Source organism: Elusimicrobiota bacterium, from assembly GCA_016722575.1.
Taxonomy (GTDB): domain Bacteria; phylum Elusimicrobiota; class Elusimicrobia; order FEN-1173; family FEN-1173; genus JADKIY01.
Genome location: JADKIY010000002.1, coordinates 519,044 through 576,714 on the forward strand (window position 1 = coordinate 519,044; position 57,671 = coordinate 576,714).

48 protein-coding genes (2 of these 48 running past the window's edge) are annotated in these 57,671 nt (G+C 64.0%); 4 read left to right on the forward strand and 44 right to left on the reverse strand.

What is annotated here, in order from left to right:
- The 6 genes from uvrB to IPP68_05965 all read right to left on the reverse strand — a co-directional run.
- Positions 1-755, reverse strand: partial view of an excinuclease ABC subunit UvrB gene (gene uvrB / locus IPP68_05940; protein MBL0349897.1) — the beginning only. It extends 1,309 nt beyond the left edge of the window; only the first 755 of its 2,064 coding nucleotides appear in the window; it begins with the start codon at positions 753-755; its stop codon lies off the left edge, out of view.
- A 126-nt stretch (positions 756-881) separates the two neighbouring features.
- A complete protein-coding gene (locus tag IPP68_05945; GenBank protein ID MBL0349898.1) occupies positions 882-1,379 on the reverse strand; it encodes a prepilin-type N-terminal cleavage/methylation domain-containing protein in 498 nt (165 codons plus the stop codon).
- Positions 1,373-2,803: a hypothetical protein gene (locus IPP68_05950; GenBank protein MBL0349899.1), complete on the reverse strand. Its 1,431-nt coding sequence runs from the start codon at positions 2,801-2,803 to the stop codon at positions 1,373-1,375. The genes IPP68_05945 and IPP68_05950 overlap by 7 nt, the downstream gene beginning before the upstream one ends.
- A 52-nt stretch (positions 2,804-2,855) precedes the next feature.
- Complete coding sequence (locus IPP68_05955) at positions 2,856-4,802, reverse strand: hypothetical protein (GenBank protein MBL0349900.1); 1,947 nt, start codon at positions 4,800-4,802, stop codon at positions 2,856-2,858.
- Positions 4,799-5,686 carry a carboxypeptidase regulatory-like domain-containing protein gene (locus IPP68_05960; GenBank protein ID MBL0349901.1) on the reverse strand — a complete coding sequence of 296 codons (888 nt, stop codon included), beginning with the start codon at positions 5,684-5,686 and terminating at the stop codon, positions 4,799-4,801. The genes IPP68_05955 and IPP68_05960 overlap by 4 nt, the downstream gene beginning before the upstream one ends.
- A 202-nt stretch (positions 5,687-5,888) precedes the next feature.
- Positions 5,889-6,431 (reverse strand): hypothetical protein, encoded by a 543-nt coding sequence (locus IPP68_05965; protein MBL0349902.1) that lies wholly within the window; start codon positions 6,429-6,431, stop codon positions 5,889-5,891.
- Between the two features lie 237 nt (positions 6,432-6,668).
- Between IPP68_05965 and IPP68_05970 the strand changes: the two genes are divergently transcribed.
- The 3 genes from IPP68_05970 to IPP68_05980 are packed head-to-tail and all read left to right on the forward strand — an operon-like array spanning position 6,669 to position 10,486.
- Positions 6,669-8,357, forward strand: coding sequence for a carboxypeptidase regulatory-like domain-containing protein (locus IPP68_05970; protein ID MBL0349903.1), 1,689 nt, complete (start codon positions 6,669-6,671; stop codon positions 8,355-8,357).
- Complete coding sequence (locus IPP68_05975) at positions 8,345-9,193, forward strand: prepilin-type N-terminal cleavage/methylation domain-containing protein (protein ID MBL0349904.1); 849 nt, start codon at positions 8,345-8,347, stop codon at positions 9,191-9,193. The genes IPP68_05970 and IPP68_05975 overlap by 13 nt, the downstream gene beginning before the upstream one ends.
- Positions 9,194-10,486 (forward strand): hypothetical protein, encoded by a 1,293-nt coding sequence (locus IPP68_05980; GenBank protein MBL0349905.1) that lies wholly within the window; start codon positions 9,194-9,196, stop codon positions 10,484-10,486.
- Positions 10,487-10,513: 27 nt separating this feature from the next.
- Here IPP68_05980 and surE read toward each other — a convergent pair whose 3' ends face one another.
- From surE to IPP68_06120, 28 genes are all read right to left on the reverse strand, one after another.
- Positions 10,514-11,281, reverse strand: a complete 768-nt coding sequence (gene surE, locus IPP68_05985; protein ID MBL0349906.1) for a 5'/3'-nucleotidase SurE — start codon at positions 11,279-11,281, stop codon at positions 10,514-10,516.
- Complete coding sequence (locus IPP68_05990) at positions 11,278-12,378, reverse strand: UDP-N-acetylglucosamine--N-acetylmuramyl-(pentapeptide) pyrophosphoryl-undecaprenol N-acetylglucosamine transferase (GenBank protein MBL0349907.1); 1,101 nt, start codon at positions 12,376-12,378, stop codon at positions 11,278-11,280. Before IPP68_05990 ends, surE begins: the two co-directional genes overlap by 4 nt.
- Position 12,379: 1 nt before the next feature.
- Entirely contained in the window at positions 12,380-13,513 is a 1,134-nt protein-coding gene (ftsW, locus tag IPP68_05995) for a putative lipid II flippase FtsW (protein MBL0349908.1), read from the reverse strand.
- Complete coding sequence (gene murD / locus IPP68_06000; protein ID MBL0349909.1) at positions 13,510-14,856, reverse strand: UDP-N-acetylmuramoyl-L-alanine--D-glutamate ligase; 1,347 nt, start codon at positions 14,854-14,856, stop codon at positions 13,510-13,512. Before murD ends, ftsW begins: the two co-directional genes overlap by 4 nt.
- Before the next feature lie 30 nt (positions 14,857-14,886).
- The gene (locus IPP68_06005) at positions 14,887-15,975 is read right to left on the reverse strand and encodes a phospho-N-acetylmuramoyl-pentapeptide-transferase (GenBank protein ID MBL0349910.1); all 1,089 of its coding nucleotides are present in this window, start codon (positions 15,973-15,975) and stop codon (positions 14,887-14,889) included.
- Between the two features lies 1 nt (position 15,976).
- A complete protein-coding gene (locus tag IPP68_06010; GenBank protein ID MBL0349911.1) occupies positions 15,977-17,362 on the reverse strand; it encodes a UDP-N-acetylmuramoyl-tripeptide--D-alanyl-D-alanine ligase in 1,386 nt (461 codons plus the stop codon).
- A complete protein-coding gene (locus IPP68_06015; protein MBL0349912.1) occupies positions 17,363-18,850 on the reverse strand; it encodes a UDP-N-acetylmuramoyl-L-alanyl-D-glutamate--2,6-diaminopimelate ligase in 1,488 nt (495 codons plus the stop codon).
- A 14-nt stretch (positions 18,851-18,864) separates the two neighbouring features.
- Positions 18,865-20,577 (reverse strand): penicillin-binding protein 2, encoded by a 1,713-nt coding sequence (locus IPP68_06020; protein MBL0349913.1) that lies wholly within the window; start codon positions 20,575-20,577, stop codon positions 18,865-18,867.
- Positions 20,577-20,858 (reverse strand): hypothetical protein, encoded by a 282-nt coding sequence (locus IPP68_06025; GenBank protein ID MBL0349914.1) that lies wholly within the window; start codon positions 20,856-20,858, stop codon positions 20,577-20,579. The genes IPP68_06020 and IPP68_06025 overlap by 1 nt, the downstream gene beginning before the upstream one ends.
- 321 nt (positions 20,859-21,179) lie before the next feature.
- Entirely contained in the window at positions 21,180-22,055 is an 876-nt protein-coding gene (gene rsmH / locus IPP68_06030) for a 16S rRNA (cytosine(1402)-N(4))-methyltransferase RsmH (protein MBL0349915.1), read from the reverse strand.
- 30 nt (positions 22,056-22,085) lie between these two features.
- Positions 22,086-22,511, reverse strand: coding sequence for a division/cell wall cluster transcriptional repressor MraZ (mraZ, locus tag IPP68_06035; protein ID MBL0349916.1), 426 nt, complete (start codon positions 22,509-22,511; stop codon positions 22,086-22,088).
- Positions 22,512-22,680: 169 nt separating this feature from the next.
- Entirely contained in the window at positions 22,681-23,628 is a 948-nt protein-coding gene (locus IPP68_06040; protein ID MBL0349917.1) for a tyrosine-type recombinase/integrase, read from the reverse strand.
- Entirely contained in the window at positions 23,583-25,775 is a 2,193-nt protein-coding gene (topA, locus tag IPP68_06045; GenBank protein ID MBL0349918.1) for a type I DNA topoisomerase, read from the reverse strand. The genes IPP68_06040 and topA overlap by 46 nt, the downstream gene beginning before the upstream one ends.
- Positions 25,757-26,932 (reverse strand): DNA-protecting protein DprA, encoded by a 1,176-nt coding sequence (gene dprA, locus IPP68_06050; GenBank protein ID MBL0349919.1) that lies wholly within the window; start codon positions 26,930-26,932, stop codon positions 25,757-25,759. The genes topA and dprA overlap by 19 nt, the downstream gene beginning before the upstream one ends.
- Before the next feature lie 70 nt (positions 26,933-27,002).
- The gene (locus IPP68_06055) at positions 27,003-27,392 is read right to left on the reverse strand and encodes a tetratricopeptide repeat protein (GenBank protein ID MBL0349920.1); all 390 of its coding nucleotides are present in this window, start codon (positions 27,390-27,392) and stop codon (positions 27,003-27,005) included.
- 13 nt (positions 27,393-27,405) lie between these two features.
- Positions 27,406-28,392, reverse strand: a complete 987-nt coding sequence (locus tag IPP68_06060; GenBank protein MBL0349921.1) for a LysM peptidoglycan-binding domain-containing protein — start codon at positions 28,390-28,392, stop codon at positions 27,406-27,408.
- 115 nt (positions 28,393-28,507) lie between these two features.
- Positions 28,508-28,765: a hypothetical protein gene (locus IPP68_06065; GenBank protein MBL0349922.1), complete on the reverse strand. Its 258-nt coding sequence runs from the start codon at positions 28,763-28,765 to the stop codon at positions 28,508-28,510.
- The gene (locus tag IPP68_06070) at positions 28,762-30,879 is read right to left on the reverse strand and encodes a glycine--tRNA ligase subunit beta (protein MBL0349923.1); all 2,118 of its coding nucleotides are present in this window, start codon (positions 30,877-30,879) and stop codon (positions 28,762-28,764) included. Before IPP68_06070 ends, IPP68_06065 begins: the two co-directional genes overlap by 4 nt.
- The gene (locus IPP68_06075) at positions 30,876-31,739 is read right to left on the reverse strand and encodes a glycine--tRNA ligase subunit alpha (GenBank protein ID MBL0349924.1); all 864 of its coding nucleotides are present in this window, start codon (positions 31,737-31,739) and stop codon (positions 30,876-30,878) included. The genes IPP68_06070 and IPP68_06075 overlap by 4 nt, the downstream gene beginning before the upstream one ends.
- Positions 31,736-32,419, reverse strand: a complete 684-nt coding sequence (gene recO, locus IPP68_06080) for a DNA repair protein RecO (GenBank protein ID MBL0349925.1) — start codon at positions 32,417-32,419, stop codon at positions 31,736-31,738. Before recO ends, IPP68_06075 begins: the two co-directional genes overlap by 4 nt.
- Before the next feature lies 1 nt (position 32,420).
- Entirely contained in the window at positions 32,421-33,806 is a 1,386-nt protein-coding gene (gene mgtE / locus IPP68_06085) for a magnesium transporter (protein ID MBL0349926.1), read from the reverse strand.
- Complete coding sequence (locus tag IPP68_06090; protein MBL0349927.1) at positions 33,803-34,819, reverse strand: DUF21 domain-containing protein; 1,017 nt, start codon at positions 34,817-34,819, stop codon at positions 33,803-33,805. The genes mgtE and IPP68_06090 overlap by 4 nt, the downstream gene beginning before the upstream one ends.
- Positions 34,816-35,847 carry a DUF21 domain-containing protein gene (locus tag IPP68_06095; GenBank protein MBL0349928.1) on the reverse strand — a complete coding sequence of 344 codons (1,032 nt, stop codon included), beginning with the start codon at positions 35,845-35,847 and terminating at the stop codon, positions 34,816-34,818. The genes IPP68_06090 and IPP68_06095 overlap by 4 nt, the downstream gene beginning before the upstream one ends.
- A gap of 7 nt (positions 35,848-35,854) precedes the next feature.
- A complete protein-coding gene (gene ybeY, locus IPP68_06100) occupies positions 35,855-36,316 on the reverse strand; it encodes an rRNA maturation RNase YbeY (GenBank protein ID MBL0349929.1) in 462 nt (153 codons plus the stop codon).
- Positions 36,313-37,845 carry an HDIG domain-containing protein gene (locus IPP68_06105; protein ID MBL0349930.1) on the reverse strand — a complete coding sequence of 511 codons (1,533 nt, stop codon included), beginning with the start codon at positions 37,843-37,845 and terminating at the stop codon, positions 36,313-36,315. Before IPP68_06105 ends, ybeY begins: the two co-directional genes overlap by 4 nt.
- Positions 37,846-37,859: 14 nt before the next feature.
- A complete protein-coding gene (locus tag IPP68_06110; protein ID MBL0349931.1) occupies positions 37,860-38,864 on the reverse strand; it encodes a PhoH family protein in 1,005 nt (334 codons plus the stop codon).
- Positions 38,865-39,032: 168 nt separating this feature from the next.
- Positions 39,033-40,832 (reverse strand): aspartate--tRNA ligase, encoded by a 1,800-nt coding sequence (gene aspS / locus IPP68_06115; protein MBL0349932.1) that lies wholly within the window; start codon positions 40,830-40,832, stop codon positions 39,033-39,035.
- Complete coding sequence (locus tag IPP68_06120) at positions 40,829-42,160, reverse strand: histidine--tRNA ligase (GenBank protein MBL0349933.1); 1,332 nt, start codon at positions 42,158-42,160, stop codon at positions 40,829-40,831. The genes aspS and IPP68_06120 overlap by 4 nt, the downstream gene beginning before the upstream one ends.
- A gap of 132 nt (positions 42,161-42,292) precedes the next feature.
- On the opposite strand from IPP68_06120, the gene IPP68_06125 reads away from it, so the two are divergent.
- Positions 42,293-44,296 carry a patatin-like phospholipase family protein gene (locus IPP68_06125; protein MBL0349934.1) on the forward strand — a complete coding sequence of 668 codons (2,004 nt, stop codon included), beginning with the start codon at positions 42,293-42,295 and terminating at the stop codon, positions 44,294-44,296.
- 60 nt (positions 44,297-44,356) lie between these two features.
- Here the strand turns inward: IPP68_06125 and IPP68_06130 are convergent, their stop codons facing one another.
- The 10 genes from IPP68_06130 to IPP68_06175 form a co-directional block, all read right to left on the reverse strand.
- The gene (locus IPP68_06130) at positions 44,357-45,187 is read right to left on the reverse strand and encodes a PD-(D/E)XK nuclease family protein (GenBank protein ID MBL0349935.1); all 831 of its coding nucleotides are present in this window, start codon (positions 45,185-45,187) and stop codon (positions 44,357-44,359) included.
- Positions 45,184-46,731 (reverse strand): GAF domain-containing protein, encoded by a 1,548-nt coding sequence (locus tag IPP68_06135; GenBank protein MBL0349936.1) that lies wholly within the window; start codon positions 46,729-46,731, stop codon positions 45,184-45,186. Before IPP68_06135 ends, IPP68_06130 begins: the two co-directional genes overlap by 4 nt.
- Positions 46,728-48,155, reverse strand: coding sequence for a TldD/PmbA family protein (locus IPP68_06140; GenBank protein ID MBL0349937.1), 1,428 nt, complete (start codon positions 48,153-48,155; stop codon positions 46,728-46,730). The genes IPP68_06135 and IPP68_06140 overlap by 4 nt, the downstream gene beginning before the upstream one ends.
- 3 nt (positions 48,156-48,158) lie before the next feature.
- Positions 48,159-49,646, reverse strand: coding sequence for a glutamate synthase subunit beta (locus IPP68_06145; GenBank protein ID MBL0349938.1), 1,488 nt, complete (start codon positions 49,644-49,646; stop codon positions 48,159-48,161).
- A 77-nt stretch (positions 49,647-49,723) separates the two neighbouring features.
- Complete coding sequence (locus IPP68_06150) at positions 49,724-50,134, reverse strand: rhodanese-like domain-containing protein (GenBank protein ID MBL0349939.1); 411 nt, start codon at positions 50,132-50,134, stop codon at positions 49,724-49,726.
- 10 nt (positions 50,135-50,144) lie between these two features.
- Positions 50,145-54,719: a glutamate synthase large subunit gene (gene gltB / locus IPP68_06155; protein ID MBL0349940.1), complete on the reverse strand. Its 4,575-nt coding sequence runs from the start codon at positions 54,717-54,719 to the stop codon at positions 50,145-50,147.
- Positions 54,716-55,651 (reverse strand): LysR family transcriptional regulator, encoded by a 936-nt coding sequence (locus IPP68_06160; protein MBL0349941.1) that lies wholly within the window; start codon positions 55,649-55,651, stop codon positions 54,716-54,718. Before IPP68_06160 ends, gltB begins: the two co-directional genes overlap by 4 nt.
- Before the next feature lie 141 nt (positions 55,652-55,792).
- On the reverse strand, positions 55,793-56,359 hold the full coding sequence (locus IPP68_06165; protein MBL0349942.1) for a LemA family protein: 567 nt from the start codon (positions 56,357-56,359) through the stop codon (positions 55,793-55,795).
- A gap of 13 nt (positions 56,360-56,372) precedes the next feature.
- Positions 56,373-57,089, reverse strand: a complete 717-nt coding sequence (locus tag IPP68_06170) for a hypothetical protein (GenBank protein ID MBL0349943.1) — start codon at positions 57,087-57,089, stop codon at positions 56,373-56,375.
- A protein-coding gene (locus tag IPP68_06175) for a TPM domain-containing protein (protein MBL0349944.1) crosses the window boundary here: on the reverse strand, positions 57,083-57,671 show its 3' portion. 224 nt of this gene lie beyond the right edge of the window; only the last 589 of its 813 coding nucleotides appear in the window; its start codon lies off the right edge, out of view; the stop codon is at positions 57,083-57,085. The genes IPP68_06170 and IPP68_06175 overlap by 7 nt, the downstream gene beginning before the upstream one ends.

The window sequence follows — 57,671 nt, forward strand, 5'->3', positions numbered from 1 at the left end:
AAGTGTTTGGCGGGGTACACGAAGGTGCGCTCCTTCTCCTGGATCGTTTCGCCGGTCAAGGGATTGATTTCCCGAAGGCGTTTGAGCACCCCCCCGTCGAATTCCAGGCGAAGGGCGGTTTCCAAATAAGCGGGAAAAATATCGACCACGTCGCCTTTGACCCGGAATTTCCCCCGGGAGAATTCGATCTCGTTTCGCTCGTATTGAATGTCCACCAATCCCCGGGTCACGTCGTCCCGCTCCCGGGGCGCGCCAACCTCAAGGCCCACGCACAGGTCCTTGTATTCCCGGGGACTGCCCAACCCGTAAATCGCCGACACCGAGGCCACCACGATCACGTCGCGGCGTTCGAGAAGCGACGAGGTCGCTTTCAGCCGCAACCGGTCGATGTGGTCGTTGATGGAAGCGTCTTTCTCGATGTAGGTATCGCTTTGGGGGACGTACGCTTCGGGCTGGTAATAGTCGTAGTAGGAAATGAAATACTCGACGGCGTTTTTGGGGAAGAACGCTTTTAACTCGGCGTAAAGCTGGGCGGCGAGGATTTTGTTCGGGGAGAGGACGAGCGCGGGGCAATTCATGGCGGCGATCACGTTGGCCATGGTGAAGGTCTTGCCGCTGCCCGTGACCCCCAGGAGGACCTGGTGCTTGTCCCCGGCCCGAAGTCCCCGCACCAATTGGTCGATGGCCGCGGGTTGGTCCCCCGCCGGCGAGAATCTTGAAACAACCTGAAAGGCGTTCATTCGGTGGGTCCCCATCGCCCGCCCGGAAGGCCGGGCTTTTCGGCCTCGGACGGGGCGGTGTTTTCAGTCATTGTACCCTTCTCCCACCGGCGTGGCCAGGCTTTCCGAATCCGGCGGGGGAAGGAAGGGCCCGGGGGAAAACTAGCTGTTCTTGAAGACGATGTTGCGGACGAGCGTGGAGGAGGTTTTCTTGTGATTCCGGTCGCTGTCTTTTCCCACCACCAGCGCGATGTGCACCGAACGGGTTTGACCCATTTCGTTGAGCAAAAAAGCGACCGACATCAAATTCCGCGTCAGCGGAATGTCCTCGCCGCCGCGATTCACGATCAACCGGCGTCCGTCCTGACGGTAGGTCGTGGTGGTGCCCGCCAACGTCTGAAAGGCGATTTTCGAAAACACCGGCTGATTGACGTCCCGGGACACTCGAACCGTGGTGGACCGCGCTTGATTCAGATCCTTTTCCATCTGAAAAACGCAGTCCCGAAGGTCCCGCTGGCATTCGATGCGCGCTTGATTGACGGTAAACAACTGATAGATTTTGCTCAAGGCTTGGGGCACCAACACCGCCACAACGCCCATCAAAGCCGAAGCCACCAACACTTCGACCAACGTAAAGGCCGCTTTCCTTTTTCTTACCACGTCGCGGAAACTTCCTTCCAGGATTTTCGAATGGGTGTATTCAATGTTTTAAGGTTGTCCATGAGGGCCGGTTCGTAATAGATCGCGTCCCGGTACGTTCGCCCCGAAACGCCAAAAATGTCGCCACTCTGCGATCCGGCCCCGTCCGACACGGCCCCCCCCACGAACACGCCGGCGTGGTCGTTGGGCAAAAGATCTTCGGTGATCACCAGCCCATGGACGTTGACGTTGTTGATGGTGTAACAGCAATGATTGGGTTGAGCGTAGGCGGTGGCCATGCTGGAAGCGCCGCCGGCGTTCCACACCGCCAGGCCCGCCGCGGAAGCGTATTCCAAATCCGCGCCGGAGGGGATCGACGACACCACCACCCCCCCGCCGGCGCCGGCGGCGTAGACAAAGGCGTAGTAGTTCATTCCGGTCACCACGAGAGCCTCCACATCCAGAAACGTGCCCGTGTCCAAAAAGACGTAGGTTTCGGCGTTGATTTCACGTCCGGCGACAAACACGACCGAGGTGGAGTTTTGGAACACGTAGCCGCCGCCCCCGTCGTTCATGAACCCCAGGATCAGCTGATCGTTGCCGATGACGCCCTTCACGAGAGCGTTGTCCGCCCCCGGAAAATAGCCGCTGCCCGGGGGATTGCTCACCGGCGAGACGCCGTTCGGCACGAAAAAGACGTTGTCCGTCCGGGTGGGAAAAATCTGAATCGTGCCCCCGGGCGTACTGGTCGGTAAACGCGTGTGCGCGGCTTTGTCTTGGTAATACGCATAATCGACGTTCGGCGCCTGATTGTTCGCCAAATTCGGATCGTAGGACGACCACCCCACCCCGCTGTTCGGCAACACGGGGCTGGTATCGACGTTGGTGATATAACCCCCGGACAAAAGCCGCGGGAAATCCGGCAACGGCAGCGCCGCCCCGGAAAAGTAACTGCCGACGATCGGAGACCAATGGATGTCGGCAAAAACCCCGTTGACGCTAACGTAGCCGACCGGGGCCGCGACCTTGAATTCGGGTTTGACGTAGGTCGCTTGCACCGCTTTGACGACATGGGTTCGGTTTTCCTTCGCCCGAATCGTCAACGTGAATCCCGTGGAATGCACCGCGGTGCTGAGAGCCACGTCGACCTTGTAGACGCCGCCTTCGATGTCGGTGTACTCCACGTCCCCCTGATAGCCGGGGGGCGCGGAGCCGGCCACGAGCGCCGCCGACAAGCCCGCGTCCCCGGACAGGCGCCATTCCACCTTCTCCAGAGCGGCTTCCGCTAAATTGGAGGATTGGAGGGCCCGCTGATAGCGGACGGCGTCCTTCGCGTCCTTGCGCAGCCATTGCGTCAACGGTGGGATGAGAAGCATCAACAAAGCCATTCCCACCACCAAGACGACCACCAGCGAACCGCGCGTGTTCTTTTTTCGCCTCAGCATCAAACGATCCTCGCTTTTAGCCGCCTTGGAAAAATCCGTTCATCGGGCCGATTCAGTAATTGATGTCGCTCGTCAGCGTCGCCCCGGAGGAAAGGATCACCGCCGTGGGCGTGCTTTGGCGCACCACCACCGACCCGTTGACCAAATCCGCGTAAAAGGCGTAAAGATTGTAATTCCCCGGGGTCGGGGCGCGGATTTGATAATACCCCTGTTCATCCGAGAGCGCGCTCACCCATCCCCCGTTGGCCGTCGCCCCCGTGGTGGAAAGGGCCGTCAAGTAGGCGGCGTTCAGCGCCGTGGGCACCGCCGACACCAACACGCCCGAGGGAATGGCCGCCCCTCCGTTCAGCACACGACCGGCCACGCCGCAGGCGTTGTTCACGACCGTGTAGGTCCCGACCGAAATCACGTTTCCTTCGTCCGCAAAGCCGACCATGGCGGTCACGCTCTCCGGACTGGTGATCTCGTTGACGGTGTAGTTCGTGGCGTTGATCGGCACGATTTCCCAGGTACCGGTGCCCACGTACGTGTCGAAATAGCCGTTGTATTGGACGCTGGTTTGGTTTCTCAGCGTCGTGCGGCCGCAGCAGTAATACACCTTCACCAGAAAACCTTCCGCCGGCGTCACTCCGTCGCTCAGAACCACGCGTCCCCGTAAAAACGCCGTGGCCTTGCGAACGAGATCCAGCGGGGTGTTTCCCCCGGGGGTGGATGCAAAATTGACGTATTGGGATTCGCTGTCGTTGTTGTTGACGTACAAACCGCCCCAACTCAAGGTCCGGTAATACCCGGCCGCGTTGGTGACTTTGACGGCGTTCATGGGATAAAAGACATTACCGTCGAGCGCAATGGTCGGCACGCCTCCCCCCGCGTTGCGGGTTTGGCCGGCGATGGCGACGTTGGCCGCCGGAGCCCCCAGACCGTTCCGATACGTCCCCTCGGTGATGCTCCCGCCGGGGAAAAAGCCGGGGTTGATGAATTGGAAGTTGTAGGCGTGAAGATCCGTTACCGCCGAGGACGCCCGGGCGATGTAGAACTGTTTGTAATAGTTATCAAAACCGTACGTGTAACCCCGCCCCAGAGCGGTCGACCAATAAACCGGAAACGTCCCCGTTCCCAGAGTCAGGCTGTAATTCACCACGGGGCGCCCCCCCACCCAAGTGACGGTCCCCCGGACCACATCGGACATTTCGTCTCCGCCGGTCAGAATTAGCGTCGGATCGACCGTCCCGGCCAAACACCGCGGGGCCGCTCCGGCCTGCTCGTATCGGCCCGAAACGTTCGGGTTGTCCTGCCATTCAAACGGCCGATACGCCATCGGATAGACGTCGCCGAAATCCAAATCGTTGTTCCCGCTGTCATAGGCCGAACCGTACGTGCGGTCGATGCCGCCGGTGCTGGAATACCGGACGAACTGCTCGCCCCGTCGCAACCCCGTCCCGCCGCCTTGAATCGGCGTCCCTTCGGAAAACCCGGGGTCCATGCCCACGCCGCGGCTCCACCCCACCCGGTCGTAGACCAGTCCCAACGCGGTGTCGTACAACTCCAACGCCCCCGCCCCTTCCGCCTCCGGCGTCGTCCCCCCGATTCCGTCCTCGACCACGGGAAAGATGTTCGGATCCCCCGCGGTGAAATGCCCCCCCGCCGCCAAATCCCAATAATCAAAATTGCTTCCCACCCCCGTGGTCGTCGTGTCCCACACCGCGTGGACCTGACGGGTGATTCCGTTGATGACCACGGGGTTGGTGTTGGCAAAAATCACGTAGGGACGTTCAAAATAGTAAAGGCCGCTGACGGGGGGTTCGTCAATCCAACGCAAATTAATCGGTTTGGCCGCGACGTCCTGCCCGGTTCGACGCTGAAACCGGAGACCCCAGCGCCGCCAGACGGCGTTGGGCAAAGACAGAGTGTAATGGGAGCCGTTCGACCACAGGTTATTCACCTGGGCTTCCGCCAGAAAAATCTCGACGTATTCCTGGTGAAAACCCGAAGTGGTCACGGTGTCCCCACCACCTGGGAGATGACGGGGCCCAGGTGGTACCATATTTTCCCGGACATTTGCCCGGTGCTCCGGGGTTGCAGGGTGAAATTCAATTGAACCGGGGAGTTGGCCGTGGTGATTCGGACGTCCGTGGCGGTTTGGGAGTCCTTGCCGGGGAGGCGCGCCTCAACGCTGTAAAGGCCCGAATACACCTGCAACTCGTAGGTGCCGTCGGATCGGGTGTATTTGCCGTCGTAGTTGCGGTAACTCCCCCCGGAGGAATTGACGTGCGATTGAAGAACATTGATTTGAACCCCCCGCAGGGGGGTCCCGCCCCCGTCCGTGACCGTTCCGCGAAGAACGGCCGGGATTTCAAAATCCAGCCCCACCTGTTTAACTTTGGCCGAAGTGTAGTAGTGCGTGCGGCCGTTTTCGGTCCACACCGTGGTCACGGTAATCCGCCGCATGTTGGTTTCCGGATCGGCGGAGGACGCCACGACCGCGAGGGCTTGACCGGCGCTGTTTTGGATCACCTTTTCGACCAGCGCGTAGGTGATGAAAACGGTGGAACCGACTTGCGTCGTTTCGGGGGGGTAATTCACCAAATCGACGTTCCGGGTCACATCGATGTTCGGGATCGCGGTGAGCGATGTCCCCACCAACAGCCGGTTGATCGGGGAAGCCAACAATTGGTTGAGCTCGCGTTCGGTCAGTTGAGCGGCCGTGGTGCCGGACCGCGACCGGGAAACCCCGACGCTGAGCTTGGAGAAAAACCGGGACCCGACCAGGAACACCGCCGAAATGAGAGCGAACCCCACCAACAATTCGACCAAAGAAAATCCGCTCCCCCGAAGCAATTCGGCGAAGGTGGAGCGTTGGAGCCGCTTTTTGAGTTCGTCCATTGGGGCCTCTTCCAGGCCCTAAAGGCTACCCCCGCGACGACCGGAATTCAAGGGCGGGCGGGGGCCGCGGGAACCGAACGGGCGGAGGTTTTCCTCGCCGGGGACCGCCCCCCGGGGACGCCGGGAACAATTAACCGAAACCCAAGGTCGGATTTAAATCGCTGGAAGGCGCCAAAAGCGCGAAGGAGCGGTGGGAAAATCGTCAGATGGACGCCGACGCCGGTGGGGGCGAGGCCAGGGAGGCCAGGCGGTTGACGAGGAGGCTGATCAAAACGATGAACGAAATGTGGGCGGCCTGTTCGCCCCAGGCGAGCGACGTCCGGTCCGGTCGGGTGGCTTGAATGCCGAGCAAAATGGCCGACACCACGGCGGCCTTGATCAGGGTGTTCCGGCGGGAACCGTAAATGGCCGAGGCGATGGGCGTGAGAGCCAAAATGAGCCAAATGGGATGGAAACTGTCACCCAAGAAATACACCAGGACGCTGTTGACGGCCAGGTTCAGGTACAAACGGATATGGACGTTCACGCCGCGAAGGTCCTGCGAAAGGTTTTTAAAGAAAAAAGGGAAGACCACGTTGTAAAAGACGGTGAAACCGAGGACCCCCGCGCAAACCAGTTGTTCCTTCTCGGGAATCGTGGCCAAAAATATCCCGAGGGTTCCGAGGATGAACGCCAAGGGGGTGGCGTAGGCGCCCACGAGGATGACGCGGCGGTCGGAATTCGAATTTTGCACGGTTGGGTTCATGGGGTGCCGTCCTTCAAAAGGGTTTGCGGTCGCGGCCCGCGGGCGCCGTGGGGGAATTGTAACCTACGCGCGGGGTCCTGGCTAGTCGGCCCCTCCCGCGGGGACGCCCGGGTAGCCCTCCGGGAGCCCATCGATCTGGTATATTATGTCCGCCCCAATACTCAGGAGACCCCTGTGCCGATTTCGCCGAGTTCCCCATTCCCCGCGCCGCGCCCCGCGGCGCTTCCGCGCGCACCGTTGCCCGCTGACGCCGGGTTGTCCCTGATCGAGCTTTCCTTGTCCATGGCCGTCATGGGCTTCCTCGTCATGGGAACCGTATTGGCGTTCCAGTGGGGCCTTCGGGCTTCCTTGAGCGCCCGCCGCCAAATGGCCGGAAACAACCTCCTTCAATCCATTCACACCCGCCTTCTCAACATGGACTTCTACAACGTTTTCGCGGTCAACACCAACAATCCAAATTTCGGCCTTTGGGCCGCGTATCCCGAAAGGACGGCTCTGACCACGCTCCTTCAATCGGCCCAAAACGTTGGTTTCACGGGGTTCACGATCGACGTGACGTTTATGCGGCGGGATTTGTCCGACGCCAACGGCAATGGATTGACAACGGACCTCGTCCCCTTCGCGGACGCCAACGGGGACGGCGTGGACGATTTCGACCCCAACATTCGTTTTTATGACCAAAACGGCGATGGGGATTTCTACGATCGCTACGGCCCCGCCAATATACCGGAGCAACCCGACACCCACATCAAGAAGCTGGACATCGTCCTCTTCAAAGGCAACGCGGCCGTGGCCTCGCGAAAAGACGATCTCCTGTCCCTCGAACAATTCAGCGGGACCGAAAGCGCCTCCTCGGAAGCGGCTTTTTCCCTGCGCGTGGACAACCCCGACAACACCGCGATCCTTTACCGCGCCCTCACCCCCGCCCAAACCAACGCGTTGAATCTTCCCATCGCCAAGTCCTTTCCCGTCGCGCCGACCGCCCTGCGGGCCGACGCGGGCGCGGCGTTGGTCTTCACCGGGCACACCGAGCCGTCGGCCACGGTCCAACTGCACCTCACCAACGCCAGCACCGGGACGGCGCTGGATTCCACCGTCACGGACACGAACGGGGATTTCAATTTTTCCGCGCCGAACCTCACCGGGCAATTGGTGGAAGGACGCAACCGAATCTACGCGCTGACCGTCAAGGGGTCCGGTTTTTCGCCCTACGTCATCAAAGAGTTGGTCTTGGACGGCACCCCCCCCGCCTTCACGGGCGCCGCGCCCACGGGAACCGTCAAAACCCGGTCGCCCCACGTGGGAATTCTTTTTAGGGACGCGACGACGGCCACGACCACCGTGAGCGGCATCGCCGCCGATGCGCTGACCTTCGTGGCCGCGGGAACGACCGTGGCCCACCGGTTCGAGGCGGCCACCGGCAAGTTGGCCTGTCAGGACGCCACCACGTATCTCCCCCCCACCTTTGCGGACGGGGAGAACGTGACGGTGCGCGTGGAAGGGGGCGACAACGCCCATTATAAATCGAGCCACACCTGGACCTTTCACGTCGACATCGACGACAACGACGACACGCCGCCGGTCGTGTTGGCCCGTCAACCCCTGGGCGCCGGCGCTTCCACGATTCCGACCATCGCCTGCCGTCTGGCCGACCCGGACAGCGGGATCGTGCCCCGAAGCCTCGTCTTGACCGTGGACGGAACGGTGGTGTTGAGTTCTTCCACCGCCTTGCCGCTCGGGTTGGGCTACGACGCCGAATCGGGTACTCTTTCCTACACCCCAACGGTTCCCTACGCCGCCGGTTCGTTCCACACCGTTCGGGTTCACGCGGACCATTGGGCCGAAACCCCCGCCGCCGCCGCCAATCGAACCCTCGACCCGGCCACCGACCCGGCCGCTGAATGGTCATTCACATGCGCGCCCTAAGCCGACCGGGCGGATTGACGCTGGTGGAAGTCGTGATCACCGTTGTCGTTTTGGGCATTCTGGCCGTGCCCACCGCTCATTTCATCGCTTCCCTCACCCAGGGGGTGACGAAGGCCTCGGTTCAATCGGCGGGCGGGGATCGGTTGAGAAACGCCGCCACGGCGCTCGAGCACGACGTCGTGGAAATGAATCAAATCAACGTGTCCAGCCCCACGGTCCTTGAGTTTCGGTTGGACAGCAACCGCTTGCCGACGTACAGCCCCGAAGGCGACCCGGACGGCGACGGCGTGCCGAACCTCAAGGACCCGGACGACGACAACGATTTGGGGACTTTGAGCCCGCCGGCCCAGGCTTGGCGTTACGGCGACGATTTGCGGGACGATGACGACGACAACGATGGGAAAATCGACCTTCAAGTCCGTTACACCTTGGCCAACGGGACGTTGACGCGGGACCAAAACGTCAACGAGGCGGGGTGGGGCCAGCGCCTCGAAGTCGTGGCCGACGATTTGCTCGCCTCCCCATCCGCCTTCACCTACTACGGCTCCAAAAACCAATCCTTGGGAAAGAAAATCGATCTCGGCAACGACGGCCTCCCGGCCACCGGCGACGCGGGGGAAAGCGACAACGTCATCGTGTCCACCGAGATCGATCGCGTCCCTCCCCCCACGGGCGGCGGGAACGCCAACGGGGCCATCGATACGGACGTGGAACGCCAATATATCGTTTCGCTCCACGTCGTTTTAAACCTGGATGCCAACCACGACGGGAAGGAAGACGGACGCCTGGAAACGGACTACGAACCCCCTCTTCTTCCCCTCAAGAGGTCCTTCTAAATGAGACCGTCCGCGTCCCGGGGATCCGCCTTCGTCAACGTGCTTATCCTCATGGCCTTCGTGGTTCCCCTGGTCCTTCTGTTCCTCAAGAGCGCCGCCCGGCAAAACAAGTCCGCCCTCCAGGAAAGGCAAATCAAGGAATCCCGGGCGCTGACGACCAACGTGATGGTCGACTTCATGCGCCAGTTTTCTCAAAACCAAACGGCGTCCTACCTGGACGCCTCCGCCCTCGCCCGACCGGAAACGTATTCCGGCGCGGGATTTTCGAACGTGACCACCGAAGTCAACGCCCTGGGCCATTTCATCTATTTCCGTTCGACGGGACGTTACGGCCGATCGGGAGCGACCTCCAAACATTTGGACGCCGTCATTCGATTCGCGGCGGACCTAACGCGGTTCGGCAATCTCTTCAACAACACGATCACCATCTCGGCCAGCGGCCCCACCTACAACGGCGGCTTCTACGTGAACGGGAACCTGACGGTCACGGGCGCCAACGCCACCTTCAACAGCGGGCCGGTGGTGGTGAAAGGCAACCTCACCGTGCCGGGGAGCGCCGTGTTTAACACCGACGTATACGTGGACGGAGCGACCGCCTTCAATGGCGCGACCGTCAACGGCGTCGTCTACCGTTACGTGCCAGACGTCGATTGGCCCTCCATCGACACGACCTACTACAGCCTCCACAACCACTACACCATCGACGGGACGTCGCAGACTTGGGTGTTCAGCGTTCAAACGAGCACCCAAGGGATTTTTACGGTTCAAGGAACGACGGTCGTGGTTAAAATTCCCTCCACGGGGGGGGTGTTTTTCGCCAACAACACGAACGTCACGATTCGGGGCACCGTGCGGGGGCGGGTGACCGTGGTGGTGGCGGGTCCGGCGTTGTCCGCCACGGCTGGGAATTTGCGGGTCAATGGATCGTTGGTTTACGCCAACGGAACGAACACCGCCAGCGCCCAGGATTCCTTCGCCGCCCTGGCCTCCAACAATATCCAAATCGATTGCACCATCGACCCGCCGCCCCAGGCGCCCAACAACACCCACTTCACGGTTTTAAACGGGGTCTTTTCCTCGGTCAACAGCGGGCAGGTGAACATGGTCAACGCCACGGGGGGCGGTTTTGCCGGCCTTAAATTTTACGGAACTCGAACCAATTTATTCACGTTGACCGCCGGCGGGGGAACCTGGACGCCCTCCGAATTCTATTACGACGCCAACCTCGTCAAATACGCGCCCCCCGGCCTCCCCGAAAAACCGAAACTGGTCACCTGGCGAACGTCGAATTAAGCGGGCCTTGCCCCCGCGGCCAATCGATTACGATCTCGCCGAAAACAAAAAGGGCCAGGGACGGTTCGTCGCCGGTCCGTCCTCCACGGTCGCCAGCAGCCGGAGAAGGCTCACGGAGATGGCCCGATGCGCCACCGCCCCGACGTCCGAATCTTTTTCGTCGACGCCCCGGGGAATCGCCCCGGCCATCCAATAATAATGTTGGCCCCGGGGGTCCCGCCGCCGGGTCAGCCGCCGACCGTAAATCCGCCGGCCCAGCCGGGTAACGAAGGCCCCGCGCAAATCCTTCCAGGCCACGTCCGGGACGTTCACGTTAAAGAAACAATGGGCCGGAAGCCCGTGCCGAAGCATCCAACGAACCAACGAACGGGCGAAGCGGGCGGCGGTGTCAAAGCGCGTACCGTCTTTGGACGTCAAGGACAGGGCAACGGACGGAAAACCCAGCAGGCAGCCTTCCTTGGCGGCCCCGACGGTTCCAGAATAAAGCGTGTCCGACCCCAAGTTGGCCCCCTGGTTGACGCCGGAAACCACCGCGTCCACCCGTTCCCGCAGGACCCCCGTGACCCCCAGGCGAACGCAATCGGCGGGCGTTCCGTTGGTGATGTACCAATCTTTTCGAATTTCCCGAAGCCGTATCGGTTTGTGCAGAGTGATGGCGTGGCTCGCCGCCGATCGTTCCTGCTGGGGCACCACCACCACGACGCGCCCCAACGGACGCAGGGCGCTCATTAAGGGCGCCAGCCCCGGCCCGTGAATGCCGTCGTCGTTCACCACCAAAATGGTCTTTTGCTTCACGAAAGGCCCTCTTTCCCGGCGGATTCCACCGCGTCCGCCAATCGGTCCGCGGCCCGCAGAAAATCCGCGGGCACCGACGCCAAACGGCGTTCGTTCTCCCGCCGCAGATCGGTCACGGACGGCCAACCGACCACCACCTCCGCAATCCGATCCACCGTCAATTCCTTTTCCGGGACGACCGTCGCCGCCCCGTCCCGGGCCAGGGCCTGGGCGTTGGCCGCTTGGTGATCGTTGGTCGCGTGGGGGAAGGGGACCAGGAGCGCTGTTTTTCCCATCCGGTAAATTTCCATCACGGTGTTCGCCCCCGCGCGTCCCACCGCCGCGTCGGCCGCCGAATACACCGCCGCCATATCGGAATAATAAGCCCGGACAAAAGCCCTCCGGCCGTCCCGTTCGTAGGCCGCGCGCACCGCGGCCTCGTCCGCCGCGCCGGTCAAATGGATAAATTGCCAGGTTTCGCCCGGACGCCGAAGGCGGGGCAACGCTTCGATCCATCGGGCGTTGAGGGCCCGGGCCCCCTGGCTCCCCCCGAACACCAAAATCGTTCCATCGTTTTCGTTCAACCCCAGGGCGCGGCGGGCGGCGCCGGGATCGCCCGGCGCCAGGTCCGGCCGAAGCGGAAGGCCCGTTTTCACGCAACGCTCGACCGGCAGTCCCATCGTTCCATCGAACGTGACGCCGATGGCCGCCGCCCAGCGCGACAGGAAGCGATTCGCCAAGCCGGCCCGGACGTTTTGCTCGTGCAAGACCAGCGGGATCCGATGGAGGCCCGCCCAGAGGCCCAGAGGCACCGACACGTAGCCCCCCATGCCGACGACCACCCCGGGCGATTCCCGGCGCCCGATGCGCGCGGCGCTTCGGTAGGCGGCCCAAGCCACCCACGGATAGGCGAGGGCCCCGAACGATAAGGCCCGGGGGAACCCTTCAAAAAACAACGCGCTGGAGGGAAAACCCTCGGCGGCCAAACGCGCCTGGGAGGCCTCGTCTTTCTTGACGACAAAATGGACGAGGTGGCCCCGCTGGCGCAGGGCTTTCCCCAAGGCCAACCCCGGCAGCAGATGGCCGCCGGTGCCGCCCGCCGCGAGACACACCCGCACGTCAGGCCCTTCCCCGGAATCCGGCGGCCGATCCGCCCGCGGCGTTGCGGCGGGAAACATTCAGCACCAAGCCGATGGCGGTGAACATCACGAGCAGGGAGGAGCCGCCGAAAGACACGAAAGGCAAGGGCATTCCCTTGGTGGGAAGCAAGCCGGTCACGACGCCCAAATTAATCAGCGCCTGTCCGCCGAGAAGCAAACCCACCCCCGCCGCCGTCAGCGCGTGAAAGGAGTGGGTGGCCTCCTTGGCGATTTGGAAACACCGGGTCGTCAAAACGAAGAAAATCGTCACCAGCAAGGCGGCCCCCCAAAAACCGAATTCCTCCCCGAAAATGGGAAAAATGAAATCCGTTTGGGATTCGGGCATGTAATACATCTTAATGGTGGACTCCCCCGACCCTTTCCCCCAAAACCCCCCGGAGCCCAGGGCCAGCAGCGATTGAACCAGCTGATAACCGGTTCCCTGGGCGTCCTGCCAGGGATCGAGGAAAGCCAACAGGCGTTGCCGACGGTAGGGGACCGCCAACACCGCCGTTCCGACGACCGGAAGAAGGGCCAACCCCAAGGTCGCCAAATGGGCGAGCCGGGCGCCGGCCAAATAAATCATCCCGACCGCCACCGATCCGATCAGGAGCGGCGTCCCCAGATCCCGCTCCAGGGCGATCAACCCCAAAACCACGCCCGTGAGGATCAGCGCCGGCACGACCCCCTCGGCAAATTTGGCCAGGCGGCTTTGTTTCCGATCCAAATAGTCCGCCAGGGCCAGGACCACGGCCAATTTGGCGAACTCCGACGGTTGGAGGCCCAAACCGCCCAGGCGAAGCCACCGCTTGGCCCCGCCCACTTCGTGGCCCACCGCCAAAACCAAAACCAAAAGAATCACGACAGCGGCCAGGAGGGGCCGGCTCCATTTTTGGACGCGGGCCAGGGGCATTCGAAGGGCGACCATCAGGCCCCCCAAGCCCAAGCCGCTCCAAATCATCTGGCGCTTTAAAAAGTAGTACTGATCGCCGAAACGCCCGTCCGCCACCAGGGCGCTGGCGGAATAAAGGATCATCCAACCGACGACGGCGAGAATCGCGGTCAAACCGAACACGACGCGGTCCGGCGAGGCGGGCGCGGCCGCGCGCGTCACGGGAGGGCGTCCACGAGTTTCTTAAACCGGCGGCCCCGGTCTTCAAAATTCAAAAATTGATCAAAGGAAGCGCAGGCGGGCGAAAGCAAAACGGTGTCCCCCCGCCGGGCCGTGGCCGCCGCCCGTTGCACGGCGGCCGCCAACGTGCCGCACCGAACCACGGGGACGCTCCCCTGCAAATCCCGGGCGATGAGCGGGGCGGCTTCACCGATCAAAAGGATTTCCGCCACGCGCCGGGGCAGGAGTTCGCGCAGGGGACGGTAGGGAGATCCTTTGTGTTCCCCCCCCAGAATAAGCCGAACCGGGCCCCCGAAGGCCTGGAGCGCCACGCGGGTGGAGTCGACGTTGGTGGCTTTGGAATCGTTGACGAAATCGACCCCGCGCCATCGGCGAACGCTTTCCAACCGGTGCTCCACCCCTGGAAAATCGCGCAGGGCGCGGGCGATGGCCGGGGCCGACAACCCCAACAGGCGGGCGCAGGCGGTCGCCGCTTCCGCGTTTTCGATGTTGTGCCGGCCGGGCAGATGGGCCGGCGCGGGCCAGGCGCCCCCCGCCCCGGGCAACGACGAACGAAGACGCCGGCCGTCCCACCGCACCCCGGGCGAACGGCGGCCGAACCACGTCACGCGGCCGGGCGCCAAACCGGCCAGTCGGCGGCACCAGAGGTCCCGATCGTTCAACACGCCCGCGTCGTCCGTCCCCTGATTTTGAAACATCCGAAATTTGGTCCGGGCGTAATTCTCCAAGGTGCCGTGGCGGCCCAAATGGTCGGGCGTGACGTTCAGGACCGCTCCGACGGCGGGGCGGAAGGCCGAGGCGGTTTCCAGCTGGTAACTGGACACTTCGAGGATCAAAACCGTTTCGGTCCCGACGTCGTCGATCAAATCGCACAGGGGCGTGCCGATGTTCCCGCCCACCACCGTGGGCCGCCCGTCCGCGCGGGCCATGGCCCCCAGAAGGGCCGTCGTGGTCGTTTTGCCGTTGGTGCCCGTGATCGCGGCCGTTCGGGCGGGCCAACGACCCGCCGCGCAAAGCGCCCGATACCCCAACTCGAGCTCCCCCCACACCCAGGCCCCGCGACGAGCGGCGGGGCTCCACACCCGCGCCGAAACACCGGGGCTCGGAACAATTAAATCCCATTTCTCGTCCAGGAGCCGGTGCCGCCCCGTTTCCCTCGCGACGGAGCGGGGAAGACGACGCGTCCATTCCGCGACCGCCCCCGCCGGGCGGCTTTCGGTCACCGCGACCCGGGCGCCGCAACGCGACAACAGGGTCGCGGCGGCGGCCCCGGATTTGCCGAGGCCCACCACCAGCGTCCGACGTCCATCGAGCCAGCGTGTCAACGCGTCCAGGCCGTTCACGAAAATCCTTTTCTAACGAATTTTGAGGGAGGTCATGGCCAACAAAGCCAACACAATGGCCACGATCCAAAATCGAATCGTCACTTTGGTTTCGGCCAAACCGCCCATTTCGAAATGGTGGTGCAGAGGCGCCATGCGGAACACCCGACGGCCGTTCAACAAACGGATCGATCCGATTTGCAAAAGGACCGAGACCGCCTCCGCGACGAAAATGCCGCCGGTCACGACCAAAAGTAATTCCTGCTGCAGGCAAAGCGCCACCACGCCCAACGCCCCGCCCAGGGGGAGGGACCCCGTGTCCCCCATGAAAATTTCCGCCGGGTGAGCGTTGAACCACAGAAAGCCCAGGCAGGCGCCGCCCATGGCGGCCAGGAGAACGGTCAATTCCCCGGCGCCGGGCACCGGGACGATGCGAAGATAATGGGACAACCGCGCGTGGCCGGCCAGGTAGGCGAAAATCGCGAAGGACAGGGCGCTGACCAGGAGCGTGCCGGCGGCGAGACCGTCGAGGCCGTCGGTTAGGTTCACCGCGTTGGAGGAGCCGACGATGACCAGGACCGCCAGGAGCAGGGCGGCGGCGCCCAGGGGGATGGGGAGGTTTTTCACGAAGGGGACCATCAATTGATGGGCGAACAATTCGTTCGGCGGGCACCGATACAAATACGCCCCGACGGCCGCGGCCAAGAGCAATTGGGCCCCCAACTTAAAGAGGCGGGACAATCCGCCCGCCGGATGCTTCAACAGCCATTTTCGGTAATCGTCAAAAAAACCGAGCGTCGCCATATACACCATCGCCGCGCTCACCAGAAGCACGAAGCGGTTGTCCGGCCGCGCCCACAGAAACGTCGTCAAAAGAATGGCGCCCACGATCAACACCCCGCCCATGGTCGGCGTTCCCGCTTTTTTGAGATGGGTCTGGGGCCCGTATTCCCGGATGGACTGACCCATTTTCAGTTTTTTTAAAAATTCGATGAAGTGGGGCCCCACCCACAGCCAGATCCCCAGGGCGGTCAGAAAGGCGCCTCCCGCCCGAAAGGTGATGTATTGAAAAAGGTTAAACGCCGAAAAAACCTCCCGGTACTGCGCCAAATAGTAAAGCATGTCAGTCCTTCCCCTCCTTGTCGAACAGCGGAGTCGAAAATTCCTCGAGCCGCGCCCCGCGTGACCCTTTAAAATAAATCGCCGCGCCGGATTCCACCCCGTCGGCCAGGGCGCGCGCCAGGGCAGGCCGGTCCGTGGTCGCGAAAAACCGCGCCCGGCCGCCGGACGACCGGTAGGCCTCCTCAATCCAACGGGCCTCCGGTCCCACGAAAAAAACGGCCGTGAGCGACAAGGCCGCCAGCGTCGACCCCAGGGCCCGGTGTTCGGCCTCCGCGTGGGGGCCCAATTCCAACATGCTACCTAAAACGGCGTACCGGGGTCGTTCGGGGTAGGCGTCCACAAAGCTGCGCAACCCCGCCGCCATGGAATCGGGATTGGCGTTGTAGGCGTCCAAAACGAACAGCGTGCCGTCTTTCCGTCGACGAACCTCCATGCGTCCCGGCGGCGGTGAAAACGATTCCAGGGCCGCGGTGAGGGACGGCAGAGGCACCCGCTCCCAGAGCGCCACCGCGGCGGCGGCCAGGGCGTTGGTCACGTTGAAGACGCCCGGCACGGGCAATTGCACGGCGCGGCGGGATCCCGCCACGACCAAATCGAAAGCCACCCGGGGTTCCTGCCGGATGTTTTCGGCCCGCACGTCCGCCCCCGGCGAGCGGCCGAAGGTCACCACGGAGCACCGGGCCGACGCTTTGCGGTCCATCAAAAGGGGATCGTCCGCGTTCAAAAAAGCCACCCCGTCGCTGGGCAAAGATTCCACGAGTTCCCACTTGGCGTCGGCCACTCCCGCCAAACTGCCGAAAAATTCCAAATGGGCCCGGCCGACGCCCGTCAACACGCCGACCGTGGGTCGCGCCAATTCGCACAACCCCGCAATGTCGCCCCGGGCCGAGGCCCCCATTTCCAGAACCGCGTGGGTGTGCGCTTTGCTCATCTCCAACATCATGAGGGGAAGGCCGATTTGGCTGTTGAGATTTCCCCGGGTGGACAAGACCCGTTTTCCCCCGGAACGCAACACGTGGGAAAGCATTTCCTTGGTGGTGGTTTTCCCGTTCGACCCGGTGATTCCGATCACCCTGGCCGCCATTTTTTCCCGGTGGGTCCGGGCCAGCGCCTGAAGGGCTTTTAAAGTGTCCGAAACCCGGATGACCGAGACCCCCTCGGGCACGGACGGAGGGTCTTTTTCCACCAGACACCCGCTGGCGCCCCGGGCAAACACGTCCGCCAAAAAGGCGTGCCCATCCTGGCGCGCGCCTTTCAACGCCACGAACACGTCGCCCGGTTCCACCGCCCGGGAATCCACGACGAAACGGGCCGCGGGCGACACCCCCGTGTGGGTGAGACGTCCCCCGGCCCAGCGGGCCAATTCGGTCCAGGCGTACGGCAGCATCTAGCGGGACACTCGCTCGATCAAACGACGGCGCGCTTCCGCGCGATCGTCAAAGGGCACCGGACCGCCGGCGAAAATCTGATAGGTTTCGTGGCCCTTGCCGGCCAGCAGCACGATGTCCCCCGGACCCGCCAGGGCCACGGCCCGCGCGATGGCTTCTCCCCGATCCACGATCACGTCGTGGGCCCGCCCCGGCACCCGACGAACGCCGGCTTCCACCTCGTGCGCAATTTGGACCGGGTCCTCGGACCGGGGATTGTCCGACGTCACGACCACGTGGTCCGACAAACGGGCGGCGACCTCCCCCATGAGGGGTCGTTTTGTTTTGTCCCGATCGCCCCCGCAGCCGAACAGAACGATCAACCGGCCCGCCGTCAACGGGCGCAGGGTTTGCAAAACGTTTTTGAGCGCGTCGTCGGTGTGGGCGTAATCGACGAACACTTCAAACCCCGCGCGGCTCGGCGTCGGAATTCCGCAGTCGTGTTCCGTCACGCGCTCGAGCCGGCCGGGAACGCCCACCACGGACTCCAAACCGCGAACCACGTCGGGCAACGAAAGTCCCAGCGCCAATCCGCCGCCCGCGGCCGCGAGCGCGTTGTACACGTTGTGACGCCCGACCAAATGCAAGGCCACCCGCGCGGCGCCCGCGGGCGTCCGCAATTCAAATTGAGAGCCGGCCGCGTTCAACTTCAAATCCGCCGCCCCGATGTCCGCCGGGCGCTCCAGGGCGTAGGTCCAACGGGGCACGGCGGCTCGTTCCAGGAAACGCGGCGCCCAGGGATCGTCCCCGTTGATCAACGCGCGCCGGTCGCCCGGCCCCTCCCGCCGAACCAACAGGTCGAACAGGCGCGCCTTGGCGTTGAAGTAGCCCTCCATGTCCTTGTGGAAATCCAAGTGATCCCGGGTGAGGTTGGTAAAAACGCCGACGGCGAAAGCCACGTCCTCCACCCGCCCCAAGGCGAGGGAATGGCTCGAGACCTCCATGGCGACGTCCGTCACTCCGGCGGCTTTCATTCCCGCGAGCAACCGTTGGACCTCGGCCGCCATGGGGGTGGTGTTGACCGCGTTTTCCACGTGTCCCGGCCAGCGGTATTCGATGGTGCCCAACACCCCGGCCCGCCGGCCGGCCCCCCGCAACAGAGTTTCCATCATGTAGGTGATGGTCGTTTTTCCGTTGGTCCCGGTCACGCCCAACACCCGCATCGAACGGGACGGGTGGCCGTGGAATCGTGCCGCCACGGTCGAAAGAATTTTTTCGGTGGAAGGCACGATCGCGGTGGGGACCTTTTCCCCCACCGGCGTTTCCACCAGGAGCGCCACCGCGCCCGCGCGCACGGCCTCCGCGGCGTGGCGGTGGCCGTCCACGTGGTGGCCCCGCAAGGCGACGAACAGGTCCCCCGGCCGCACGCGACGGGAATCGCAGGCCACCCCGTGGAGGTCCGCGTCGAAGGACGGTCCCTCCCAACGGGCTTCCAGCCCTTCCAGCAACGACCGAAGCGACGTCACGTCCGCCCCGCGCCCCGGGGCCGTTCCGCGAACCGGTCGGTTTGATCCGAGGGGACGCCCAACTTGATCAAGGTTTGCCAGGCCACGTTTCGAAACACGGGCCCCGCGTTGTAACCGCCCCAGGCAATTCCCTTGGGTTCGTCAAAAACCACGACGATCGTCAGGCGGGGACGGGAGGCCGGCGCGAACCCGCAAAACGACGCCACGAAACGATCGGGGTAATACGCGCGGGTGGCGGGATTGGTTTTTTGCGCCGTTCCGGTTTTCCCCGCCACGGTCCAGCCGCCGAGGGCGGCGTCGCGGCCCGTGCCGCGATCCACGACGCCCCGCAATAAATTCGTCAACGTGGCCGACGTTTCGGTGGAAATTACCCGCCGCACCGCGGCCCCCAGGGGCCACTCGCGGACCGTCCCGTCCGGCCGCTCAAGACCCAAACACAACCGCGGCTCCACCAGGGTTCCTCCGTTGGCGACGGCGCTGTAGGCGCCCGCCAATTGGACGGCCGTCACCCCCACTTCCTGCCCGAAAGAAACCACCGGGAGGGAGGCCCCGCTCCATTGGCGGAGCGGCCGCAGCAATCCCGGGCTTTCCCCGGCGAGGTCGGCCCCGGCTCGAACCCCGAAACCGAAGGCGCGGATGTAATCGAAAAGTTTTTCGGACCCCAGCCGAAGGCCCACCTTGGCCAAACCAATGTTGGACGACACTTCCATGGCCCGGGCGAAAGAAATGATCTTTTCCGGTTGGTGGTCGTTGATGGCGATGGAGGAGTATTTCCAATGCCCCCGCTCGCAGTCAAAAGCGTCGCGCGGGGCCACCAGCCCTTCTTCCAACGCGGCGGCGGCCGTCACGAGCTTGAAGGTGGATCCCGGCTCAAACACCCATTGAATCCCGGGCACCCCGAGTTCTTCGGCCGACGGCGCCGCGTCCTCGCCCCGCGGAAGGGCCGGGCGGTTGGCCATGGCCAACACTTCCCCCGTCCGCGGATCCTGAACCAGGATCAATCCGGCGCGGGAGCGGGAACGGGCCATGCCGGCGTCCAGTTCCCGTTCGGCGATGTATTGGATGGATCGATCGATGGACAAGCGCAATTCCCCGGTGTCGGAGGGGCCCGCTTCCTCCTCCGCCAGGGCCACCCGCTCCCCCCGACCGTCGCGAAAAGCCCGGCGGGGAGCCCGGCGGTCCACCAAGTCCGCGTCGAAGGCGTATTCGAGGCCCGAGAGACCCTGCCCTTCCTCGCCCACGTAGCCCAGGAGCGAAGACGCCAGAGAACCGTTGGGATACGCTCGGTGGTATTCCCAGCGAAGGCCCACCCCGTCCCATTTTTCTTTTTCGAGGGCCTGGGTTTCCTCCACGGACAAAAAGCGCTTGACCCAGACAAAGGCGTTTCGCGATTCGCGGATTTTGGACAAGAGCGGCCCGGGCGGCAGGTGGAGCAGCGCCGCCAACCGCTGAACGGTGGCCTCCGGACGCCGCAAAAGTCGGGGATCGGCGTAACAGGAGGCGACCCGCACCGATTCGGCCAACACCGCGCCGTTGCGATCCACGATGGGCAGTCGCCGGGGCGCCTCGTTCAGCCACCGGCTGGATTGCTGGAGAACGCGCCGGGAAAAGTCCGCGTGGCACCACAACTGGAGGAACGCCAATCGGGCCAGCACGCCGGCAAACCCGAGGGTCAACAGCGCGAGGAGATGGGGGAAGCGACGGGGCACTAGGAATCGCGGACGAAACGAAGTTGGTCGGGCTGCGGGAGGCGGAGGGAAAAACGGGATTGGGCGGCCTGGTCCAGGCGGGCCAGGGACAAGGTGGCGTCGGACCGCCGGAGCGCCGACTGCTCGCGCCGTTCCCATTCCGCGATGGAGCGGCGAAGGGCCTGCGCCCGATAGGACAACCGCATCGCCTGGATGTGCATCCAGGCGGAAAAGGTCAACGTTGAAAAAAGCCCCAGCCCCGCGAGGGCCAAAGCCGGTCCCGCACCTTGATTGAAGCGCACCGCGCGCCTCCCGTTCCGTTGAACGGCGACTCAAAATCGTCCGGGAGAGAGGAAGAAGGGTTCGCCTTCCCCCTCTCTTCCCGGAAGTTGCAGCCCGTGGTGTCAAAGAGGCAAGGTGTCTCCGCCGAGAGAAGACACCCAGCCCAAAACGTTTCCGTCGACCGCCGATCGCGGGCGCCCACCGGACACGACGCCGCGTCGCGTTCCTCAAAAGGGCGGGTGCCTCCGCCGAGAGAAGACACCCTGGCCCCAAAACGTCGCCCGCGCCCCAACGGTGAACGCGACAGCTCGGCGCGCCCGCCGCCGGCCCTCGAGCAGGGCCTAAATTTTCTCAAACACCCGAAGCTTTGCGCTTCGACTGCGGGGGTTTCCCCGCTGTTCGTCCCGGGAAGCGACCAACACTTTCTTGTTGACCGCCCGAAGGGGACCTTCCCGCCACTGGTCCTTGCCGTAGCGCTTCACGACCCGGTCTTCCGTGGAGTGAAACGTGATCACCGCCAATCGTCCGCCCGGTTTGAGAACCCCCGGAGCGCGTCCGAGCATTTCTCGAAGCCGCGGCATTTCCCGGTTCACCGCCATGCGCAGGGCCAAAAACACCCGCGTGGCGGGGTGGCTTCGACCGCGCCGCGGAATCCAACGGCAAACAGCGTCCGCCAAATCTTTCGTGGTGCTCCAGCCGTGGGCGTGCTCCTTGAGCCGCGCGACCAGTTTGCGGGCAAACCGCTCTTCCCCCGCCTCCCGCAGGACCCCTTCCAACTCCTCGGGGTCCACCCGTTTCAGATACTCGAGCGCCGTTTCCCCGGTGGGCCCCATGCGCATATCGAGAGGGCCTTCCCGCGAGAAACCGAACCCCCGGGACGCCTCGTCGAGTTGCAGCGAGGACACCCCCAGATCCGCCAGGATCCCGTCCACCGACGCTGGTTGAAGGGCCAGTATCTCATCAAATCGCTCAAAATTCCCGGCCGCCAAACGGACCCGGTCCGCCCAGAGGCTCAGCCGCTCGGTGGCCCGCGCCAGCGCCGCCGGGTCCTGGTCCAAACCGATCACGCGCCCCGTCGGACCCACCGCCTCGGCGAGAACCGCCGCGTGGCCGCCCAAGCCCACCGTCAAATCAACGTACAGACCGCCCGGGCGTACGTTCAATCCCGCCACGACTTCCGAAACCATCACGGGGACATGGCCCCGGCCTTCGTTCAAAGAACCTTCCCCGTCCACCGGACGCGGGCCCTACAAATCGATTTCGGCGGCGATTTTGGCGGCGCTCTTCTCCGCGTTCCGCCTATATTGTTCCCAACGCTCCGAGGACCAAAGTTCGATCCGTGATTCCATACCCACCACCGTCACGTTGCGGGTGATGCCGGCGTATCGCCCCAACGATTCGGGGACCAAGAGGCGCCCCTGTCCATCCACGTCCGACAAGGTCGCCCCCGAAATCAAAAGCCGCTTGAAGGCGCGCGCGTGCGCTTTGTTGGAAACGGGCAGCGCGTCCAGTTTCGACAGGAGTTTTTTCCATTCGGCCTCCGTGTAAAGGGACAGGCAGCCTTCGAGTCCCCGCGTCAGCACAAACCGTCGAACGTTCTGGCGGAGCCGGGCCGGGAGGGCCAGGCGGCGTTTCTCGTCCAATCCGTGCCGGTATTCGCCGCCCAGAAACATTTGCCGCACTCTCCACTTTTCCACACACTAAGCCACAACTCACCACAATTCCCCACCGCTGGGACAACTATAAATACCGCGATGGAATTTGTCAAGCTTTTTTTACGGAGCGGGGATTCGGTCCGGGCGGCGGTCGGCCGCCCGACGGAACGGAAACGCGGGGAGCGGATTAGGCGGAGCGGGGGTGCGCCCGGTCGTACACTTGGCGAAGACGGGCGGTGGTGACGTGGGTGTAGATTTGCGTGGTGGATAAATTTTTGTGGCCCAACATTTCCTGCACGGAACGCAAATCGCACCCGCGGTCCAAGAGGTGGGTGGCGAAAGAGTGGCGGAGGACGTGGGGATGAACGCGCCGCTCGATGGCCGCGCACCGGGCCCAGGCGGAGACCAACGCGCCCACCGAACGGGAACTCAATCGTCCGCCCCGGGCGTTCACGAAGAGCGGCGTCCCGCGGGCCGCCGCCCGGTCGCCCCAGGCCAACCCGCGTTCTCGCGCGTATTCCCGCAAAGCGGCCAGCGCCCGTTCCCCCACGGGAACCACGCGCTCCCGGGACCCTTTGCCGAAGACCCGCACGGTGCCGGCCCAGATGTCCACGTGCGTCGTGTCCAACCCCGTCAATTCCGACACCCGCAACCCGGACGAATACAGGAGCTCCAGAATCGCCCGACCCCGGGCGGGGGACGGGCCTTCCCAACGAAGGGCCAGCAGTCGGTCCATTTCAGGGGCGCTTAAAAAAGTGGGAACGCGGCGTTCCCGCCGCGGTCGGGGGATTCCGTCCAAGGGATTCTCCCGGAGGATTCCGGCGGTCTTCAAATAACGGAAAAACGCGCCGAGGGCGTTGTATTTTCGAAGGAGGGTGGAACGGCGGTAGGGGCGCTCCCCCCAGGCGGCCAAAAAGGGGCGGAGACGGGAACGGGTCCACTGATCGACGGGAAGGCCGGCCCAATTCCGACGGGCGTGGGCCTCGAGGTCGGACAAGTCGGATCGATAGGCGCGGAGGGTGGCGGGGGAAAGGCCCTTTTCCCCCCTCAAATAGAGCCAGTAGCGACGAAGGGCTTCGTCGATTCCCATCAGGCCGGCGGCGCGGCCGGGGCGACGGGCTTGATGTTGCGGCAACGGGGGAACCCCGAACACGCGAGGAACGGCCCCCGGGCGCCCACGCGCTTCAACATGGCTTTCCCGCACTTCTGACATTTTTGATCCGTCATTTCGGGTTTGGGGCGAATGATTTTCTGCCCGTTTTTGTCGACGGAGAAAGTCGTTTTGCAGGCGGGATACCCGGTGCAGGCCAAATACCGGGAGGGCCGGCCGAAACTCCGCCCCTGACGCATCACCATGGGTTTGCCGCAGTTCGGACAGACCTCGCCGGTTTCCTCGGGAACGATTTTCTTCAGGTTCCGGTCCACCGGGATCGTGCTCTTGCACGTCGGGTACTCGGAACACGCCAGGTAGCGGCCGAATCGGTTTTCCCGCAACCCCATGGGGGATCCGCATTTCGGGCATTTTTCGTTCGTCGGCGTGGGTTTGATTTCCACCCGGGCCATGCCGGTTTCGGCTTTGGCCAGGTCCCGTTCGAAGGGCGTGTAAAACTCCCGCAGGACGTCGGTCCAAACGGCGGTGTTTTCGGCGATTTGGTCCAACTTTTCTTCGATCTTGGCCGTGAAATCCACGTTGACGATTTCCGGGAAGTGGGCGCACAATTGAACGTCCACCGTCCGCCCCAGTTCGGTGGGGTAGAAGCGGCGGTCCTCCAATCGCACGTAGCCCCGGTCGACGATCGTGTGGATGATGGGGGCGTAGGTGGACGGGCGGCCGATCCCGTGCTCTTCCAAGACCCGCACGAGGCTGGCTTCGTTGAACCGCGGGGGCGGCTCCGTGAAATGTTGTTCGGGCTTCAATTCCTTCAGGTCCACCCGGTCCCCGGCCTTGAGCGGCGGCAGCGTTTTGCTCTCCTCGTCGGCGTCCTTTTTCGCGTCCTCGTCCGCCACTTCGCCGTAGACGGCCAAAAACCCCGGAAACTTCAACGCGTGGCCCGTGGCGCGGAAAAGGTACGACGCCGCGGCGATGTCCACCGTCATGGTGTCGAAAAGAGCGTCGGCCATCTGGCTGGCCATGAAGCGCTGCCAAATCAATTCGTAGAGGCGGAACTGGTCCGGCTCCAGGAAGGAACGGACGGATTCGGGCGTGCGCGAGGGCTTGGTGGGGCGGATGGCCTCGTGGGCTTCCTGGGCGCCCTTCGCTTTGGTTTTGTAAACCCGCGGGCGGGGCGGAAGATGGTCCTTGCCGTAGCGTTCCTCGATAAAGGCCACCGCTTCCTTCTGCGCCTCTTTCGCCACGTTGACCGAATCGGTGCGCATGTAGGTGATGAGACCCTCGGCCCCTTCGCCGGCTTTGACTTCGATGCCTTCGTACAATTGCTGAGCCACCACCATGGTGCGGGACGCCGAGAAATGAAGCCGCCGGGACGAATCCTGCTGCAGGCTGGCCGTCGTAAAAGGCGGGGTCGGCGACCGGCGGCGCTCCTTGGGTTCGACGGATTTGACGACGTACGTCGCGCCCCGAAGTTTCTCCAGCACCGTGTCCAACGGGTCCTTGGAACGGAAAGAAAATTTGGTGAACTTGGTTTCGCCTTCGGCGAACAATCCGGCCGCGAAGGCCTGTCCGGATTTCTCCAGAAGCGCCGTGAGGGTCCAGTATTCCTCGGCCTTGAATTTCTCGATTTCCTCTTCCCGGGCGCAGATGAGGCGAACCGCCACGGATTGGACCCGCCCGGCGGAAAGTCCGCGCCGGATTTTTTTCCACAACAGGGGCGACAGGCGATACCCCACGAGCCGGTCCAACACCCGCCGGGCGACCTGCGCGTTGACCAACGCGTCGTCGATGTCCCGGGGGTGCTTCACCGCGTCCTGGAGGGCTTCCTTCGTGATTTCGTGAAAAGTGATCCGCTTGGTCCGCGCCAGATCCAACTTCAAGGCGTGGGTCAAGTGCCAGGCGATGGCTTCGCCCTCGCGGTCGTAGTCGGTGGCGAGGTAAACCTTGTCGGCCGCCTTGGCCAGGCGGATCAACTCGGGAAGAATTTTCTTGGCCTTCGGCAATATCACGTAGGAGGGTTTAAAATTATTCGCGGGATCGACGCCCAGTTCCTTGGACGGGAGGTCGCGGATATGCCCGTAGGAACTGCGGATGACGAAGCCCTTGCCCAGCATTTTGCCGATGGTTTTTTCCTTGGTCGGCGACTCGACGATCAAGAGGGATTTGGCCATGAAAGATCCTTTTTGGATGGAACGGCGGGCAACGCCCGTTCCGTTCGCACGTAATTTTTTCCCGGCAATTCCCGGGCCCATCCCGATAATTCCAAGCGCAGCAACCCCGTGGCGACCTCGGCCGGCGCCAGGCCCGTCCGGGCGGCCAGCGCGTCGATCCCGACGGGTTCCACCGCCAATGCCGCCAGAAGCCGCCGGGCGCCGGGGGCCAGATCGCCCGGACCTTCCGGTTCGCCGGCCGGCGCCGGACGAGGAGTGCGCATCAACTCCGACAGAGCGCGGATTTCCTCTAAAATATCTTCCGCGGACTCCGCCGGACGCGCGCCTTCCCGAAGCAAACGGTGGGGCCCCCGGCTTCCCGGGGAAAAGACGGACCCGGGGACCGCAAAAACGTCCTTGCCCTGATCGGCCGCCAACCGCGCGGTGATAAGCGCGCCGCTCTTTTCCCGGGCTTCCACCACCACGACGCCCAGGGCCAGCGCCGCGATCAGGCGGTTGCGGCGCGGAAAATGAGTGGCCTCCGGCGGCGATTCCAGAGAAAACTCCGTGAGGACCGCCCCGCTCGCCGCCATCCGTTCCGCCAGCCGGCGGTTTTCCGGGGGGTAAAACCGGGAAAACCCGCTTCCCAAAACGCCCACCGTGCGGCCGTGGGACGACAGAGCCGCCGCGTGGGCGGCCGCGTCGACGCCGCGGGCCAAACCGCTGACCACGGTCACGCCCGCCTCGGCCAACTCCCGGGCCAGGCGTTCGGCCACCGCGCGCCCGTAGGGCGACGCGGTGCGACTGCCCACCAACGCCACCGCCAACTCGTCCCGGGGACGGAGCGTCCCCCAAAGGTAAAGCACGGGGGGCGCGTCCCGCAGGAATCGGAAAGCGGCCGGATAATTCGAGTCCGCGCCCGAAATCACTTTAAACCCCGACCCCCGAACGGCGGCAAGCTCCTTTTCCATCGCCGGACGGAGAGCCGCCAAATCCTTTCGAAAATCGCGCGAGGCGGACCCGAAACCTTCGACCGCTTCCCAGGCCTCGACCGGGGCCGCCAGAGCCGCCGCCGCGGAAGGGAAACAACCCAACAGATGGCCGAACCGAACGGGCCCGATTTTGGGGTGAAGGCTGAGAAGAAGCCGGGCTTCGGTTTCGTCGGTTGGAAAGGTCACGTCCCCCCCCGGGGCCGAATAAAAAAACCCGTTCCGCCGGTTTTCGGGCGAGCGGGTGACACCAACGGAATTATCTGGATCTTAAAATTTGAAGATTGTTGTTGACCGATTTGGAAAAACGGCCCTGCGGGTATTTGTCCAAGCACGTCTGATACATGGCGATCGCTTCGCGCCAGCGCCGCAATCGCTCCAAGCACGACGCCGCGCCGAACAGGGCGCCTTCGGCGCTCGCCGAATCCGGATAATTTTCCAAAACGCGCTGATAAATTTCCAAAGCGCGCTGATCCCGATTGAAAAGTTCGTGAAAACCGCCGACAACTAAAAGGACCCGATCCGCACGCCACGTGGCCGGGTGTCGATCGATGAAGTGAACCAACCCGTCGTTGGAAATGGCGCGGTCCCACCCCAAAAATCCGAGGATAATAAAAAAGGCCAGCTGAAGAAGATGTCGGTAGGTCAATTCCCGACCGCGATCAATTCGCCGCGAACTTCACCAGGTCGCCGACGCGAATCGGCTCCAGGCTGTTGGTGATGACGGCGGTGCATCCCTCGTCGTTGACTTGGCTGGTCACCATGACGGTTCCGACCCGCTTCAACATCTTCCCCGTCTGTTTTTTCAGAAAGGGATCGCGGATTTTCTTGCCCAACCGGTAAATGTATCCGATCATCCGGGGCTGGACGCCGGACGCGGCGCCAACGTTCAAGAAAACCACATCGCCCTGGGAAATCATCATTTTCTGCTCGCGGTCGCGCAAAATGTACCCGTCGTATTCCCAATCGGGACCGGCGACAAAGGTGTCCGACACGCCGCCCATAAAGCCGGCGCCGGGCACGCTCCCTCTTTTAATCGGGGCGGGCGCGGGCGCTTCCTCAACGGGTTCGGGCTCGGGTTCGGGTTCCGGAGCGGCGGCGATGGGTTTGGGGTTTTCGGCCGGGGCGGGCAGCGCGTCCGGGGTGTCCGGGGCCGCGGCTTCTTCCACGGGCTGGACCGTCGTCGACGCCGTCTCCGCGACGGGCCCGGCGTCGGCCGCCGGGGATTTCTCCGCCGGAGGCGCGGCCGGCGTTTCGGCCATCATTTGCGCGGCCGACACGGACGGGATGACCACCTGTTGATCGGGATAAATCAGGTCGGGATTGGTGATCGTCGCTTTATTGGCTTCCCAAATCTTGGTCCACAGGAAGGGGTCTTTCAAATACGTGTTGGCGAGGTTCCACAGGGTGTCGCCTTTGACGATCTTGTAGGTCCCGTCGATGGCCGCGTCGGGCGCCGCCGCTTCGGCGGCCGGTTCCTCGGCCGCGCCGTCCGCCGGCGTCACCGTCGTGCCGTCCGCGGGAGCCGCCGCGGAGGCTTCCGTGGCGGGGGCTTCCGCCGGCGCTCCGGTCTCCTCCGCCACCGCCCGAATTCCGGCAAAAGACAAAGCGGCCGCGAGGAAAACGAAAAGTTTGGCGACACGATTCATAAAGCCTCCTGAAAGCAGGGTCATCGTCTGGGAACGTTCTCGGCGGGCCAGATGAAAGGCAACATCCCTCTATATTGTAGCAACGGTTTCTTTATAATCCAAAAAGGGAGGACTGTCAAGGGCTTCGGTGGGAAGGCGCCCCGGAGGCGGCGTCCTCCCGAATCAGGGAGTCCAAGCGTTCAAAATCCGCCCGGGAGAGCCGCCCTTCCTCGCGCCAACGGTCCAAGCGCGCGGCGACGGGGGCCAACTCCCGCGGCAACGGGGGCTTTTCGAGGACGAAGACCGGGGCCTCCGCGGCCCGCACCGCGGGCCGAAAAAGCCGCGCCATCATCCACAAAAGGACGGCCGCCCCGACCAATCCCGCCCAAATCATTTGGCGGGGGCGCGCACGTCCTGAAGGCGCGAGAGGTCCGCCAATCGATCAAAACACGCCCGGACCATCGACAGCAATTTGAGCCGATTTCGCCGAAGGTCCACGTTCGGATCCATGACGATGACCTGGGTAAAAAAAGCGTCCACGGGCGCGCGGAGCGCCACCAAATGGCCGAACGCCCCCGCGAAATCGCCCCGGCCCTGGGCGTCCGCCACCCGGTCCGACGCGGTGCGAAAACCTTCCAGCAAATCTTTTTCGGCCGGAAGGGTCAACGCCTCGGTTTGAAGGGCGGCGTCCCCGGGGGCCTCCCCTTTTTTTTCGGCCTGCTTCAAGAGATTGGTGGCGCGTTTGAACGCCGCCGACAACGGTTCGAAATCCGGGTGTTGCCGGATGGCCCGCAGGGCGTCCAACCGCCGGCGCGCGTCGGCCACGTCGTGGAACCCCACGGCCGTCACGGCGTCGACTTCGTCGAAACGTTCCCCCCGCGCCTCGGCCAAGGCCGCCCAGCGCTGACGGAAAAACTCCCCCAACGCTTTTTCGGCGGCCGGCTTTTCCCCCAAAAAGTCCGGAAGGCCGCGAACGGCGTCCCGGATCAAATCCGTGAGGGACAGCGCCCAGCGCCGCTCCTCCAAAATTCGAAGCACGCCCACCGCCGCCCGTCGAAGGCCGTAGGGGTCTTGGGAACCCGACGGGATTTTTCCGATCGCGAAATTGCCCGCCAAGGTGTCGATTTTGTCGGCCACGGAAACGAGGGCCGCCGTTTCCGAGGACGGCAACGGGCCTTCGGCGGTGAGCGGCCAATACTGCTCCTCCACCCCGGCGCTGACCGCGGGCGTCTCCCCGTCGACCGCCGCGTAGATCCGCCCCATTACGCCCTGCAATTCGGGGAATTCGCCGACCATACCGGTGGTCAAGTCCGCCTTGGACAACAAGGCGACGCGACGGGTTTCCGCGACGGCGTCGGGACCGAGCCCCAACCGCCCGGCGATCAAATCCAACAACACGACCACTCGGTCCGTTTTGTCTTTCAGATGGAGTTTGGGCGACAGGAACGCGATGCCCGCCAAGTCCACCACGCGGTCGGCCAAGGGGCGCTTGCGGTCCTGCCCGAAGAAAAACGCCGCGTCGGCCAAACGGGCCGCCAACACCCGCTCGTACCCTTCCCGAACGACGGACTGGTGGTCCGACAACCCGTTGCGGATCCCCACAAACAGGGGAAGGAGTTCCGTGGCGGCGGCGTCTTTGAACACGGGAAAATATTTCTGGTGCTTTTTCATGGAGGTGACCAGCACCTCGACGGGCAAGGCGAGGTATTTTGCGTCGAACCCGCCCACGATGGCCACCGGGTGTTCGACCAAGCCGGTCACTTCGGTCAACAGGTCCCCAAAGCGCTCCACGGGCACGTGGCCGTGGACGGTTTTGACGGCGTGACGAATCTGTTTGACGATCAATTCCCGCCGTTCGGCCGGATCCACGATGACGCAGTGGTCCCGCAACAGCGCGGGGTATTTCGCCGGGGCGGTCACGTCGAAGGGCTTTCGGGCGTGAAAACGAAGCCCCCGGGTTTTCTTGCCCGATTTGACGCCGGCCACGGTCACCGGCACGACCTTGGACCCGTGGAGGGCGACCAGCCAACGGATGGGCCGGGCGAAGGCGGTGCGGCCGGCTTCCCACACCATGCTCTTGGGAAAAGACAGCCGGGCCACCCAATCGGCCAAAAGCGTCGGCAACAATTTATCGGCCGTTCCCCCCGGAATTTTTTTCACGGCCAAGAGGCGCGGTCCCCGGTCGGTGTCTTTCACCGTCAATTGATCGGCGGCCAGTCCCTGGGAGCGGGCGAACCCCAGGGCGGCGGGGGTCCAAGCGCCGGCGGCGTCCTTCGCCTGAGCCACGGCGGGACCGAGGGCCTCCTGGACGCGGTCCTCGGCCCGGTCGGCCAAACGTTCCACCAAAACGGCCAGTCGGCGGGGCGTGCCGAACACGTTCACGGCTTCGAACGACAGGCCGGCCGCGGCCAGGGAGGCGCGCGCCCCGGTCTCCAAGGCCCGAAAGGCGTCGGGAAGAAAGCGGGCGGGAATTTCTTCGGTGCCGATTTCGAACAGAAGGTCTTTCACGCGGGCACCTCTTCCCGGCCGGCCAGGGTCTCGACGTATCCTTCGGCGACGCGGCGGGCCAAGGCGCGTACCCGGCCGATGTAGGTGACGCGCTCGGTGACCGAGATCGCCCGGCGGGCGTCCAACAAATTAAACAGGTGGGAACATTTCATCACGGCGTCGTAGGCCGGCAAGACCAGTTTCTTGTCCAACAAGCGGCGGGCCTCGGCTTCCCAATCGTCAAAATGCCGACGAAGGGTGGGCACGTCGGCTTCTTCAAAATTGTATTGGGAAAACTGTTTTTCATCGTTCAAATGCACGTCCCCGTAGCGCACCGTGGGGGTCCAGAGCACGTCGAACACGCTGTTCTTTTTTTGGGAATACATGGCCAGCCGCTCCAACCCGTAGGTGATTTCGACCGAAATCGGATTCAAGTCGATGCCCCCCACCTGCTGGAAATAGGTGAATTGCGTGATTTCCATTCCGTCCAGCCACACTTCCCACCCGAGGCCCCAGGCGCCCAGGGTCGGCGATTCCCAGTCGTCCTCCACAAAACGGATGTCGTGGCGTTTGGGATCGATCCCGATGGCCGCCAGGGAGGCCAGGTAGCTCTCCTGGATATCCGAGGGAGCGGGCTTGAACAGTACTTGGTACTGATAATAGTGCTGAAGGCGGTTGGGGTTCTCGCCGTAGCGCCCGTCCGTCGGACGTCGGGACGGTTCCACGTACGCCGCGGCCCAGGGTTTGGGGCCCAGGCAGCGCAAAAACGTCGCGGGGTTGAAGGTGCCGGCGCCTTTTTCGATGTCGTAGGGCTGCCAGAGGAGGCACCCCTTTTTGGACCAAAACTTGTGGAGCGCCAAAATGATTTCTTGAAACGTCACCGCGCGACCTCCGTGGGAATTTGATGCTTGGCCAAATAGCGGCCGAGGACCCGTTGATGAACCAAACTTTTGAGCGGCCGGTGAAGCAGGGGCGCCTGGGATTTTACCAATTGTTCTTCGGCCCAGGCGGCCCGTTCGACGCCGGGGGCCGCCGCCAACGGTCCGGCGAAATCCCAGCGATCCAACGCCGCGGCCGTCCCGTCCTCCAACCCCGTCACCCGGGCCGCCCGCGCCGCGTCGCCGTAACCGGAGAGGGCGATGAATTGAATCAGGAAAGCGAGGCGCACCACGACGGGCTCTTCCCGTTCCAGGGCCGCCAGGGACCGGGACAGCAAATCGAATTTTTCCGGGTGGGCCTGAAGCAAGGGGGTAAAGCGCTCCGTCCACTCGCACACAAAAAGGGCCGAGGTGCCCCGGGCCCAGTCCCGTCGAAGGACCGGAAGGCCCACGTCCAGCCCGCCCCCCGTGACCCGGGCCGAGGCGCCGCCCTCCGGGAGCCACAATCGAAAACGGGACAACGAGGCGGGTTCGGTGGCCGCGGCCAATTTGGCGCCGGGTCGACGGGCCCCGGCGGCCCGGGCGAACAGCCGGCCTTTTTCCCGGGTAAACAGCGTCAGGCGCTTGTCGGTTTCGGAGGCCGGTTCCGCCGCGAGGACGACGGCCGCGACGTTGACGTACACGTCAACGCACCAGCCAGCCCGCCGACAGCGCGATCGTGGCCAGGGTCAGGTAGGCCGTGACGCTCATCAAATCCGTCATGGTGCTCACCAGGGGCCCCACGGCCACCGCGGGGTCCATTTTAAAACTGTGAAGGATGAAGGGCTCGATGGCCCCCATGGTCGAGGCGATGGTCATGGAAAAAAGGACGCCGGTAAAAACAACGACGGGAAAGGCGAAACCGAACCGCCCGTGGTAGGTCACGTAGGCCACGGCCGCCACGGCCAGGCCGTAGCCGGCGCCCATGTAGAGCCCCGCCAAAAACTCCCGCCGGGCCATCTTCTTCCAATCGCCCGGTTGCACGTGGCCCGTGGCCAAGCCGCGCACGCACAGGGTCGACGACTGGGTGCCCACGTTCCCCCCCATGGCGGCGATGAGCGGCATGAAACTGGCGAGGGCCACGGCCTGGGCCAAGGTCGCTTCAAACCCCCGGACGATGGCGCTCACGACCACTTCGGCCAGGCACGTGGTGATCAGCCACGGCATGCGAAGGCGGGCGATGCGGCCGGGGCTGGCCTCCTCCAATTCCTCGGCCGTGGTACCGGCCATTTTGGCGATGTCCTCGGTGGCTTCCTGGCTGATGACGTGGAGGATGTCGTCCACGGTCAAAACGCCGAGCAGCCGGTTGTCCTGATCCACCACCGGGGCGGCCATCAATTTGTATTTGGAGAAGACCTGGGCCGCGACCTCCTGGTCCATGTCCGCGCGCACTTTGATCAATTGCACGGGCCCCATGAGTTGGGACATGCGCATGTCCCGGGGCGCCGCGATGAGCGCCCGGGGCGTCACCACGCCCATGAGGCGGCCCTGGTCGTCCACCACGTAAATCACGTTCAAGTCGCTCATGCGGTGGAGGCGGCTCACGGACCGGACCAAATCCAGGGCCTGCTGGGCGGTCAATTTCGGACCCAGCGTCAGGGAATCGGTGTGCATGAGGGAGCCGGCGGTGTTGGGCGGGAAAACGCGCTCCGGATCCGGGCGGGCGGTCTGGGACCGGCGAACGAGGGTGATCATGCGGCGAAGGGAACGCTCCGGCAGCCGGTGGAAAAGCGCCGCCGCGGCCTCGGGCCCCATTTCCTCCAGCACGGGCCCCAGGGCGTTGAATTCCAGGGCCGAGAGCAATTGCATTTGCTGGTCCGCGTCCAATTCTTCGAACAGTTCGCAGGCCCGCACGATGGGCAGGAGCTTGAAGGTCACGATCCGCTCGAAGGGCGCCAACCGGGCCCACCCCTCGGCCAGATCGGCGGGATTGATTTCCATCAAGTCGGCTTTGAGTTCGCGGTATTCCTTGCGGCGCAACAGTTCCTTGATTTCGGGAATAAAGAGGGCGGAGGGTTGAAGGGAGCTCATGACGGGGACGGGGCGCTGGGCTTGGTCGATCGTTCCTTGGCGATTTCGCCAACGATGGCTTCGAGCGTGTCCTGAAGGGTCACCAGGCCCGACAGGCGTCCGTCGGCGCCGGTGACCAGGGCCAGGTGATGATGGCCCTGCCGGAAGACCCGCAACAATTGGGCCAGGGGCGTCGCCTCCGGCACCCGCAACACGGGCCGCACCAAATCGTCCAACGCAATCAGGGATTCGCTCCGCCATTCGGCGAGGAAGTCTTTAGCGTAAACCATTCCCTCCACGCTGTCAAGCGAACCCCGGAAAACCGGCACCCGGGAATACCCGCTGGCCAACACGCGCTCGATGAGCGCCGTTTTTCCGGCGGAAAGGTCCGCGGCGGTGATTTCCTCCCGGGGCACCATGACCGCCTTGACCGGCACCGAACCGAACCCGATCACGTTGTTCAACAGTTCCCGCACCGGGTGGGCGGCCGGCGCCCGGTCCAGCAGGGCGCGGATCAAGGCGGCGTCCCAGTGGCGCCGTTCTTTGCGCACCGTGCGGGACAACCACGACAGGAGTCCGCCGGTCCGCGTCAAAAGACCCTGCATCAACGGGCCGAAAACGTCGGAAAAAACCTCCAGGGCCGGGGCCAGGGCCAGGGCCAATCGTTCGGCCTGAAGCCGGGCCGCCACTTTGGGAAGAATTTCGCCGAAGACCACCAGCCACAGGCCCGCCGCCGCGGGGAACACCACCCCGCCCCAGGCGAAGGGAATGCCCAAGCCTTCCGCCGCCGCCAGGGCCATGGACACGGAAAGAACGCCCAGCCCGGCGTTGACCAAATTGTTCAAAAGAAGAAGGACGGCCAGGGCCCGGTCCGGATCCCGGCGCCAGAAATCGAGACGCCCCGGATGGGCCACGGCCAGGCGCGCCAATTGCTGGCGGGAGAGGCTCATGAAGGACGTCTCGGCCAGGGAGAATCCCGCGGAGAGCACCGTCAAAAAAAGCCCCAAAAGAAGTTTCGCGCCCAAGAGCGTCACGGCGTGCCCCCCCGCTCTTCCAAATCAAACTCGTCCAGGATGTCCCCGACGATTTCCTCCAGAATGTCTTCCAACGTCACCAGGCCCATGGGCGGTTGGCCAGGGGATTGGACGAGGGCGATGGCCTCGCCCGTCCGGCGAAATTCGTCCAAGGTTTCGGCCGCCTTGCGGTCCGGGGGCACCCGGGTGAGGGGTTTGACCAAGGAGGGAATGTCCGGCGCGGCGACGCCCCGAACGCTCTTAAAAAATTCGAGGGTGCGCAGGTAGCCCACGACGTCCCCTCCCGCCGTGATGGGGACCCGCGAGCGTCCGGTTTCCACCAGCAAGTCCATGAACCGCTCGGCGCCGCCCGGTCGATCCAGAATTTTCAGGTCCAGGGTGTCCATGCGGTCAGACGGCTGGGCCACGTCTCGGACGGTCTTTTGGGAAAAGGCCAGGGCGCGCTGGAACATTTCCGTGGATTCCGCCGGGATCTGCCCCGCGGCCCGGGACTCGTCCACCGCGTGGTGCAGTTCCTCGAGACTCACAACGGTGAGCGGATTGACCGGCGCGCGATTGAGCGTCGGGGCGAACCGTTGAATCACCCACCCCAGGGGTCCCCAGACGATGTACAGGGCGCGGGTCAACCGGCTCAGGAGGGGCAGGGTGATTTCGGCCACCCGTTCCCGGTAGGCCCGGCCGATAATTTTGGGGACGATTTCCCCCCCCACCAACAGAAACGCGGTGACCACAAGCCACACGGCCAGGTTGACCGCCGGGCGCGGCCAGCGGGCGTACAGCGGCAGGGCCGCGACCGCGGCCAAACTCGAGAAACCGAAATTGACGAAGTTGTTGCCGAGCATGAGGACCGATAGGAGGCGGTGGGGATGGGAGAGCCAATCGTGGAAATAGGTCCGAAGCGTCGGCGCCAAAAGCGCCAGGCGTTTCATACGCAGGGCCGAGAGCGCCGTGATGGCCGATTCCGCCATGGAAAAAAAAGCGGAGGCGGCCAGCAACACGGCCAAAACCATGAGTTGTATCAACAGCACGGGCGGTTCAGCGGGGCCGGACGCCCATGACCCGGCGGACGATGGGCTCCTGGACGGCCCACATGCGGGCCCGGGGGGCGGGCTCGTAGTCGGTGTACCCCAGCAAATGGAGGGTGCCGTGGGTCGCCAGGCGCACGATTTCCTCGTCCCAGGTGGACCCGAACCGCCGGGCGTTCAAGCGGGCCTGGTCCGTGGCGATGTACAGGTCGCCGAAGGGCGCGCCGGCGGGCGGGGCCTCGAACGGGGAGCGGCCGCGCTCCGCGGGGTAACGGAAGGCGATGACATCGGTGAATCGGTTTTTTCGGCGGAACCGGCGGTTGAGAACCCGCAGGCGCGCGCGGGTGGTCCAAACGATTTGAAGTTCCCCGCCCCGAACGCGGCCGTGGCGAAGGGCCGCCCGGGCGCCTTGAACCGCTTGGGCTTCGGCGGCGGGACGCCGGGCGCCCAGGGCGGAACAAACGATGTTCACTTTTTGGAAACCGGGGCCGCGGCGCGCATCTCCACGTCGGTTTCCTGGGACGTGGGGTAGCGAATCCGGGTGTGGTAAACGCCGACCAAGGTGTTCACAAAACTGTCTTTGACCTGCTGGATTTCCGCCAGAGTCAGAGGCACGTGGTCGAATTGACCGTCCCCGATTTTGGATTCCACGATGCGGGCGACGTGGTCCGCCAGGCGCTGGTGCGTCGGGTTTTCCACGGTGCGGGTGGAGGCTTCCACCGAATCGGCGAGCATAACGATGGCGGTTTCCCGGGTCAGGGGGCGCGGACCGGGGTAGCGGTAAAGGTCCTCGTCCACGTCCTCGGCGCCGGCGCGTTCAATGGCTCGGCGGTAGAAATACTCGATGCGGGAGGTGCCGTGGTGCATGGTGATGAAATCCATGAGCGTCCGGTCCAAATTGTGTCGCTGGGCCAGAGCCAACCCGTCTTTCACGTGGGATTGAATCACAATCCGGGACATGTTCGGCGGCAGCAACTCGTGGGGGTTGCCCAGGGCGCCTTGGTTCTCGACAAAGTATTCCGGCTTGGCCAGTTTGCCGATGTCGTGAAAATAGGCCCCGACCCGGCAGAGAAGCGCGTTGGCCCCGATGCGTTCCGCCGCCGCCTGGGCCAGGGACGCCATGATGAGCGAATGGTGAAACGTGCCGGGCGCTTCCAGGCTCAATCGCTTCAACAACGGATGATTGACGTCGGAAAGTTCCAGGAGGCGAATGTTGGACAGCCGGGAAAAAAACAGTTCCATATACGGCAAAAGGCCGAGAGTCAACAACGTGGACAGGGCGCTTCCGACGGCCACCCATTTGACGGCGAACAACGTGCGGGCCCCGGACCAACCTTCCATCATGGCCAACATCGCGACGGCCGCCGCTCCGCCGATGGCCACCCACAGGCCCGACCGGGTGATGTCCCCCCGGGTGCGAACCCGCAGGGCCCGGGAAACCCCGGCCATGCCGCCGAAGCAGGCGACCAACGCCGACTCCAGCGAAAACCCGTTTAAAATGCCGAACACCAAACTCAACACCACCGTTGAAATCACGGCCAGCCGGGGGTGGAGGAGGATCGCGGCCAACAACCCCACCAGCGGCAGCGGGAAACCGAAGGGCGAGATCCAGGGAAAATGTTGGGCCGCGTCGAACCACAATTCCATGCCCAAGACGCTGCCGACAATTAACACGCCCAAAAAGGCCACCGCGTCCTCGTCCTGGGCCAAGTCGGGATGATCGAAACGAAGGTAAAGGGAAAACAGGGCGATCAACGCCGTCGAAAGAATCAACACGGCCAGCGCCTGGGACCACCCCGGGCCGATCTCCAGAAACAGCACCGCGGACAGCATGGCCCACACGGTCGCCCCCACGGCCCACACCGGGACATGGATTTCCCGGTGAAGGAAAATGGAAGACCGCGGCGCCGACAGGGGCCCCGACCGCTCGGTCCAACGCAGGAGCCGAAGAAGGAACGGGCGCAACGTGTGGCTGACGAATTGGGTGAACAGGTGGCTCATGGGAAAGGGGCGGTTTAAACGGCCGGGCGCTCGGCCCCCGGGGGCGGGGTCCGGCCCCGCTCGTCCCAGGCGTCGAAAGCTCGGATGATCTTCTTAACCAGGGGGTGCCGCACCACGTCCACTTCGGAGAAACGCACAAAATCGATGCCCTCGACGCCCCGCAGGACGTCCTGAATTTGCACGAGGCCGGAGGTCAGTTTTTTGTCCAAATCGATTTGCGTCACGTCGCCCGTGATGACCATGCGGGAGCCGTTTCCCATGCGGGTCAAAAACATCTTCATCTGCTCGGGGGTGGTGTTTTGGGCCTCGTCCAAAATAGCGAAGGCTTCGTCCAAGGTGCGGCCGCGCATGTAGGCCAGGGGAATGATCTCGATGGTCTCGTCCTCCCGCAACTGGCGGAAGCGGTCCGCGCCCACCATGTTGTGGAAGGCGTCGTAGAGGGGCTTCAAGTAGGGATGCACTTTTTCGTAAAAGTCCCCCGGCAAAAATCCGAGTTTTTCCCCCGCCTCCACCACCGGGCGGGTGAGGACGATCCGGTTGACCCGGCCGCTTTCCAAGGCCGCGATGGCGCAGGCGACGGCCAAATAGGTTTTGCCGGTTCCGGCGGGACCGACGGCGAAGACCATGTCGTTGTCCTGAATGGCTTTGACGTAGGCCTGCTGGGACGGGGTTTGGGGCCGGATGGCCGCCCCGGTCACCGTGACGTAAACGGAATCCGGCGGGTATTTGTTCGGGGGCAGGCCCGGCAGGGGGACCTCGACGGATTCAACGCGGGCTCCTTTCTGTTTGGAGCGGACGGCGGTGCGCCGCATTTCCTCCAGAGTCGCCAGGGCCTGGTCCACGGGCTTCGGACGGCCGCGCACGGCCAGGGTCAACCCGGCCTCGTTGGCCCTCTCCGAGGGGCGCACAAAAATCTGGACGGTGAAGCGGCGCTCCAGCTCCCGAAGGTTCTTGTCGTGTTGGCCGAAGAGGAGGATGGCCTCCTCCTGGTCCGCCAGGGCCAGGCGTCGGGTCACCACGGGGAGCGCCCCCCCAAAACAACAGAACCCCGTCGGCCGCCCGCGGAGGGCGACGGATCGGGGTTCGTCCAAGAAGTCGTTCGAGTCAGTCCCAAAAGGGTGTCGAGCATGCGCAATGAACCGCTTTCAAGTGTATCCCCCGGACCGGGCCTTGTCAACGGAAACCGATCATGCTTTTTTGGGTTCCGGAGCGCGGGCGATGCGCAGGGAAAGCTCTTTCAGCAGCTGGGCCTCGTCCACGGTCGAGGGCGCCCCGCTCATGGGGTCCGCCCCCCGCTGGGTTTTGGGAAAAGCGATGACGTCCCGGATGGAATCTTCCCCCGTCAGAAGCGCCACCAGGCGGTCCAACCCCAGCGCCAAGCCGCCATGGGGCGGAGCGCCGAAATCCAGGGCGTCCAGCAAAAAGCCGAACTTGGCCCGGGCCGATTCCCCGGAAATTCCGAGGATTTCGAAGATTTTGGACTGCAGGGCCGTTTGGTGGATTCGAAGGCTTCCGCCGCCGATCTCGGTGCCGTTCAGCACGATGTCGTAGGCCCGGGAACGGAACGCCGACAACTGTTCGGCGGGCGCCCCGCCTTCCAATAGGGCTTTTTCGTTTTCGGGCGCCGGCCGGGTGAAGGGGTGGTGGACGGCGTTCCACTTCTTGTCCTCGGCGCTGTATTCGAAGAGCGGAAAGTCCACGACCCAGAGGAATTGGAACACGCCCTCGGTTTTGGTCCACCCGGCCCGCCGGGCCAATTCCACCCGCAGGGGGCCCAGATAGGCCGAAACGTCCGCCGCCGGGCCCGCGCCAAAGAGCACGATGTCGCCGGTCTTGGCGCCCACGGCCTTGGGCAAATCCGCCAATTCTTTTTCCGACATGAATTTGGCGATGGACGACTCGGGGCCCTTGTCCGTCATTTTGAGCCAGGCCAGACCCCGGGCGCCGAAGGTTTTGACCCAGTCGGTCAGCTTGTCGATTTCCGTCCGGGACATGGCCGCGCCGCCGGGAAGGCAAAGGGCCCGGACCACGCCGCCGCTTTTCAACGCGTTGGCGAACACCTGGAATTTGGTTTCGGCGAACACCGAAGAGACGTCCTGGATTTCCATGCCGAAGCGCAAATCCGGCTTGTCGGAGCCGAAGCGCCGCATGGCTTCGTCGTAGGAAAGCCGGGGGAAGGGGGTTGGGATGTCCTTGCCCAGGGCGGCTTTAAAAACCGCTTTCAGCAGGGTTTCCACCAGGCCGATCACGTCGTCCACATCGATGAAAGACATTTCCAAATCGATCTGGGTGAATTCCGGTTGGCGGTCGGCGCGCAGGTCCTCGTCGCGAAAACAGCGGGCGATTTGGTAATAGCGGTCGAACCCGGACACCATGAACAACTGTTTGAAAAGCTGGGGCGACTGGGGGAGCGCGTAGAAGGTGCCCGCGTTTAAACGGGACGGCACCAAAAAGTCCCGGGCGCCCTCGGGCGTCGACTTGGTTAAAAAGGGCGTCTCCAGTTCCAGGAACCCCTGATTCGCCAGGACGTCGCGCACCGTCTGGGTAACTTTGTGCCGAAGGATCAAATTCTTTTGCAGGGGCGGCCGACGAAGATCGAGGTAACGGTACTGCAGGCGGACGTCTTCGCTCGCGTTGCTGTGTTCGGAGATCTCAAAGGGCGGCGTACGGCTGACGTTCAACACCTCCACGGCTTCCACCCACACCTCGATTTCTCCGGTGGACAAATTCGGGTTCACGGTTCCCGCCGGCCGGAGCCGCACGGTGCCGACCACTTCCACCACCGCTTCGCCGCGAAGGGCTTCCCCCGCCGCGAAAATCGCCTTCTGTTCGGGGTGGAACACCAGCTGCACGAGCCCTTCCCGGTCCCGCAAATCGACAAAGATAACTCCGCCGTGGTCCCGCCGGTTGTGCACCCAGCCGTTCAAGGTGACTTTTTGGCCTTCCCATTTCTTGGTGACGAGACCGCAGTAGGTTGTTCGTTTCATTGGACCGGGGAGGACTCCTCGATGATTTTAGAAAAAGCTTTTTGAAATTCGTTCGGCGAGGCCGGCGCGGCGTCCTGGCGTCCGCCGGCGTCGCGCATGAATTTGATGGCCACGTCGGGGCGGCCGTTTTCCACCCGGCAAAACACCACCCAGTCGGCCCCCCAGGAATTGGCCCGCCGAAGCTGGCCGTTCAGACTTTGATGCCGCGACCCAAAATCGAACTCCCATCGACGGACGTTCGGCCGGGCGTCCACGGCCTCCCGGGCGGCTTCCAGGAGCGTCGCGGCCCAGGGTTCGACGCTCGCGCCGTCCTTGTCGAAAGCGAAGAACACGCGCTTGGTTTGGATCTCGTCCAGTTTCTCCGCCCGAATCAATTTGGCCGAGCGGTCCAGCCCCAGGGCGAACCCCACGCCGGGCAAGTCGGGGCCGCCCAACTGCTTCACCAACCCGTCGTAACGGCCCCCCGCGCCCACCGCGTCCTGGGCGCCCAAATCGGTGGATTTGATTTCAAACACCGTCCGCACGTAGTAATCCAACCCCCGGACGATCGCGGGGTCTTTCACGAACACAAAATCCCCGTGGCGTCGTTGGTGTTCGGCCAACACGTTTTGAAGGTCCTCGTCGTAGGCGCGGCAGGGGGCGCAAAGGAAATCGGCCATTGGGGGCGCGTCGGTCAGGGTCGGCCCGTCCACTTTGCAGTCCAGGACCCGCAGGGGGTTTTTCTCCAACCGGCGTTGGCAATGTTCGCAGAGGGTGTCCCGCCGCCCCAACAAATAGTCCGTGAGGGCGGCCCGGTGGGCCGGCCGGCATTGGGCGTCGCCCAGGGTGTTCACGTGGAACCGCAGTTTGGCCACGTCCACGCCCGCGGCGTGAAGCACGCCGTGGGCCAAAAACATCATTTCCGCGTCCGCCCAGGGCGACAAATTCCCGAAGGATTCGGCGCCCACCTGCCAAAACTCCCGGTAGCGCCCGGCCTGGGGCCGCTCCGCCCGAAACATCGGGCCCATATAAAAAAGCTTTTGGAACCGGGGGTTCTGATCGAAACCGTGTTCAAGGAAGGCGCGCACGACGCCCGCCGTGCCTTCGGGCCGGAGCGCCAGGGAACGGCCCCCCCGGTCCTCGAAGGAAAACATTTCTTTCTCGACGATGTCCGAGGTTTCGCCCACGGACCGGGAAAACAAGTCCCGGGATTCAAACACGGGGGGGCGGATTTCCTGAAAACCGTGAAGGCCGAAGAGACGGCGGGCCGCGTCTTCGACCAGGCGAAAACGGGTCAATTCTTCGCCGACGATGTCGCGGGTACCTTTGGGGGCGGTGGGTCGGGTCATGGGTGGAGTTTGGAGACTCGATTTTATCATTTTCGCCCGGAGGGATTTCGGTCCGCGCCGCCTTGACAAACCCCCGTTTCGGGCCTTCCCTTAGAGAGGGAGCGTCCGGTTCAGCGCCCCGGAGACCACGACATGACACCCTTGACGCCCGATTGGGCGCCGTTTCTCCGAAAGATTTCCCTTTTCGCCCAGCTGGGCGAGGAGGCGATGGCGCGGCTGCGTGAACGGGTTCACTCCCGCGCCGCGCCGCGGGGGACGATCCTCTTCCACCAAGGCGACGACAGCGATTCCCTGATCGTTCTTTTGGACGGCGAAATCCGCCTCTCGAAGATTGAAAACGGCCAGGAGCATTTGGTGACCCTGCTGGGCCGGCGGGGCGACACCATCGGCGAAATGACCCTCTTGAACGGCCGCACCCGGCCGGTCACCGCCCGGGTGGAACGCGACGCGGATTTTCTCGTATTGGAACGGAAGGATTTCGACGCGCTCCTCGCGGAAAATCCCACCTGGGCCCTCCCTCTCGCGCGGCAATTGTCCGAACAACTCGTTCAGGCGGCCACCCTGAACGGGGACCGAAAAACCTCGGTCAACCGCTTGTACGCCTTTTTCACCCCCGTGCCAGGTCCCGACCGGGTGGTCCTCGGGGTGAACGCCGCCCTCTCCGTTTTAGAACAAAGCCGGCGCCGGGTCATTGTCGTCGACATGGCCGGACGCCCCCTGGATCGGCTGGCCCCGGCCCTGGGCCTCGCGCGGGGGGCCCCCCCGACGGATTGGCGGGCCGAGGATTTTTCAACCCCCGACGGCCTGCGGCGCCGAATCGAACGCCACGCCTCGGGGCTGGACGTGTTGACCCTCCCCGTCGCCCTGTTCGACGCCCGGTTTACCGAAAGCTTTTACCCTCTGCTCCACACGCTCCGGCGTGAATGGGACCATGTCGTGTTTCTCCTGGAAGGCGACATGAACCGCTTGACCCGGGCGCTGGTGGGCGAGGTGGACCGCGTCTTGGTGGCCTGGGACGATCCCCCGTCGACCGCGGCGGAGGTCTTGTGGCGGGAACTGGAAAGCCTGGTGGCCGCCCCACGCCTGGACCGGGTCGAATTGAACTCGGGCGACCGGGCTCGGCGGAATCGCCCGGGTCATTTCATGATCCCTTGGCCCCGGGGGACCGGCCAACGGATGCTGGGCAGCGGGACCCCCTTTCTGGGGGCGGTGGACGCCCGCGCCCACCGGGGCCTGGACCGAATGGCCCGCCACCTGACGGGGCACCGGCTCGGTCTGGCCATGGGATCGGGGGCGGCTCTCGGGTATTCGATCATTGGGATTTTGCGGGTGTTGGAGAGAAACGGGATTTACGTGGATCTGATTTCGGGAACTTCGATGGGCGCCTTGATCGGAAGTTTTTACGCCATGGGGCGCACCCCGGACGAGTTGGAAGATATCGCCCTGAGCATCACCAAGGTGAAATTGTGGTCCATGGTGGATTTCACGCTCCCCCCCTGGAAGGGGATCATCATCGGCAACGGCGTGCTGAAGTTCCTCAAATCCATTCTGGGGGACGCGACCTTCGACGACTTGCAGCTCCCCTTCGCCTGCGTGGCCACGGACATCAACACCGGAGAGGAACGAATCATGCGCCACGGCGCGGTGGCGGAAGCGGTTCGGGCCTCCCTCTCCCTGCCCTTTTTCTTTCAACCGTTTCTGCACCAGGGGCGCTATTTGGTGGACGGGGGGTTGGTCAACCCCGTCCCGTCGTCGGTTGTCCGCTCCATGGGCGCGGACATCCGCATCGGCATCAACATCACGACGAAACCCGCCGTCAAGCACTTCCCCGGCTTTAAATCCCGCCTGTCGCCCTTGGACCGGTTGATCGTCCCCAACGTGGTTCGGGTCATGATGAAAACCCTTTACACCATGCAATACGGCATAGCCCAAACCCGGGCCCACGACTCCAACGTGGTCCTGGCGCCGGACCTGTCGGCGTTCACCTGGATGGAATTCCATCGGGCCGCGGACATCATTCGGGTCGGGGAGGACAACGCGGAATTCATGTTGCCCAAGATCAAAGCCCTTTTGCCCTTCCACAACGACCAGTGCCGTATTCCCCTCCGAGCCCCGGTCACCGTCCGCCCCTACTGACGCCCCCCGCCGAGCCCCCCCCGAGGGACGGAATGTCCGGGAATAAGAAAGGGGTTAAATTTAGGCCAGTCGCTCCAGTCGGACCCGCACGGGTTCCGGCCGACCGTCTCGTTCCCAGTCCGACAGACACGGCGCTTGGTATTCGCACCAATGGCAACGGAGCGGCACGAAGGAACGCGGGAAAGCGCCACGGGCTTCGGCGGCGATCAATTGGTCAATTTGGGCCGACAACCGCCGGCCCACCTCGGCCATTTCCACGGGCGACGGCGTGGGAAACAACACCGGCGCCTGGAGCTCCACCGCGCCGTCGGCGCCGTCCCCTTTCACAAACACGTCGAAGCAGAGGGCCTTGGGCGGACGCCCGAACATGCGTTCGCAGGCCCAGGCGTAGATCACCAATTGGGTGCGGTCCGCCCGACGGGGGTCGTAGGGTTTGCTGGACGTTTTAAAATCGTGGAGGACCCACTCGGAGTCCAGAAGGTCGAAGGCGCCCGAGATCTCGTGACCGCCGGGGAGGGGGATTAAAAAACGGCATTCCACGCCCCGGGGGGCCGGTTGCAAGGCGGGGGCGCGTTCGGCCAGAAAACGGGACAGGAAATGCTGGCCCATGGCCTCCAGGTAATGGGGGTCGGTCGCCCCGCGCAAACTCTCCTCGGGAACCGCGGCCAAGCCGATCCGAAGACGCTCGAGAAAAACCGCGGCCAGGGCCTCCACGGGAAGGTCCTTCCGCGATTCCGCCTTTTGTTTGAAATTCGCCTCCAACGCCGCGTGCAGGGCGACGCCGAAGGCCAATTCCGCCCGGGGCGGCGAGGGGGCTTCCAGGACGTAACGGTATTCGTATTTTTTTGGGCAAAACCCGTACCCGCTGAGGCGGGAATGGCTGGATTTCAAGCGACGGGCCAGCGCGCGGCGAAGGCGACCCCGCCCAAGGACGACGGCCCGGCCGTCAGGTCCCCGCCGTGGGCCTCCACCAGGCGTTTCGACAAAGCAAGACCCAGCCCCGCCCCGTCCACCTGGCCGGTAAAATGGTCCTCGATTTGATGGAATTTCTGGAAGAGGTTCGGAATCTCCTCGGGCGGCACCCCGGGCCCGTTGTCCTCCACGCAAATCCGGACGCGATGGCCTTCCGCCGTTCCGCTCAACCGCACGATTTTCTCCGCTTTCGTGTTGAACTTCACGGCGTTTTCTATCAATTGGCGGAAGACGTCCCGAAAACGGTCCGCGTCGGCGCGCACCGTCGGAAGGTCGTTGACCCCGGGATCCACTTGAACCCGGGCGCCCGCTTCGGCCAAAAAGACGGCGAGGGATTCCAACACCCCGTCGATTTCCAACCGGGGAATCAAGGCCTCCCGGGTCAAATTCAAATCTTCGGCCTCCAGGGCCGTGAAGCGGAGCAATTTATCGACCAGCGCCGCCAACCGGCGGCCCTGGGCGTCGATGGCGGCGAGACCTTTCTGGGGCAGGGGACCCAGCGACGCGTCTTTCATCAAGAGCGGCGCGTAGCCCGTGATCACCGCCAGAGGCGTCCGCAGTTTGTGGGAGACCAGGGACAGGAAATTCCGTTTCATGCGATCTTCGCGCTTTTCTTCGGTGATGTCCCGGAACACGAGCAACGTGCCGCGTCCCCCCTGAAGGTCCCGGCGCACGCCCCCCAGAATCAAACTCTTGCCGGTTTTCCGGGTCCATTCAAAACCCCCGGCGTCTTCCCGGGTTTCAAAATCCTTCAGGATTTCGGCGAAGGGCCGTCCGAGGGCTCCGTCCCCGGGGGCTCCGAGGAACCGCGCCCCCGCCTCGTTGATCAACACCGAGCGAGCGCCCCCGTCCAAAAGCAGGGCCCCGTCGGACATCTCCCGGAACACCGCGGCCAAATTCTCCTTTTCGTCCCGCAAGCGCTCAAAGAGCCGGGCGTTTTCGACGGAAACCGCCACCTGGGTCGCGAAGATTTCCAAGGCCCGGCGGTCCGTGGCCGAGAACCCGCCGTCGCCCCGTTTGTTGATCCCTTCAACGACGCCCAAACAGCGCCCCTGGTGGATCAACGGCACCGCAACCACCTGCCGCGTGACGTGGTCGGCGGTTTTGTCCACGCGGCTGGACCAGCGGGGGTCGCGTCGAACGTCGTTGACGATCAACGGTTGACGGTTCTGCGCCACCCACCCGGCGAGCCCTTCCCCCACTTTGAGCCGCGCGCCCCGAAGCCGCGCCGCGGCCTCCCCCGTGGTCACGTGAAAATAAAGCTCCTCGGCCTCCGCGTCCAACAACAAGATGGAGCCGGACTCGGCCCGCACCACCCGGGCCGCCAGATCCATGACCTTGGCCAGCAATTCGCCCAATCGGAGTTCCGACGCCAAGGCGCGGCTGGATTCCAACAACATTTCAAAATCCGCCGCCGACAGGGCCGTTAATTGGCCGGTGCTGTCCGAGTTTTTTTCGTTCACGCGGGGGCTCCTCCAACGACGATTTTGGGAATGCGCAGGGTGGGGACGCCGTCCGACACGGGAACCCCCTGGCCCTCTTTGCCGCAGGTGCCCACGGACCACCCGAGGTCCGAGCCCACGCGGTCGATGCTTCGAAGCACGTCGGGGCCGTTGCCGAGCAAATTGGCTCCCCGCACCGGGTGCTTGACCCGCCCGTCTTCCACCCAAAAACCTTCCTCCACTTCGAAAACGAAATCGCCCGTGGCCGTGTTCACCTGGCCGCCGCCCATGCGCGTCACCCAGAGGCCCCGGCGGAGGTCCCGGCGGATCGCTTCGGGATCGTCGGTGCCGGGCGCGATGAACGTGTTGGACATGCGGGGAATGGGTTTGTGGGCGTAGGACTCCCGGCGACCGTGGCCGTTGGACGGCCGGCCGGCCGCCGCGGCGGTGCGCCGGTCGAACAAATAGGTTTTCAGCACGCCTCGGTCCACCAGGACCGTTCGTTCGGCGGGCGTGCCCTCATCGTCCCGGTGGAAAGACCCCCGGTGGCCTTCCCGCGTGGGGTCGTCCATCACGGTGACCTTTTCGTTGGCCACCGCCTTCCCCACTTTTCCGGCGAAATGGGGCGAACTGCCGTCCTGCACGCTGTCGGCCTCGAGGGCGTGGCCGATGGCCTCGTGGATCAGCGTCCCCCCGGCCTGCGAAGAAATCACCACGGTCATTTCCCCCGCGGGCGCTGAGGGAGCGTCCAATTTCGCCCGGGCACGGCGGGCCGCCAGGCGCGCCAACTCCTCCAATCCCGGACGATCCAAAATCTCCAACCCGCCCAACCCCGCGGCGACTTCGTATCCGGTCTGGAGGACGCCGTTTTTTTCGGCCGTCACCTGGATCACGAAGGTGATGTAATTCCGTTCTTCGGCGAAGGTTTCCCCGCGGGAATTCGCCAGGCCGATCGTTTTTTTCAACTCGCCGTAGGTCAAGGACACCTGGCGCAGAGGGCCCTCGGCGCGCGCGGCTTTTTCGGCCAGGGCGAGCCAGCCCGCTTTTTGGGAGAGGGAAGCGGCGGCGGGGTCCCGAAGAACGGGATGCCGATGCACGGAGGAGGGCGACAAGGGGGATTTTAAAAGACGGACCGGCCCGGGGGCCAGGCGCTGCAGGGCTCGGGCTTCGACGGCCGAGAGGCCCGACGACACCGGTCGGCGGGCGTCCACGGCCACGAACCGGGTCCGGGCGCCGTCCAACCAACGGAGACCGACGCCGGCGCTTTCGGATTGGGTGGTTTCGTCCAGGCGGCCGTCTTCCCACCGCAGGGAACGACGGAAGGATTCTTCGGCGAACAGTTCGACGAATCCGGTCGGGGAAGCGGCGCCCAGGAACGGGCGGTAGGAGCGCGGGTCAAACCCCCGGGACGCGCGGTCGGGACGACGCGACGGGGCGATGGGCATCGCTTAGGGGAGGTCCGACGCGCCCATCAAAAATCGGTCGATTTCGCGGGCGGCGCCGCGGCCCTCGTTGATGGCCCAAACGACGAGACTTTGGCCCCGGCGGGCGTCGCCGGCGGCGAACACCCCGGGAAGGCCCGTGGCGAATTTTCCGTGCTCGGCCCGGACGTTGGACCGCTCGTCCTGGGCCACGCCCAAGGATTTGAGCAATTCGGCTTCGGGGCCCAGGAACCCCATGGCCAACAGCACCAATTGCGCGGGCCAGACTTTCTCCGACCCGGGGATTTCCTGGGGGACGAACCGGCCCTGGGCGTCCTTGGCCCACTCGATTTGAACGGTGTGGATTTCCTTCACGCGGTTGGCGTGGGCGCCGCTCACGATCTTTTTGGTGGAGATCAGGTAGCGCCGGGGGTCTTCGCCGAACACCGCCGCGGCTTCCTCCTGGCCGTAGTCCATTTTATAGACCTTGGGCCACTGGGGCCAGGGATTGTCGGAGGCCCGGGCGTCCGGCGGGCGGGGCAAAATTTCAAACTGAACGAGGCTCTTGCACCCGTGCCGGAGCGCGGTCCCCACGCAGTCGGTGCCCGTGTCGCCGCCGCCGATGACGATGACGTCCTTGCCCGCGGCGGAAATGAATTTCCCGTCCTTGTGGTTCGAATCCAAAAAGCTTTTCGTGTTTTGGTGGAGGAATTCCATGGCGAAATGAACGCCCTTGAGTTCCCGGCCGGGAACGTTCAGGTCCCGGGGGGCCGTGGCGCCGGTGCACAGGGCCACGGCGTCGAATTCCTTGCGGAGTTTTTCGGCGGGGTAGTTTTTCCCCACCTCGGCGCCCGTGACGAACGTCACGCCCTCCTGGGCCAACAGGTCCACCCGCCGTTTGACGACGGTCTTGTCGAGCTTCATGTTGGGAATGCCGTACATGAGCAACCCGCCGGCGCGATCGGCCCGCTCAAACACCGTGACCGTGTGGCCGGCCCGGTTCAACTGGGCGGCGCAGGCCAGGCCCGCCGGGCCCGACCCCACCACCGCGACTTTTTTGCCCGTGCGCTTGGCCGGGACCTCGGGGGTCACCCAGCCTTCGGCGAAGGCTTTGTCGATGATGGAGACTTCCATGTTTTTGATGGTCACGGGCGGTTCGCTGATGCCCAGGACGCAGGAGCCTTCGCAGGGCGCGGGACAGACCCGGCCCGTGAATTCGGGAAAATTGTTGGTCTTGTGCAGACGCTCCAGGGCCTCGTGCCACAGGCCGCGAAACACCAGGTCGTTCCATTCCGGGATCAGGTTGTTGATGGGGCAGCCCGAGGCCATGCCGGCCACGAGGTTTCCCGTGTGGCAAAAAGGAGTGCCGCAATCCATGCACCGGGCGCCCTGCTTGCGGAGGGCTTCCTCGGGCATGTGTTCGTGGAATTCCTTGTAATGACGGATGCGGGAGGACGGGTCCGCGTCTTTGGGCAGTTCCCGGTTGAATTTCATGAAGCCCGTGGCCTTCGCCACGCCCAGGGGTTTGACCTTCGGCGCCGCGCCGTGGCCGTTCGTGTTCGCTTTTTCCACCGTCGAATCGTTCACAGGGTTCATGCCAGTCTCCCGGGTTCGGCCCCGGTCTGAACGGGATAGCCGCTTTTTTGCCACCAATCCAAACCGCCCACCAATTCCTTGATGGAGCAGCCGAAGGCCGCCAATCGGATGGCCGCCTTGGCCGCCGCGTTGCAGCCGATGCCGGCGCAACAGAGAACATACACCTTGCCCTGGGGCAGGCGGGTCGACACCGCGTCCCGATCGATTTCCCGGTAAGGCAGGTTGAGGGCCCCGGGCACGTGGCCCTTGGCGTAGGCCTCCGGCGATCGGGGGTCCAGCACCACGAAGGCGTCGACGCCGGCCTGAAGATCGGCGTAAACGTCCGAGGCGTCCGTCTCCAACGTCAATTTGTGGAGGAAATATTGGCGCGCTTGAACCGACTTGGCCGGCTTGTGTTCCAGGACCAGGGACGCCACCTCAGTTCCCTCCGACGCGGGCGAGATCCCGCGCGTTTTCTTCAAAGGCCGCCATGATGGCTTCGTCGCCCGTCAGGCCGGCCGCGTGGACCTGCTTGATGGACTGGATCATCCGCTTGTAATCCTTGGGCATGATCTTGAGGAACGTCTTGATCAGGGCGGGCCCGGCCTCCAACACCCGCTTGGCCACGGTGCTGGTGGTGTAGAGCAGGTGCTTTTTCAATAAATTGCGGACTTCGTCGATGTCCTCGGGCTCCATGGGGTCGATCTCCACCATTTCGCGGTTGATGCGCTTGAGCAGCCCGTCGTCGGTGGGCATCAGGTAGGCCACGCCCCCGGACATGCCGGCCGCGAAATTCCGTCCCACGGGCCCCAAAACCACCAGGCGGCCGCCGGTCATGTATTCGCACCCGTGGTCGCCCACGCCTTCCACCACCGTGTGCACGCCGGAATTCCGGACGCAGAACCGCTCCCCGGCCTGGCCGCGGATGTAGGCCTCGCCGGACGTGGCGCCGTAGAAAGCGACGTTGCCGATGATGATGTTGTCTTCGGGCACGTAGGAGGCGTTCTTGGGCGGGGCCACGATCAACTTGCCGCCGGAAAGCCCCTTGCCGAAATAATCGTTGGCGTCCCCGTCCAACACCAGGGTCATGCCCCGGGGCACGAAGGCGCCGAAGCTTTGACCGGCCGACCCCGTGAAGGTCAGTTCAATGGTGTCGTCGGGCAGGCCCTTGGCCCCGTGCCGGCGCGTCAACTCGCTGCCGGTGATGGTCCCCGCCACGCGGTTGCGGTTTTGAATGGGCACCGTCGCCTTGACCTTCTCGCCGCGTTCCAGGGCGGGCTTGCAGAGATCCAGGAGCACGCGCATGTCCAGGGAATCGGCGATGCCGTGGTCCTGTTTCATCTGGGCGTAACGGCCCACCTCGGGGCCGGCGGTCGGCGCGTAAAGGATGTTGGAGAAATCCAACCCCTTGGCTTTCCAGTGATCGACGGCCTTCCGGGCTTCCAAACGGTCCACCCGGCCGACCATCTCGTTCAACGAGCGGAAACCGAGCCGCGCCATCAGCTCCCGGACTTCCTGGGCGATGAAGCGCATGTAGTTCACCACGTGGGCCGGGTCGCCCGTGAATTTTTTCCGCAGTTTCGGGTCCTGGGTGGCCACGCCCACGGGGCAGGTGTTCAAGTGGCAAACGCGCATCATCACGCACCCCAGCACCACCAAGGGGGCCGTGGCGAAACCGAATTCCTCCGCGCCCAACAGCGCGGCGATGACGACGTCCCGGCCGGTTTTGAGCTGGCCGTCGGTTTCCACCACGATGCGGCTCCGCAGATTGTTGAGCACCAGGGTCTGGTGGGTTTCGGCCAAGCCGAGCTCCCAGGGCAGGCCCGCGTGTTTGATGGACGACTGGGGCGAGGCGCCCGTGCCGCCGTCGAAACCGGAAATCAGGACCACGTCCGCGTGGGCCTTGGCCACGCCGGCGGCCACCGTGCCGACGCCCACCTCCGAAACGAGTTTCACGCTGATGCGGGCGTGGTGGTTGGCGTTCTTCAGGTCGTGGATGAGCTCCGCCAGATCCTCGATGGAATAAATGTCGTGGTGCGGCGGGGGCGAAATGAGCCCCACCCCGGCCGTGGTGTGCCGGGTCTTGGCGATCCAGGGATAAACCTTCGTGCCGGGCAACTGCCCGCCTTCGCCGGGCTTGGCCCCCTGGGCCATTTTGATCTGAATTTCCCGGGCGTTGACCAGGTAGAGGCTGGTCACGCCGAAGCGCCCCGAGGCCACCTGCTTGATGGCGCTGTTTTTGGAATCGCCGTTCGGAAGCAATTTGTAACGTTCGGGGTCCTCGCCGCCTTCCCCGGTGTTGGACTTGCCGCCCACCCGGTTCATGGCCACCGCCAGGGCCTCGTGGGCTTCCTGGGAGATGGATCCGTAGCTCATGGCGCCGGTTTTAAACCGTTTCATGAGGTCCTCCACCGACTCGACTTCGTCGATGGGAACGGACGCGCCGGGCTTGAAATCCAAAAGCCCCCGCAAAGTGTAGAGGGTTTTTTCCTGTTTGTTAATCACGTCGGCGTATTTCTTGTAGGCCCCGTAATTGTTGGTTCGCGCCGCCAGTTGCAGGCCGTGGATGGTTTCCGGGTTGAAGAGGTGCGCTTCGCCCTCTTTCCGCCATTGATACTGCCCTCCCACGTCCAACACCTTTCCATCGGTGACCCGTTCCGGGAACGCGCGGTGGTGCCGCCGCCGGGCTTCCTCGGCGATCACGGACAGGTCGGCCCCCTCGATGCGGGTGGGCGTTCCCGTGAAATAAGGATCCACGACGGACTTGTTCAACCCGATGGCTTCGAAAATCTGGGCGCCGCGGTAACTTTGGATTGTCGAGATGCCCATTTTGGAAATGGTTTTGACCGATCCCTTGGTGGCCGCCTTGATGAAATTCTTGACGGCGGTTTTGTGGTCCACGTTCACCAGGAGGCCCTGGGCGATCATGTCGTCCAGGGTCTCGTAGGCGAGGTACGGGTTGATGGCCCCCACGCCGTAGCCCAGGAGGAGGGCGAAGTGATGCACTTCCCGGGGTTCTCCGCTTTCCAACAACAGACCGACCTTCATCCGCGTGCCCCGGCGGATCATGTCGTGGTGAAGAGCCGCCACCGCCAACAGGGCGGGAATGGGCGCGCGGGTCGGGGAAACGCCCCGGTCCGAGAGCACGAGAAGATTGGCGCCGTCTTTCACGGCCGCGTCGGCCGCCGCAAAAAGGTCTTTCAGGGCTTTCTCAAGCGATTGAACGCCGCCCGCGGGATCGAAAAGGATCGGGAGGGTGAGGGCCCGAAATCCGGGGGCGCTGATGTGCCGCAGTTTTTCCAATTGATCGTTGCTCAGGATGGGGCTTTTGAGTTCGATCAGCTTGGCGCTTTCGGCCGTGGGATCGAGCAGGTTGTGCTCGGACCCCAGGAGCGTCGTGGCGGAGGTGACGATTTCCTCCCGGATGGCGTCGATGGGCGGGTTGGTCACCTGGGCGAAGAGCTGCTTGAAATAGTTGTAGAGCAAATGGGGTTTTTCCGACAACACGGCGATGGGGGTGTCCGTCCCCATGGACCCGATGGCCTCCACGCCGCTCCGGGCCATGGGTTCCATCACCAAGCGCAAGTCCTCGTAGGTGTAGCCGAAACATTGCTGCCGCTGGACCACGTCGCCGTGGCTTTCGTGGGCGGGCGGGGTCGCGTCCCCCAAATCCTCCAACGCGATCAAATTCTTGTCCAGCCATTCGCGGTAGGGCTTTTCGGCGGCGATGGTTTTCTTGATTTCATCGTCGGCGATGATGCGGCCGGCCGCGGTGTCGATCAACAGCATCCGCCCCGGCTGAAGCCGGCCTTTGTGGAGCACCCGGTCCGCCGGAATGTCCAGAACGCCCACTTCGGAAGCGAGAACCACCAGATCGTCCTGGGTGACCACGTAGCGGGAGGGCCGTAGTCCGTTGCGGTCCAGGGTCGCGCCCACCATCGTGCCGTCGGTGAAGCCCATGGAAGCGGGGCCGTCCCAGGGTTCCATCAGGCAGGAATGGAATTCGTAGAAGGCTTTCTTCTCCTCGGTCATGCTCTCGTGGTTGGACCAGGGCTCCGGGATCATCATCATCATGGCGTGGGGGAGCGAACGACCCGCCAGGACCATGAATTCCAGGCAGTTGTCAAACATCGCGGAGTCCGATCCGTCGGTGTCCACGACGGGCAAAATTTTCTTCAAATCGGGGCCGAAGGCGTTCGAAGCCAAAAGCGCCTCCCGGGCCATCATCCAATTGACGTTGCCCCGGAGGGTATTGATCTCGCCGTTGTGAATGATGTAGCGGTACGGATGCGCCCGGTTCCAATTGGGAAAAGTGTTGGTCGAAAAGCGCGAATGGACCAGCGCCAGGGCCGAGGACAGCGCGGGGTCTTTGAGATCCGGGTAATAATCCTCCACCTGGCCCGAGAGCAACATGCCCTTGTAGACCAGCGTGCGGGCCGAGAGGCTCGGGATGTAGAAGGTATTGGACCCGTTGGCGTCCAGATACTTGAGGGCGTGCTCCGCCCGTTTGCGGATCACGTACAGCTTGCGCTCAAAGGCCGGCTCGTCGGGCACGGAAGCCGACCGGCCGATGAAGGCCATGCGGCTGACGGGTTCCCCCGCCTTGGCGCTGTTGCCCAGGGCGCGGTTGTCGGTCGGAACCGCGCGCCAGCCGAGGAAAGCCTGCCCTTCTTCGTTGACCAGGGCCTCGAATGTCTTCTCCGCTTCGGCCCGCTTTTTCTCGTCCCGGGGGAAATACATCATGGCCACGCCGTACCGGCCCGGTTCGGGCAGGGCGACCCCGGCGGCCTTTTTCAGGAATTCGTGGGGAATCTGAATCAGAATGCCCGCGCCGTCGCCGGTGTTGGCCTCGCAGCCGCAGGCGCCGCGGTGGTTCAAATTATTGAGGACCGTCAACGCCTGGGAAACGATGGCGTGGGACTTCTTCCCTTTGATGTTGACGACGAAGCCGATGCCGCAGGCGTCGTGCTCGAATTGGGGATCGTACAAGCCCTGCTGTTTGGGTTCGCTCATTTTGTTTTTCCTGTCCTCGTTGACACGACGTTGGCGGTTCCATCGGCGCTGGCGCCGTCCGCCCGCAGGGCCCGCACAAACCCCGCCACGTTGGGCCGCGGGGCTTTCCCCCGACGTTGGAGGATGCCCAGCGGGCGATAAAACGGTTTGCCCTTGAGGGGCACGGCGGCCAAGGTTCCGGCCCGCACTTCCCGCTCCACGGTGGGGGCCGGCAGGAGCGACACGCCCGAGCCGATTTCCACCGCCTGCTTGATCGCCTCGATGTTGTCGAACTCGAGGGCGACCTCCACCGCGACGCCGGTTTTTCTCAAAAACCGGTCCATTTCGCGGCGGACCGTCAAATCTTTATCGAAGGCCACGAAGGGTTCGCCGGAGAGCCGCGCGGCGTCCACCTCGGCCCGCCGGGCGAAGGGGTGGTCCGCGGCGCAGGCCACGACGATTTCCTCGCGCCGCCAGGGGATCACGTCCACGTCCCGCCGGGCCTGGGGGAAGGAAACGATGCCCACGTCCGCCCGGTCCTCGGCCACCGCGTCGTACACCCGGTCCGGGTGGGCGTATTCCAAGTGCACCTTGACCGCGGGGTTCTGTTTCAAAAACTTTTCCACAAACTCCCGCATGTGGCGCAGGCCGACGGAGTAGATGGCCGCCACGCGGACTTCGGCGTTTTCCGTGCGCTGGCGCCCGCTGACCCGCCGCTCCAGGGCGTCGTAATGATCGATCAACTCGCGGCATCCGTCGTAAAACTGTTTTCCAGCGGGGGTGAGGGTCCAGGGACGGCGCGACCGGTCGATGAGCGTCACCCCCAGGCGGGACTCCAATTGATGCACGGCCTGGCTGGCGGCGGACTGGGTGACGTTGTGAACCTCGGCGGAGCGGGAAAAGCTGCGCAGGCGGGCCACGTCGCAAAAGATCTTCAGTGTTTCGATGTGCACGCGTCCCCCGAGAAACGGATCGGGCGCCCGCGCGCACCGGCCGGGCGACCCCGCGGGTCGAAAACCGGTCGTTAGATGCTATATTTTTTTATTGAATATTAAAAGATTCTAATATTAGAATCGCTAATACAAAGGCGCCCGCTAGAAGGCCACCACCGGGGCCGTCTGGGCCTGGGGCGCCGCTTCAAAATACCCCCGCGGCGCGAAACCCGACCAACGGGCCACCAGGTTCCCGGGGAAAAGCCGGAGCGCCACGTTGTAAGTTTTGGCGGCCTCGTTGAACCGCCTCCGCTCGACCGCGATCCGGTTTTCCGTTCCGGCCAGCTCGTCCTGGAGTTTTAGAAAATTCTCGTTGGCCTTGAGGTCGGGGTATTTCTCAATCACGACCATGAGGCGCGACAGGGCGCCTTCCAGCCCCTGGGCGGCGGACATTTTGTCGCCGGGGGTTTTGGCTTCGCCCCATTGGCTTCGAAGACGCGTGACTTCCTCCAGCACCGAGGCTTCGTGCTTCGCGTAGCCTTTCACGGTGTTCACCAGGTTGGGGACCAAATCAAAACGCCGCTGCAAAACGTTTTCCACCTGGGCCCAGGCGGCGGTGGCGCCTTCGTTCAGCCCCACCAACCGGTTGTAGGTGCCGACGGCCCACAGACCGCCCACCACGACCAACGCCCCCACCCCCAAAACGGCCACCGCGATTTTGCTTTTCATTGAACCCTCCCGGTCACAGGGCGTCGACGGCGGCCAAAACGTCGTCGATCGCCTTCAAATATCGGTCGAACAACACGTCGGGGTCGCCCGCGGGCTTGACCCCCGTTTTCATGCTCAAAATTTCCCCCACCACGTCGGCGTCGAAGGAAACCTTTCGGGCCAGCGCGCCCAGGGCGTCCGTCTTTTTCACCGGCGGCTCCTCGCCGAAGAGCCGCAGGGCGTGGCGGAAGAGAACCAACACCCCCGACACGGACTGGACCATCACGCGCAACAGGTCTTTCCGCCGACCGCCCGCCTCGAAATACGCCCGCCGCAGACGCAGGAGTTTCCCCTTCAATTCGTGTTCGATTTGGTGGCGCAGATGAACGCCCTGGACGTGGAGCGGGGCGATGACGTCCGCGCCGGCCAGCACCCGGTACCCGTCCCGGAGATCCAAAAACTCCACCGGAAAATCCTCCACCGACCGGGACAAACCGTCTTTGGAAAAAAACACCGGGATGGGTTGGCCGGATTTCCGCCACCGCCACACGGCGGGCAAGGCCCGCTTTAAAACGGGCAGGGACCCGTCTTTCAGAACGACGATGAGGTTCTGATCCGAATGGCCTTCCACAAAATTTCCCGAGGCGGCCGACCCGTGCAGGACGATGGACACCAACTGGGGTCCCAGGAGGCCCGCCAATTCCCCGGCGAAATCCGCCGCGGTCTTCTTCTTAAAAAATGAACTCACCATGATCCCGACGCTCCTCCTCCACCGGACGATCCGCCGCCAAAACCTCCGCCCCCGCCCCCAAAGCCGCCGGACCCGAAGCTTCCCCCGCCCCCGCGACCGCCGCCCCAGAGGGCGTGTTGGATCGGGTGATCCGGACCGGCGAAGAGATACCGGAGCCCCAACGCGGCCAACCCCGACACCAAGGCCCCGGCGAAGGAAACACCCGTTTTTAAAACCGCCAATAGGATGAAAACGTAGCCGAGGCCTCCGAAAAATAACACCACCAGAAAACCGAGGAGCCAGGGATACCAGGACCGGTCTTCCACCCGCGTGGACTCCGCGGGAAATTCGACCGCCCCCCCGCGGACGATCGTCGCCACGCTTTGGGCGCCCGCCTCGAGCCCCGCCGCCAGCCGCCCCGCTTTGAATTCGGGGATCATTTTCGCCCGGATGATTTCCCCGCACAACCCGTCGTTCAGCGTCCCTTCCAGGCCGTACCCCACCTCGATCCGGGTTTTGCGGTCCTGCACGGCCAACAATATCAAAACGCCGTTGTCTTTTCCCTTTTTCCCGACACCCCAGGCGTTGAAGAGCGCGTTGGCG

Coding starts and splice junctions, on each gene's coding strand:
- IPP68_05950 (MBL0349899.1), bottom strand. CDS start 2,803: ATGCTGAGGCGAAAAAAGAACACGCGCGGTTCGCTGGTGGTCGTCTTG.
- IPP68_05960 (MBL0349901.1), bottom strand. CDS start 5,686: ATGGACGAACTCAAAAAGCGGCTCCAACGCTCCACCTTCGCCGAATTG.
- IPP68_05965 (MBL0349902.1), bottom strand. CDS start 6,431: ATGAACCCAACCGTGCAAAATTCGAATTCCGACCGCCGCGTCATCCTC.
- IPP68_05975 (MBL0349904.1), top strand. CDS start 8,345: ATGCGCGCCCTAAGCCGACCGGGCGGATTGACGCTGGTGGAAGTCGTG.
- IPP68_05980 (MBL0349905.1), top strand. CDS start 9,194: ATGAGACCGTCCGCGTCCCGGGGATCCGCCTTCGTCAACGTGCTTATC.
- IPP68_06005 (MBL0349910.1), bottom strand. CDS start 15,975: ATGCTTTACTATTTGGCGCAGTACCGGGAGGTTTTTTCGGCGTTTAAC.
- IPP68_06010 (MBL0349911.1), bottom strand. CDS start 17,362: ATGCTGCCGTACGCCTGGACCGAATTGGCCCGCTGGGCCGGGGGACGT.
- mraZ (MBL0349916.1), bottom strand. CDS start 22,511: ATGTTTCTGGGCGGCGAATACCGGCACGGATTGGACGAGAAACGCCGC.
- topA (MBL0349918.1), bottom strand. CDS start 25,775: ATGGCCAAATCCCTCTTGATCGTCGAGTCGCCGACCAAGGAAAAAACC.
- IPP68_06060 (MBL0349921.1), bottom strand. CDS start 28,392: ATGAATCGTGTCGCCAAACTTTTCGTTTTCCTCGCGGCCGCTTTGTCT.
- IPP68_06065 (MBL0349922.1), bottom strand. CDS start 28,765: ATGATTTGGGCGGGATTGGTCGGGGCGGCCGTCCTTTTGTGGATGATG.
- mgtE (MBL0349926.1), bottom strand. CDS start 33,806: ATGAGCTCCCTTCAACCCTCCGCCCTCTTTATTCCCGAAATCAAGGAA.
- IPP68_06105 (MBL0349930.1), bottom strand. CDS start 37,845: ATGAGCCACCTGTTCACCCAATTCGTCAGCCACACGTTGCGCCCGTTC.
- aspS (MBL0349932.1), bottom strand. CDS start 40,832: ATGAAACGAACAACCTACTGCGGTCTCGTCACCAAGAAATGGGAAGGC.
- IPP68_06120 (MBL0349933.1), bottom strand. CDS start 42,160: ATGACCCGACCCACCGCCCCCAAAGGTACCCGCGACATCGTCGGCGAA.
- IPP68_06125 (MBL0349934.1), top strand. CDS start 42,293: ATGACACCCTTGACGCCCGATTGGGCGCCGTTTCTCCGAAAGATTTCC.
- IPP68_06140 (MBL0349937.1), bottom strand. CDS start 48,155: ATGCCCATCGCCCCGTCGCGTCGTCCCGACCGCGCGTCCCGGGGGTTT.
- gltB (MBL0349940.1), bottom strand. CDS start 54,719: ATGAGCGAACCCAAACAGCAGGGCTTGTACGATCCCCAATTCGAGCAC.
- IPP68_06165 (MBL0349942.1), bottom strand. CDS start 56,359: ATGAAAAGCAAAATCGCGGTGGCCGTTTTGGGGGTGGGGGCGTTGGTC.
- IPP68_06170 (MBL0349943.1), bottom strand. CDS start 57,089: ATGGTGAGTTCATTTTTTAAGAAGAAGACCGCGGCGGATTTCGCCGGG.